This window comes from Paenarthrobacter sp. NPDC089322 (genome assembly GCF_040684895.1).
In the GTDB taxonomy this organism is placed as follows: domain Bacteria; phylum Actinomycetota; class Actinomycetes; order Actinomycetales; family Micrococcaceae; genus Arthrobacter.
In genome coordinates, this window is record NZ_JBFBGW010000015.1 from 57,672 (window position 1) to 112,448 (window position 54,777).

At 63.0% G+C, this 54,777-nt stretch carries 51 protein-coding genes, 8 tRNA genes and 1 riboswitch (1 of these 60 cut by a window edge); of the genes, 35 read left to right on the forward strand and 24 right to left on the reverse strand.

The features are described from left to right. Positions 1–511: the 3' portion of an aldo/keto reductase gene (locus AB0N65_RS14770; protein WP_364162930.1), read on the forward strand. The gene continues 467 nt to the left of window position 1, outside the view; the window shows 511 of its 978 coding nt (coding positions 468–978); its start codon lies beyond the left edge, outside the window; the stop codon is at positions 509–511. Positions 512–614: 103 nt separating this feature from the next. On the opposite strand, the gene AB0N65_RS14775 is transcribed toward AB0N65_RS14770, so the two are convergent. From AB0N65_RS14775 to AB0N65_RS14815, 9 genes are all read right to left on the reverse strand, one after another. Next, the gene (locus tag AB0N65_RS14775) at positions 615–2,759 is read right to left on the reverse strand and encodes a 3-hydroxyacyl-CoA dehydrogenase NAD-binding domain-containing protein (RefSeq protein WP_364162933.1); all 2,145 of its coding nucleotides are present in this window, start codon (positions 2,757–2,759) and stop codon (positions 615–617) included. After that, entirely contained in the window at positions 2,756–4,024 is a 1,269-nt protein-coding gene (locus AB0N65_RS14780) for an acetyl-CoA C-acyltransferase (protein WP_364162936.1), read from the reverse strand. The genes AB0N65_RS14775 and AB0N65_RS14780 overlap by 4 nt, the downstream gene beginning before the upstream one ends. Positions 4,025–4,210: 186 nt before the next feature. Further along, positions 4,211–5,554, reverse strand: a complete 1,344-nt coding sequence (locus AB0N65_RS14785; protein WP_364162939.1) for an HRDC domain-containing protein — start codon at positions 5,552–5,554, stop codon at positions 4,211–4,213. Positions 5,555–5,613: 59 nt separating this feature from the next. After that, the gene (locus tag AB0N65_RS14790) at positions 5,614–6,273 is read right to left on the reverse strand and encodes a DUF3000 domain-containing protein (protein ID WP_364162942.1); all 660 of its coding nucleotides are present in this window, start codon (positions 6,271–6,273) and stop codon (positions 5,614–5,616) included. A 61-nt stretch (positions 6,274–6,334) separates the two neighbouring features. After that, complete coding sequence (locus AB0N65_RS14795) at positions 6,335–7,435, reverse strand: low specificity L-threonine aldolase (RefSeq protein ID WP_364162945.1); 1,101 nt, start codon at positions 7,433–7,435, stop codon at positions 6,335–6,337. Positions 7,436–7,457: 22 nt separating this feature from the next. Next, a complete protein-coding gene (locus tag AB0N65_RS14800) occupies positions 7,458–8,168 on the reverse strand; it encodes an SDR family oxidoreductase (RefSeq protein ID WP_364162947.1) in 711 nt (236 codons plus the stop codon). Next, positions 8,168–9,535, reverse strand: a complete 1,368-nt coding sequence (locus AB0N65_RS14805; protein WP_364162950.1) for a DUF6421 family protein — start codon at positions 9,533–9,535, stop codon at positions 8,168–8,170. Before AB0N65_RS14805 ends, AB0N65_RS14800 begins: the two co-directional genes overlap by 1 nt. Positions 9,536–9,723: 188 nt before the next feature. Next, the gene (gene msrB / locus AB0N65_RS14810; protein WP_364162952.1) at positions 9,724–10,161 is read right to left on the reverse strand and encodes a peptide-methionine (R)-S-oxide reductase MsrB; all 438 of its coding nucleotides are present in this window, start codon (positions 10,159–10,161) and stop codon (positions 9,724–9,726) included. Between the two features lie 14 nt (positions 10,162–10,175). Next, complete coding sequence (locus AB0N65_RS14815; RefSeq protein WP_364162955.1) at positions 10,176–10,667, reverse strand: hypothetical protein; 492 nt, start codon at positions 10,665–10,667, stop codon at positions 10,176–10,178. A gap of 123 nt (positions 10,668–10,790) precedes the next feature. Between AB0N65_RS14815 and AB0N65_RS14820 the strand changes: the two genes are divergently transcribed. Further along, a complete protein-coding gene (locus AB0N65_RS14820; protein ID WP_364162958.1) occupies positions 10,791–12,059 on the forward strand; it encodes an alpha/beta fold hydrolase in 1,269 nt (422 codons plus the stop codon). Positions 12,060–12,061: 2 nt separating this feature from the next. Here the strand turns inward: AB0N65_RS14820 and ybaK are convergent, their stop codons facing one another. Genes ybaK through AB0N65_RS14835 form a run of 3 tightly spaced genes read right to left on the reverse strand, consistent with a single transcriptional unit; the run spans position 12,062 to position 14,040 of the window. After that, on the reverse strand, positions 12,062–12,559 hold the full coding sequence (gene ybaK / locus AB0N65_RS14825) for a Cys-tRNA(Pro) deacylase (RefSeq protein ID WP_364162961.1): 498 nt from the start codon (positions 12,557–12,559) through the stop codon (positions 12,062–12,064). Between the two features lie 50 nt (positions 12,560–12,609). Next, complete coding sequence (locus AB0N65_RS14830; protein WP_364162964.1) at positions 12,610–13,077, reverse strand: SufE family protein; 468 nt, start codon at positions 13,075–13,077, stop codon at positions 12,610–12,612. 36 nt (positions 13,078–13,113) lie between these two features. After that, on the reverse strand, positions 13,114–14,040 hold the full coding sequence (locus AB0N65_RS14835) for a sulfurtransferase (RefSeq protein WP_364162967.1): 927 nt from the start codon (positions 14,038–14,040) through the stop codon (positions 13,114–13,116). Positions 14,041–14,250: 210 nt separating this feature from the next. Between AB0N65_RS14835 and zapE the strand changes: the two genes are divergently transcribed. Then, positions 14,251–15,288, forward strand: a complete 1,038-nt coding sequence (zapE, locus tag AB0N65_RS14840) for a cell division protein ZapE (RefSeq protein WP_364162970.1) — start codon at positions 14,251–14,253, stop codon at positions 15,286–15,288. Positions 15,289–15,339: 51 nt separating this feature from the next. Here the strand turns inward: zapE and AB0N65_RS14845 are convergent, their stop codons facing one another. From AB0N65_RS14845 to AB0N65_RS14885, 9 genes are all read right to left on the reverse strand, one after another. Next, positions 15,340–16,560, reverse strand: coding sequence for a benzoate/H(+) symporter BenE family transporter (locus AB0N65_RS14845; RefSeq protein WP_364162973.1), 1,221 nt, complete (start codon positions 16,558–16,560; stop codon positions 15,340–15,342). Between the two features lie 109 nt (positions 16,561–16,669). Next, positions 16,670–16,903, reverse strand: a complete 234-nt coding sequence (locus AB0N65_RS14850; protein ID WP_364162976.1) for an antitoxin — start codon at positions 16,901–16,903, stop codon at positions 16,670–16,672. An 83-nt stretch (positions 16,904–16,986) separates the two neighbouring features. Then, positions 16,987–18,441, reverse strand: coding sequence for an amino acid permease (locus AB0N65_RS14855; protein WP_364162979.1), 1,455 nt, complete (start codon positions 18,439–18,441; stop codon positions 16,987–16,989). Between the two features lie 176 nt (positions 18,442–18,617). Beyond that, positions 18,618–18,693 (reverse strand) — tRNA-Gly (locus tag AB0N65_RS14860). 57 nt (positions 18,694–18,750) lie between these two features. After that, positions 18,751–18,825, reverse strand: a tRNA-Val gene (locus AB0N65_RS14865). 22 nt (positions 18,826–18,847) lie between these two features. Next, positions 18,848–18,920: transfer RNA gene (locus tag AB0N65_RS14870), tRNA-Gly, on the reverse strand. Between the two features lie 57 nt (positions 18,921–18,977). Then, a tRNA-Val gene (locus AB0N65_RS14875) sits at positions 18,978–19,052 on the reverse strand. Between the two features lie 38 nt (positions 19,053–19,090). After that, a tRNA-Cys gene (locus tag AB0N65_RS14880) sits at positions 19,091–19,161 on the reverse strand. Between the two features lie 46 nt (positions 19,162–19,207). Then, positions 19,208–19,280: transfer RNA gene (locus AB0N65_RS14885), tRNA-Gly, on the reverse strand. A 261-nt stretch (positions 19,281–19,541) separates the two neighbouring features. Here AB0N65_RS14885 and AB0N65_RS14890 point away from each other — a divergent pair. The 16 genes from AB0N65_RS14890 (at position 19,542) to hisF (ending at position 31,488) form a co-directional block, all read left to right on the forward strand. Continuing rightward, positions 19,542–19,613, forward strand: a tRNA-Val gene (locus AB0N65_RS14890). Positions 19,614–19,743: 130 nt separating this feature from the next. Beyond that, on the forward strand, positions 19,744–19,923 hold the full coding sequence (locus AB0N65_RS14895; protein ID WP_364162982.1) for a hypothetical protein: 180 nt from the start codon (positions 19,744–19,746) through the stop codon (positions 19,921–19,923). Positions 19,924–19,961: 38 nt separating this feature from the next. Further along, positions 19,962–20,864: a cytochrome gene (locus AB0N65_RS14900; protein ID WP_364162984.1), complete on the forward strand. Its 903-nt coding sequence runs from the start codon at positions 19,962–19,964 to the stop codon at positions 20,862–20,864. A gap of 51 nt (positions 20,865–20,915) precedes the next feature. Beyond that, complete coding sequence (gene def / locus AB0N65_RS14905; RefSeq protein WP_364162987.1) at positions 20,916–21,488, forward strand: peptide deformylase; 573 nt, start codon at positions 20,916–20,918, stop codon at positions 21,486–21,488. Next, a complete protein-coding gene (gene fmt / locus AB0N65_RS14910) occupies positions 21,485–22,405 on the forward strand; it encodes a methionyl-tRNA formyltransferase (RefSeq protein WP_364162990.1) in 921 nt (306 codons plus the stop codon). The genes def and fmt overlap by 4 nt, the downstream gene beginning before the upstream one ends. After that, positions 22,402–23,952 (forward strand): transcription antitermination factor NusB, encoded by a 1,551-nt coding sequence (locus AB0N65_RS14915; protein WP_364162993.1) that lies wholly within the window; start codon positions 22,402–22,404, stop codon positions 23,950–23,952. The genes fmt and AB0N65_RS14915 overlap by 4 nt, the downstream gene beginning before the upstream one ends. A gap of 54 nt (positions 23,953–24,006) precedes the next feature. Then, positions 24,007–24,690 (forward strand): ribulose-phosphate 3-epimerase, encoded by a 684-nt coding sequence (rpe, locus tag AB0N65_RS14920; protein WP_364162996.1) that lies wholly within the window; start codon positions 24,007–24,009, stop codon positions 24,688–24,690. A 78-nt stretch (positions 24,691–24,768) separates the two neighbouring features. Next, positions 24,769–24,920, forward strand: a riboswitch (FMN riboswitch). A gap of 89 nt (positions 24,921–25,009) precedes the next feature. Beyond that, on the forward strand, positions 25,010–25,702 hold the full coding sequence (gene pnuC / locus AB0N65_RS14925) for a nicotinamide riboside transporter PnuC (RefSeq protein WP_364162999.1): 693 nt from the start codon (positions 25,010–25,012) through the stop codon (positions 25,700–25,702). Between the two features lie 41 nt (positions 25,703–25,743). Beyond that, positions 25,744–26,820, forward strand: a complete 1,077-nt coding sequence (gene ribD / locus AB0N65_RS14930) for a bifunctional diaminohydroxyphosphoribosylaminopyrimidine deaminase/5-amino-6-(5-phosphoribosylamino)uracil reductase RibD (protein WP_364163071.1) — start codon at positions 25,744–25,746, stop codon at positions 26,818–26,820. Further along, the gene (locus tag AB0N65_RS14935) at positions 26,820–27,455 is read left to right on the forward strand and encodes a riboflavin synthase (RefSeq protein ID WP_364163002.1); all 636 of its coding nucleotides are present in this window, start codon (positions 26,820–26,822) and stop codon (positions 27,453–27,455) included. The genes ribD and AB0N65_RS14935 overlap by 1 nt, the downstream gene beginning before the upstream one ends. Next, the gene (ribB, locus tag AB0N65_RS14940; protein WP_364163005.1) at positions 27,452–28,147 is read left to right on the forward strand and encodes a 3,4-dihydroxy-2-butanone-4-phosphate synthase; all 696 of its coding nucleotides are present in this window, start codon (positions 27,452–27,454) and stop codon (positions 28,145–28,147) included. The genes AB0N65_RS14935 and ribB overlap by 4 nt, the downstream gene beginning before the upstream one ends. Beyond that, complete coding sequence (gene ribA / locus AB0N65_RS14945; RefSeq protein WP_364163008.1) at positions 28,144–28,848, forward strand: GTP cyclohydrolase II; 705 nt, start codon at positions 28,144–28,146, stop codon at positions 28,846–28,848. The genes ribB and ribA overlap by 4 nt, the downstream gene beginning before the upstream one ends. An 18-nt stretch (positions 28,849–28,866) precedes the next feature. Then, complete coding sequence (ribH, locus tag AB0N65_RS14950; RefSeq protein WP_364163011.1) at positions 28,867–29,352, forward strand: 6,7-dimethyl-8-ribityllumazine synthase; 486 nt, start codon at positions 28,867–28,869, stop codon at positions 29,350–29,352. 109 nt (positions 29,353–29,461) lie between these two features. Beyond that, complete coding sequence (locus tag AB0N65_RS14955; RefSeq protein WP_018778638.1) at positions 29,462–29,725, forward strand: phosphoribosyl-ATP diphosphatase; 264 nt, start codon at positions 29,462–29,464, stop codon at positions 29,723–29,725. An 83-nt stretch (positions 29,726–29,808) separates the two neighbouring features. Then, a complete protein-coding gene (gene hisG / locus AB0N65_RS14960; RefSeq protein WP_364163014.1) occupies positions 29,809–30,669 on the forward strand; it encodes an ATP phosphoribosyltransferase in 861 nt (286 codons plus the stop codon). A 42-nt stretch (positions 30,670–30,711) separates the two neighbouring features. Beyond that, the gene (gene hisF / locus AB0N65_RS14965; protein WP_364163017.1) at positions 30,712–31,488 is read left to right on the forward strand and encodes an imidazole glycerol phosphate synthase subunit HisF; all 777 of its coding nucleotides are present in this window, start codon (positions 30,712–30,714) and stop codon (positions 31,486–31,488) included. Positions 31,489–31,504: 16 nt separating this feature from the next. Here the strand turns inward: hisF and AB0N65_RS14970 are convergent, their stop codons facing one another. Beyond that, a complete protein-coding gene (locus tag AB0N65_RS14970) occupies positions 31,505–32,149 on the reverse strand; it encodes a TIGR03085 family metal-binding protein (protein ID WP_364163073.1) in 645 nt (214 codons plus the stop codon). An 89-nt stretch (positions 32,150–32,238) separates the two neighbouring features. Here AB0N65_RS14970 and hisI point away from each other — a divergent pair, with 89 nt between their 5' ends. The 11 genes from hisI to pyk all read left to right on the forward strand — a co-directional run bounded on the left by hisI (position 32,239) and on the right by pyk (position 47,491). Beyond that, positions 32,239–32,655, forward strand: coding sequence for a phosphoribosyl-AMP cyclohydrolase (hisI, locus tag AB0N65_RS14975; RefSeq protein WP_364163020.1), 417 nt, complete (start codon positions 32,239–32,241; stop codon positions 32,653–32,655). Positions 32,656–32,713: 58 nt separating this feature from the next. Further along, on the forward strand, positions 32,714–34,315 hold the full coding sequence (locus AB0N65_RS14980; RefSeq protein WP_364163023.1) for an anthranilate synthase component I: 1,602 nt from the start codon (positions 32,714–32,716) through the stop codon (positions 34,313–34,315). After that, on the forward strand, positions 34,312–34,917 hold the full coding sequence (locus AB0N65_RS14985) for a Trp biosynthesis-associated membrane protein (RefSeq protein WP_364163026.1): 606 nt from the start codon (positions 34,312–34,314) through the stop codon (positions 34,915–34,917). Before AB0N65_RS14980 ends, AB0N65_RS14985 begins: the two co-directional genes overlap by 4 nt. Positions 34,918–35,049: 132 nt before the next feature. Then, positions 35,050–35,322 carry an HGxxPAAW family protein gene (locus AB0N65_RS14990; RefSeq protein WP_364163029.1) on the forward strand — a complete coding sequence of 91 codons (273 nt, stop codon included), beginning with the start codon at positions 35,050–35,052 and terminating at the stop codon, positions 35,320–35,322. A 2-nt stretch (positions 35,323–35,324) separates the two neighbouring features. Continuing rightward, the gene (gene trpC, locus AB0N65_RS14995; RefSeq protein ID WP_364163032.1) at positions 35,325–36,143 is read left to right on the forward strand and encodes an indole-3-glycerol phosphate synthase TrpC; all 819 of its coding nucleotides are present in this window, start codon (positions 35,325–35,327) and stop codon (positions 36,141–36,143) included. Positions 36,144–36,255: 112 nt separating this feature from the next. Further along, complete coding sequence (gene trpB / locus AB0N65_RS15000; RefSeq protein WP_364163035.1) at positions 36,256–37,632, forward strand: tryptophan synthase subunit beta; 1,377 nt, start codon at positions 36,256–36,258, stop codon at positions 37,630–37,632. Beyond that, positions 37,632–38,444, forward strand: a complete 813-nt coding sequence (gene trpA / locus AB0N65_RS15005; RefSeq protein WP_364163038.1) for a tryptophan synthase subunit alpha — start codon at positions 37,632–37,634, stop codon at positions 38,442–38,444. Before trpB ends, trpA begins: the two co-directional genes overlap by 1 nt. Before the next feature lie 22 nt (positions 38,445–38,466). After that, complete coding sequence (gene lgt / locus AB0N65_RS15010) at positions 38,467–39,621, forward strand: prolipoprotein diacylglyceryl transferase (RefSeq protein WP_364163041.1); 1,155 nt, start codon at positions 38,467–38,469, stop codon at positions 39,619–39,621. A gap of 260 nt (positions 39,622–39,881) precedes the next feature. Further along, positions 39,882–44,495, forward strand: coding sequence for a glutamate synthase large subunit (gltB, locus tag AB0N65_RS15015; RefSeq protein WP_364163043.1), 4,614 nt, complete (start codon positions 39,882–39,884; stop codon positions 44,493–44,495). Next, positions 44,488–45,945, forward strand: a complete 1,458-nt coding sequence (locus AB0N65_RS15020; protein WP_364163046.1) for a glutamate synthase subunit beta — start codon at positions 44,488–44,490, stop codon at positions 45,943–45,945. Before gltB ends, AB0N65_RS15020 begins: the two co-directional genes overlap by 8 nt. A gap of 55 nt (positions 45,946–46,000) precedes the next feature. Continuing rightward, positions 46,001–47,491 (forward strand): pyruvate kinase, encoded by a 1,491-nt coding sequence (gene pyk / locus AB0N65_RS15025; RefSeq protein ID WP_364163049.1) that lies wholly within the window; start codon positions 46,001–46,003, stop codon positions 47,489–47,491. A gap of 203 nt (positions 47,492–47,694) precedes the next feature. Here pyk and AB0N65_RS15030 read toward each other — a convergent pair whose 3' ends face one another. Then, the gene (locus tag AB0N65_RS15030; protein WP_364163052.1) at positions 47,695–48,300 is read right to left on the reverse strand and encodes a response regulator; all 606 of its coding nucleotides are present in this window, start codon (positions 48,298–48,300) and stop codon (positions 47,695–47,697) included. Between the two features lie 199 nt (positions 48,301–48,499). On the opposite strand from AB0N65_RS15030, the gene AB0N65_RS15035 reads away from it, so the two are divergent. Then, positions 48,500–48,581, forward strand: a tRNA-Leu gene (locus AB0N65_RS15035). Between the two features lie 1,146 nt (positions 48,582–49,727). Here AB0N65_RS15035 and AB0N65_RS15040 read toward each other — a convergent pair. Further along, complete coding sequence (locus AB0N65_RS15040; protein ID WP_364163055.1) at positions 49,728–50,504, reverse strand: IclR family transcriptional regulator; 777 nt, start codon at positions 50,502–50,504, stop codon at positions 49,728–49,730. A 109-nt stretch (positions 50,505–50,613) separates the two neighbouring features. On the opposite strand from AB0N65_RS15040, the gene AB0N65_RS15045 reads away from it, so the two are divergent. The 4 genes from AB0N65_RS15045 to AB0N65_RS15060 all read left to right on the forward strand — a co-directional run. Further along, entirely contained in the window at positions 50,614–52,155 is a 1,542-nt protein-coding gene (locus AB0N65_RS15045; protein WP_364163058.1) for a pyruvate carboxylase subunit B, read from the forward strand. Continuing rightward, entirely contained in the window at positions 52,145–52,660 is a 516-nt protein-coding gene (gene accB, locus AB0N65_RS15050; RefSeq protein ID WP_364163061.1) for an acetyl-CoA carboxylase biotin carboxyl carrier protein, read from the forward strand. The genes AB0N65_RS15045 and accB overlap by 11 nt, the downstream gene beginning before the upstream one ends. Further along, positions 52,653–54,026, forward strand: a complete 1,374-nt coding sequence (accC, locus tag AB0N65_RS15055; RefSeq protein WP_364163064.1) for an acetyl-CoA carboxylase biotin carboxylase subunit — start codon at positions 52,653–52,655, stop codon at positions 54,024–54,026. The genes accB and accC overlap by 8 nt, the downstream gene beginning before the upstream one ends. Before the next feature lie 359 nt (positions 54,027–54,385). Then, the coding region (locus tag AB0N65_RS15060; protein ID WP_364163067.1) for a beta-ketoacyl synthase N-terminal-like domain-containing protein at positions 54,386–54,777 on the forward strand (392 nt) is incomplete at its 3' end.

Sequence of the window (54,777 nt, forward strand, 5' to 3'; positions counted from 1 at the left end):
GGGGCATTCCAACTTTGCCGGGTGGCAGATTGCCCAGGCAGAGTATGTTGGGCGACAGTCCGGTGGCACACGCTTCATCTCGACCCAGAACCATTACAACCTTCTTGATCGCAGGGCCGAACTCGAGGTACTTCCGGCCGCTGCGGAGTTCTCACTGGGCGTCCTTCCATACTTTCCGCTGGCCAACGGACTCCTGACCGGGAAGTATTCCGCTGGCCACGCCCCCGAGGGCTCGCGGCTCAGCCATACCCGAACCAACCTGGTGCATGACGCCGACTGGGAGCAGTTGGGGAGGTTTGGCCTGTTCGCGAAGGAACGCGGCATCACGGAAGTGCAGTTGGCTTTCTCCTGGTTGGCCGCACAGCCCGGTGTTGGCAGCGTTATCGCCGGCGCCACGCGTCCGGAGCAGATCCGGGAGAATGCGGAGGCTGTCTGCTGGGTTCCTGGCCAAGAGGATCGCGAGGAACTCGATGACATCTTCCCGCGGGCTCCGAAGGTCGCATTGTTCTAGGCTCCGGCCGAAACTTTCCGGAAATCCAGGACGTCGACGTACAAGGGCCGTTGCAGGGATTTCGCTCCTGCAACGGCCCTTGGCGTGGACAGTGTGAAGGCTTCTAGGCTGGTGCCGATGCTACGCCGGGAGCCAGGAACCTCTTGCCGTTGACGCGTTCCGATGCGCCGACGCGGTCCAGGTAGGGAGTAATTCCACCCAGGAACATCGGCCAACCGGCGCCGAGGATCATGCAGAGATCGATGTCCTCAGGCCCTGCGACCACGCCTTCTTCAAGCATCAGCCCGATTTCCTCTGCCAAGGCGTCCTGGGTCCGCCTGAGCACTTCCTCCCCAGTGGAGGGTGCGTTGCCGAAGGACATGAGTGCCAGGGTTTCCGCGGGAATGACCGGGTGCCCGTCAGGTCCCGGTACCCACAGCGACTTGACGCCGTTATCGATCAGTTTCTGCAGGTTTTGCGACAGGGGGAAGCGTTCTCCGAAGGCATGATTCAGGGATTCCTGGACGTGTTGCGCCACGGGCAGCCCCACCATGGCGCTAAGCGTGAACGGCGACATCGGCAAGCCCATTGGGCGTAGGGCGGTGTCTGCTACCTCGGCCGGTGTTCCCTCATCAAACGCTGCGATGACTTCGCCCATGAGGCGCAGCAGGACGCGGTTCACGACGAAGGCAGCGGCGTCCTTGACCAAAACCCCCGTTTTCTTCAGTCCCTTGGCAAGTTCGAAGGCTGTTGCAAGCACAGCGTCGTCCGTCCTGGGCGCCCGCACGATCTCCAACAGTGGCATCACCGCAACAGGGTTGAAAAAGTGGAAGCCGACCAGCCGCTCCGGATGCCGCAGGTCTTCAGCCATGGCCGTGACGGAGAGCGAGGACGTGTTGGTGGCAAGGATGCACTCAGGCGAAACGATTTCCTCGACTTCGGCGAACACCGCCTTCTTGACGTGCAACTCTTCGAATACCGCCTCGATGACGAAGTCGGCATCGGCAAAAGAGTCCTTGGAAACGGAACCAGTGACCAGTGCTTTGGTGCGGTTGGCGGCGTCGGGCTTGATGCGCTTCTTGTCCAGCAACTTATCGACTTCCGTGTGGACGTAGGCCACGCCTTTGTCCACACGGGCCTGGTCGATATCCGTCATCACCACGGGCACCTTCAACTGCCGTGCGAATAGCAACGCCAACTGGCTGGCCATGAGTCCGGCGCCTACCACGCCAATCTTGGTGACGGGCCGGGCCAGCTTGCGGTCAGGTGCGCCTGCCGGCCGTTTGGAGCGCTTCTGGACGAGGTCAAGGAAGGCGTAGACCGTGGAGCGGAACTCGTCCGTCTGCATCAGTCCAGCGAGGGTCCGGCATTCAAGTTCTGCGGACTCGGCCTGGCTCATGGTGCGGTTTGCTTCCATGACGTCCAGGACCTTGGCGGGTGCGGGTGAGGCGTTGGAGGTCTTTGCTTCCACGAAGGCACGCCCTGCGGCCACGGCGGCAGACCAGCGCGCTGCTACATCTTCGTGGCCCGCGTCTACGGAGTTCTTCCGCTCCGGAACCACCTCTCCGGAGATCACCCGGGCCGCCCACGCAAGCGACTGCTCCACGAAATCGGCCGGTTCGAACAGTGCGTCCGCGATGCCGAGGTCGAATGCCTGTGGTCCGGTCAGCGTGCGGTTGTTGCTGAGCGGGTTCTCGATCATGACCTTTACCGCGTTCTCCGGGCCGATGAGGCGCGGGAGGATGTAAACCCCGCCCCAACCGGGAATGAGGCCGATGAACGCTTCCGGCAGGGCCAAGGCTCCGGCACCGGTGGAAACCGTGCGGTAGGTGGATTGCAGGGCAATTTCCAGGCCCCCGCCCAAGGCCAGGCCGTTGATGAAAGCGAAGCTGGGAACGCCGAGATCGGCCAAGGTGGCGTACACGGCATGTCCCAGCTGTGCCATCCATAGGCCGTGCTCGCGTTCCTTGAGGGTCTTGACCGCTGACAGGTCGGCCCCGGCAACCAGGAAGTACGGCTTGCCGGTGACGCCTACGCCCACGATGTCGCCGTTGGCTGCGCGGGCCTTCAAGGTGTCCAGGACCCCGCCGAGTTCCACGAGCGTGTTGGGTCCCAGGGTGGTGGGTTTTGAATGGTCCAGGCCGTTGTCCAAGGTGATCAGCGCGAACGTTCCGGCTCCGTTCGGCAGCTCAATATCCTGGACAAAGGAGTGCGTCACCACTTCGTCCGGGAAAAGGGAAGCGAGCTTCTGGAAGTCGTTGGTGCTCATGCTGCGGCTCCTTCCGGGGCGGCCTGTCCTGCACTTGTAAGGGAAGATTCATAGTCCGCATGGTGGGGGTTCTCCCAAATCACCGTGGCGCCCATGCCGAGGCCGATGCACATCGTGGTGATGCCGTAGCGCACCGACGTGTCCTCCCGGAACTGTCGCGCCAGCTGGTTCATGAGGCGAACGCCGGAGGAAGCGAGCGGATGTCCGACGGCGATCGCCCCACCGTAGCGGTTGACGCGGGGGTCGTCATCGGCGATCCCAAAGTGGTCCAGGAAGCTCAGGACTTGGACAGCGAACGCTTCGTTGATTTCGAACAGCCCGATGTCTTCGATGCCGAGGCCTGCATTCTTGAGGGCTTTTTCGGTGGCCGGAACGGGGCCGATCCCCATGACTTCGGGTTCGACGCCGGCAAAGGCATAGGAGACCAGCCGCATCTTTACCGGGAGGCCCAGTTCTTCGGCAGCTTCTGCCGAGGCGAGCACTGCGGCTGTGGCGCCGTCGTTGAGGCCGGCCGCGTTTCCTGCGGTGACGCGTCCATGCGCCCGGAACGGCGTTCGAAGTTCGGCGAGGTCCTCCACCGTTGTCCCCGGGCGCGGTGGCTCGTCAACAGTGTGCAATCTCCAGCCCTGGCCCGGCTTCATAGTTGCCACCGGCACCAGGTCGCCCTGGATCTGTTCCTTTGAATAGGCCGCGGCCAATTTGGCCTGTGAGGCTGCCGCGTAGGAGTCTGTGCGTTCCTTCGTGATCGCGGGAAAGCGGTCGTGCAGGTTCTCGGCCGTGTTTCCCATGTTGAGGGCGGCCGGGTCCACCAGCCGCTCGGACATGAACCGCGGGTTGGGGTCGGCGCCTGCGCCCATCGGATGGTTGCCCATGTGTTCAACGCCACCTGCGATGACGATGTCGTAAGCGCCGAAACCAATGCCGCTCGCCGTCGTCGTCACTGCGGTCATGGCTCCTGCGCACATGCGGTCGATCGCGAAGCCGGGGACGCTGCGGGGGAGTCCTGCCAGCAGGGCGGCGGTACGGCCGATGGTCAGTCCTTGGTCGCCTGTCTGGGTTGTGGCGGCGATGGCAACTTCGTCCACGCGGTCGGCCGGCAGGGAGGGGTTGCGCCGGAGGAGTTCACGGATGCACTTCACGACGAGGTCGTCGGCTCGCGTGCCCGCGTAGATTCCTTTCTCCCCGGCTTTGCCAAAGGGTGTACGGACCCCGTCCACGAACACGACGTCGCGGACGTTCCTTCGGGCATTGCGTGATGGACTCATCTGGTCACTCCTCGTTGAGACACGGTGCCGGATTCCGCAGTGCGGACCCCAAGTGGCGTTGAGGCTATGTTACTCATGGGTAACATAGCCGTGCAAGGCCATGGTGTCCGGAAGGTCATAAGAGGTTCCAGAGACGCAACAGGCCCGCCACTGACGATGTCGTGGCGGGCCTGGATCGGGGGCCTTTCAGTTGGACTCCGCTGATTGTGCGGCTTCCTTGGACTTGGGCTCCTTGGCGGGAAGCGGCTTGGGGTTCAGGCACGCCTCGGTGAGAATCGGTGCAGCAAAGGAGATCTGCCATTCACGGGCGCCCAAGGCGCGCAGTTCGGCAGAGATGCTCTCCAGTGATACGTCCGTCGGCGGCCGCCACGCTACGCGTCGCAGGTAGTCGGGGGTGAGCAGGTTCTCCACCGGGAGCTGTAAGTCGTCCGCCTTTTCCTGAAGCGCGGGCCGCGCCGTAGCCAAGCGTGCAGCGGCCTCGGGGTCACGGTCCACCCATACCCGGGGCGGGGGCGGCGCGTTGGTTGGCAAGTGCAGGGGCGGTAGTTCAGTCAAGGTGCGGGCCGTGGTGATGCAGCGCAGCCACCTTGGCGCTTCGCGCTGGGCGGACCGTCCATGGAAGCCTTTGGTCGCCAGGAGTTGGGGGACCGTAGTGGGGAGTGCCTTCGCCGCGGCAACAAGTGCCGAATCGGGGATGAGCCTGCCGGGAGCGACGTCACGCTTGCGGGCCAACTGGTCCCGTTCAAGCCACAGTTCCCGCACGGCAGCCAGTTGGCGGCGGTCGCGGATCTGGTGGAGGCCGGACGTTTTCCGCCACGGATCCACGCGCGGTGGTGCGATGCCGGCGGCGAGGATGCCCGCAAACTCCTGTTCGGCGAACTCCAGTTTGCCGTCAGTTTCCAAAAGCTCGACGAGCTCTTCGCGCAGTTCGGCCAGGACCTCGACATCGAGTGCCGCGTAACGGAGCCAGGGCTCCGGGAGGGGCCTGGTGGACCAGTCTGCTGCTGAATGCTCCTTGGCGAGGCCGAAGCCGAGGAGCTGCTCTATGACGGCAGCGAGCCCTACCCGCGGCAGGCCGGCGAGGCGTGCGGCGAGTTCCGTGTCAAAGAGCTTGTCCGGCCACATCCCAAGTTCCGAGAGGCAGGGCAGGTCCTGGGTTGCGGCGTGCAGGATCCATTCGACGCCGCGCAGGGCATCGTTGATGATGTCAAGGGAGTCGAAAGGTTCGGGGTCGATCAGCCACGTTCCCGCTCCTTCGCGTCGGATCTGGACGAGGAAGGCGCGTTGGCCGTAGCGGAACCCCGAGGCACGTTCGGCGTCTACTCCGGCGGGCCCGCTTCCGGCGGCGATGGCAGCGGCGCAACGTTCCAGGCCTGCAGGGGTGTCGATGACAAGGGGTACGCCTTCCCGTGGCGCATCGAGATCGATGATTTGTGGGATGTGGCTGTCGAAGCCTTCAACCGTAATGTGTGTCGTCGGATCAGCAACCGGATCGCCGGCTGTGGTTTTTTCCAGGTTTTCAGGGGTCATGGTGGCTTAAGCTTACCGATTACCGCAACGGCAGGCGGTTTCCACTGTGGCGGGGACAGTCACATGAGCCTCCTGTTGGGCAGTCCGGTGACGCCGGGCGGCAGGGGCGGCAGCCCGGCGAAGGTGCAGACCATGTCCGACCATGCTTCCAAGTGGGCCTGCACATTGGAGGTGGCGGGTGTCCAGGACGCGCGAAGCTCGATGTCGATCGTGTCAGGACGGTCAGCCAAGGTGCCGAAGCTCTCCGAAAGGATGCGGGTTGCCGTGCCGCCCGCCGCCCGGTATTCGGCGGCGTGGTTCTCCAAGGCCTCAACAAGCCAGGTCCAGGCGACAGATCCCAGCATGGCGTCGTTTCCCATCTCTGCGTCCATCTGGGCACGGATGTAGGTGACGATCCTGAATTCGCCTTCCCAGACTGCCGAGCCGTCAGGATCGTACAGGAGGATGAAGCGGCCGGTGGCCAGTTCATCGTCTTCCTCGCTCGACCCTCCGGTGCCCTGGTTCTTGGCGAAGGCCTTTGCGGCGGGACCGTGGACGGGCACTTGGCGGGTGGCCGCCGTCGGGCTGAAGACTTCGGCCCCGAGGGCCACTGCGTAGGGGGCGAGGCGGGCGGGTGCGGGTATTTCGTCCAGCCGCAGTTCGCTGCGGCACTGCGCTTTTCGTAGCGTTCCCAAGGCGAAGAGAAAATCAGCGGGAACCTGGGAGAGGTCGTTCACCATCGCAGGTTATGTGTCCGGGACGGCGATTCCGTGCAGGCTCGCCGCCCCGGTGACACAGCTTTTAACGTCTGGCCAGTTCGCGTTTGATGGCAGCCACGAAGGTGTCGATGTCCTCTTCTGTGGTGTCGAAGGAGCACATCCAGCGCACTTCGCCCCTGGCTGCGTCCCAGTCGTAGAAAGCGAACGACGCCCGGAGTCGGTCGGCCACTCCTGCGGGCAGCACGGCGAACACGCCGTTGGACTGTGTCGCCTGGGTGGGCTCCACGCCGTCGATGTCCTCTATGGCCGTCCGCAGGCGGGCGGCCATGGCGTTCGCATGGGAGGCGGAGCGCAGCCATAAGCCGTCCTGCAGCAAGGCGATGAACTGGGCGGAGATGAAGCGCATCTTCGAAGCGAGCTGCATGTTCATTTTGCGAAGGAACTTCAGGCCGTCGGCGGCCTCCGGGTTCAAGGCCACCACGACTTCACCGAAAAGCAGGCCGTTCTTGGTGCCGCCGAACGACAGGATGTCCACGCCGGCGTCGCGGGTGAACGAGCGGAGGGGGAGTTCGAGGTAGGCTGCCGCATTCGCCAGCCTCGCACCGTCCATGTGCAGTTTCATGCCCTTGGAGTGCGCGTGGTCCGCGATGGCCCGTACTTCTTCCGGTGTGTAGCACGTGCCGAGTTCGGTGGTCTGCGTAATGGACACCACCAGCGGTTGGGCGCGGTGCTCGTCCCCCCACCCCCAGGCTTCGCGGTCAATCAATTCCGGCGTCAGCTTGCCGTCCGGGGTGGGAACCTGCAGCAGCTTGATGCCGCCTACCCGCTCAGGAGCTCCGTTTTCGTCCATGTTGATGTGTGCCGTGGAGGCACAGATGACAGCTCCCCAGCGGGGCAGGAGCGACTGCAGGGACAATACATTGGCGCCCGTGCCGTTGAATACGGGGAAGCATTCGATTCCGGAGCCGAACTGTTCCTCGAGGACCTCCTGGAGGCGCGCCGTGTAGACGTCGTCGCCATAGGAGACCTGGTGGCCGCCGTTGGCGGTGGCCAAGGCGGACAGGATCTCGGGGTGCACGCCGGAGTAGTTGTCCGACGCGAAACCGCGAACAGAGGGGTCGTGGAGTTGACGGTGATCGGATGATGCGATGGCGCCCGGGATCGCCTCGGTAGTGCTCGTCACTTGTTCATTCACGCTTTCAAGTCTATTTGGCCAGCGTGATGCGCTGGCCGTTGATGGTTTCGGCTGGCTTTTCAAAAAGGTCGACGGCGGCAGCTGCCAGTTCTTCGACGTCCGTGTACCCGGGGAATCGCCTTTCCGGGTGTTCACGCCGCATGGCGGCGTAAACAAGGGATTTGACCACGAAGATGACGGCGGCGCTGCGCTGCCGTCCTGGGTCCGCCCGGCGGAAGCCGTCGGCCACGGCAAGCACCCAGGCCTCCGCCGCCGCTTTGGCCGCCGCGTAGTTCGCAGTCTCAGCAGTGGGTGTGGAAGCGGTAGTGGATGACACGATGGCCAAGCGGCCGTTGGACGATTCTTCCAATTGGCGATAGAAGACCCGGGAAACGTTGCGCAGCGTCCTTATGGCGCTTTCCTCCAGGGCTTCCCAGTCGTCGTCGGATTGCTCTTCGATGCCTGCCGCTCCGCGCCAACCGCCGACGAGGTGGATAACGCCATCCACGCGTTCGACACCGAGATCCTGGAGAGCCTCGGCGAGTTCACGGACCGCGTCCAGACTCGCAAGGTCGCACGTCAGAGGCGTTACGCCGTGGCCGGCTTCCAAGGCTGCGGCTTTGATCCGGACATCGTCGGAGCCGACGGTGAACACCCTGTGACCGGCGGCCCCCAAAGCATGGGCGACGGCGATTCCCGACGCACTGCTGCCGCCGGTCACCAGGACTGTTCCGAGTTTCATCAGGCGGCCGTTGTGCCCGTGATGCCCGTGGTGGACTCAATGACAGGGCGCATCTTCTTCTCCAGTGCTTCGTAGAACATGGACAGTGGGAACTCGTCGTCCAGGACCTGGTCGGTGAGGCCGCGAGGTGCCCCGGTCAACGGCAGCGCTTCCGGGCCCTTTGCCCAGACGGAAGCCGGGTGCGGGGTCACTGTGCCGGAAATGAGTTCGTAAGCGGCAAGCCAGTGGGCGGCCTTCGGGCGGTCGATGGAGCGCCAGTACAGTTCTTCGATCCTGGCTCCAAGCTCGACAACTACGGAGGCGGCTTCGTCCCAATCGATACTGAGTTTGCTGTCCGTCCAGTGCAGTACGCGGTGCTGGTGCATCCACGCGAACAGGAGTTGGCCCCCCAGCCCGTCGTAATTGCGGACACGGCTGCCGGTGATGGCGAAGCGGAAGATCCTGTCAAAGATCACTGCATACTGGACCAGCTTGGCGTGCTTGCGTGCATCGGGGTCGGCGTCCTCGTCCTTCTCGATGCGCACGGACTCACGGAAGGCTGTCAGGTCGCAGCGCAGTTCTTCAAGGGAGTAGAGGAAGAAGGGCATACGCTGCTTGATCATGAACGGATCGAATGGAAGGTCTCCGCGCATGTGGGTGCGGTCGTGGATCAGGTCCCACATCACGAACGTGCGCTGCGTCAGTTCCTGGTCTTCCAGCAGTTCAGCGGCATCTGCCGGGAGTTCAAGCGACGTGATGGCAGCAGCTTCCTTGAGGACCCGGCGGAAACGAGCTGCCTCACGGTCGGCGAAAATGGCACCCCACGTGAACGTCGGCGTCTCCCGCACGGCAACAGTCTCGGGGAAAAGCACGGCGGAGTTGGTGTCGTAGCCCGGAGTGAAATCAACGAAGCGGATGGGCACGAAGAGTTTGTTTGAGTAGTCTCCTGCTTCCAGTCCACCGATGAACTCAGGCCAAATAACTTCGATCAGGACGGCTTCGACCAGCCTGCTGGTGCTGCCGTTTTGCGTGTACATGGGGAAGACCACCAGGTGCTGCAGTCCATCAACCCTCTGTTCCTGCGGCTGGAATGCCTGCAGGGAGTCCAGGAAGTCCGGGACACCGAATCCGGATCCGGCCCAACGGCCGAAGTCCTCCACGAGCAACTCAAGGTACCGGGCGTCGTGAGGGAAATGCGGGGCCAGCTTGGTGATGGAATCCGAAATCGTCGCCACAAGATGCGCGGCTTCCTCGTGCACTGCCGGGTCGGCGATGGAGCCATCCTGTTCCTGATATGCCTGGAGGGCAGTAGCAGCGGCCTTCAGTGCAACCCAGCCGGCGTTGTCAGCGGTGACACGCGGAAGGGCGGCGATAGCGGTGATCGTCATGGTTACTCGTCCTTTCAGAAGTCCTTGGTGCTTCTGAGGTGAGCGTAGCAACGGAAAAGGATCGCTAATTCAAAAATTGAGCGAGCATAAGAAACTCTTTTCCTAAGAGCTCGTTCTGCCTTCTCGAGGTCCAGAGCAGGGCACGGGATCCCGTCGAGCAACCTTTTCGGCGCCCGACGGGACGCATGTCAGTCGACGCCCTTTTCCACCAAACGCAGCGAAATGGAATTGATGCAATACCGCTGGTCCGTCGGGGTCCCGTAGCCTTCCCCCTCAAAGACATGGCCCAGATGGGAGTCGCAGTTGGCGCATCGGACTTCGATCCGCTCCATTCCCAGGGTGCGGTCATGGAGGTACCGCACAGTGCCTTCGGCCAAAGGTGCCCAGAAGGACGGCCATCCACAATGGGAATCGAACTTCTCCCGACTTGTGAACAACTGGCTCCCACAGGCACGGCATTGGTAGACACCCTCCGTATGGGTATCCCAGTATTCGCCGGTGTAGGGCCGTTCGGTGCCGGCCTGGCGCAGCACGTGGTACTCGTCCGGCGTCAGCTCCTCACGCCACTGAGCGTCGGACTTCTCCACGGGCACGTTCGTCTTGCTGGTGTTGTCAGGAGTGTTCATGTCTTATGCAACGCTCACGAGTCGCCGATAAATCCCGAACCCGCGTACAGGTGCAGCACGGGCAGGCCTAGTTGGTCCTGCGCCTTGTTCGCCCAGTCCGTATGGAATGTATCCGCGATGGCATGGGGTCGCGTCACAACCACCGCTTGCGCGGCATCCAGCGCCCGCACCTTCGCCACCAAACCTGCCACGGCACCGCCGTCGACGATTTCTCCCGTCACGCCACCGCCCAAACCGGCCAGAGCCGCCAAGGAAGCAGCCAAGGCTTCCGACGCTTCCGCCCGCTCCACTTCCGGATCCGGGGATTGCGCGCCGAGTTCCCTGAAGGCCTTTGCGATCTCAAGCAGCGAGAGGTTCTCCAGGAAGTCGACCAGGAGATGCCGCTCAGTATTTGCAGGAACCAGCACGACCAGGGGAGCGTCGCCGCCGTCGACGAGTTTGGCGATATTGACGCGGTCGTCGGGGCCGAGGGGCTCTTCTGTCAGGATGACGATGGTGTCGCTCATGGCTAAAGCGTAGCCCCGCGACACTCCAGGACGCAGGCTTTTGACCCACCAATATCCGGGCGCAATCCGGCACGCGGTGTCCATGTGCATGGCCCAGGGACGCCGAGCGGCGAGAATGGAGCCATGGCATCACATTCCCGGTCAGCGAGCGTCGCTGTAGACAACAAACTGTCCTTGCGCACCAAGTGGGCGATCGCGGGGGTCGTGACGGGAGGGACGCTGGCCGGCCTGGTGGGGGCAGGGTCCTCCGCGCTCGCCGTCTATTTCGCGCGTCGCGTCATCACTCCGGCGGCCCGGCACGAAGACCAGGAGGTCCTGGCCGTGATCCGCGGCGATGAGGGTTTGCAGGTCATTTTGGCGGCGACCCCGGACTCCACGATCGACGGCGTGTTCAGTCTTTTCTTCGACGGCGGCAAGGGACATGCGAGGATCGGCAGGATCGTGTCCTACTCACCAGCGGAACAGACGGTGCTGCGGCAGGTTGAAGAGGTCTACAGCGGAAACCTGGCGGAGGCCCGCCGGGGATGGTGGAGCGGTGCCACCTACCCGGATCCCGCGGCGCTCGGGCTGGCTGCCGAGGATGTGGAGATTGACGTCGACGGCGGGAAGGCGCCTGCGTGGCTGATCCGCGCCGATGTTGCTACCCCCGCGCCTGTGTGGGCGATCATGGTGCACGGACGCGGTGCGACGCGGCTGGAAGGGCTCCGGGCGATCCGGACCGTCCGGGACCTTGGACTGGACAGCCTGTTGATTTCCTATCGCAACGACGGCCTCGCTCCATCGGCGCTGGATGGCCGCTACGGCCTGGGTTCTACGGAATGGCGTGATGTGGAGTCGGCCATTGAGTATGCCGTGGCCCAGGGTGCGCGCGAAGTTGTCTTGTTCGGTTGGTCAATGGGCGGGGCAATCAGCTTGCAAACCGCCGATCTCTCCAAGCACAGGCACCTGATCCGTGCGCTGGTGCTGGATGCTCCTGTCATCAACTGGGTGAACGTCATGGCTCACCACGCCGAAATGAACCGCATCCCCTACAATGTGGGGCGATACGGCCAACTCATGTTGGGCCACCCTTTGGGTCGCAGGCTCACGGGCCTGTCTGCTCCTGTGGATCTGAAAGCAATGGATTGGGAAGCCCGTGCCGTGGAGCTACGTACGCCCACCTTGCTGATTCATAGTGTCGATGACGATTACGTCCCCTTCGAGCCGTCGGCGAGCCTGGCGGAAAAGAACCCTGAGATGGTGACGTTCGAACCTTTCCACGGAGCGCGGCACACGAAGGAATGGAACGTCGATCCGGAAAAATGGGAACGGCTGGTCCGTTCGTGGCTGCAGCGGCAACTTGCACCCCGAGCCAACCCCGGAGACGTTGAAGCCCAGAGACCACGTGGCTAGGGTCAGGCTTTAGTGGCGCCTATCGGCGCCGTGACGGCATCAGTCAAGCGCACGAGGTCCGCAGGCGAGAGCTCGATGTCGAGTCCGCGCCGACCACCTGATACCAGGATGGTGTCAAAGGAGAAGGCGGATTCGTCCAGGACAGTGGGGGACGGCTGGCGCTGGCCGAGGGGCGAGATTCCACCCAGGACATAACCGGTACGGCGTTCGGCGGCTTTGGGGTCGGCCATGGCTGCCTTCTTGGAGCCGAGCGCGGCCGCGACGGACTTGAGGTCCAGGCTTCCGGACACCGGAACGATGCCCACGGCCAGCCTGCCTTCGATCTCCACCATAAGCGTCTTGAAGACACGTGCGGGGTCGATGCCGAGAACTTCCGCCGCTTCAAGTCCGTAGCTCGCTGCGGAAGGGTCGTGCACGTACGGGTGCAGCACGAAAGGAACGCCGGCCGCAGCCAATGCTGCTGTAGCCGGCGTTCCCTGTGACGCTGTCTTTTTAGCCATACGGTCGAGTATGCCCCACTGTCTCCGTGAAGATCAGTGCTCCCTGAAGATCAGTTTTCGAGGCGGCTTGCGGCCGCCACTTTCCGTTTGATCCGTCCCAGCATGGCCGTCATGCCGCGCATGCGCAGCGGAGTGATGGCCCTGGTGAGGCCCAGCAATTCAGGCATGTCATCCGGGACCGCAAGGATTTCTTCTGCCGTCAGCCCATCGAGCCCCTCAAGCAATACGCCTGCAAACCCGCGCGTGGTGGGCGCTTCCGGCGGTGCCTTGAAGAACAACCGGTATGCACGTGCTCCGCCGGGGTTGTCCGCGTTTTTCTCGGACTCAATCGTCAGGAACAACGGCGACTGGCACTCGACAACCTGCTCAAGCAATTCGGGATGGTCCTGGAGGCGCTCAGGAAGGTCCGGCAGCCCCCGGGAAAACTCGAGCAGCAACTGCAGGCGTTCAGGCTCCGTCAGTGCCTGGAAGTCATCGACAATTTCCGCCAAAGCGGAGGGCAAAGTATTGGTACTCATCACTTCCAGCTTACGCACAACGGCGCTGTTTTCATGCTAGTTACGGACCAGGGCGCCCGGGACGGAGCCACGCTCGGCACCCTTGACGATCGGCACGCGGACAGCGTTGCCCCATTCAGTCCAGGAACCGTCGTAGTTGCGAACGGTGTCGAAGCCCAAAAGGTACTTCAGCGCGAACCAGGTGTGGCTGGAACGCTCGCCGATGCGGCAGTAAGCCACGACGTCGTCGCCCGGCTGCAGGCCCGCTTCGCCCAGGTACAGGGCTTCCAGTTCTTCACGGGAACGGTAGGTACCGTCTTCGGCTGCCGCGCGGGCCCACGGGATCGATGCGGCTGTCGGGATGTGGCCGCCACGCAGGGCGCCTTCTTCGGGGTAGGCGGGCATGTGCGTGCGCTGCCCGGTGTATTCCTCGGGGGAGCGGACGTCGATAAGCGGGTTGCCCAGGTGCGCGAGGACATCTTCCTTGAAGGCACGGATGGGAGCGTCGTTGCGCTCGACCTCGGGGTAGTTGCCGGCGGCCGGCCGGGGCACGTCGGTGGTGAGTTCCCGGCCTTCGGCGATCCACTTGTCCCGGCCACCGTCCAGCAGGCGGACGTCCTCGTGGCCAAAGAGGGTGAAGACCCACAGGGCGTAGGCAGCCCACCAGTTGGACTTATCCCCGTAGATCACCACGGTGCTGTCCCGGGAGATGCCCTTGGAAGCCGCGAGTGCCGCGAAGGCAGCGCCATCGACGTAGTCGCGGGTGACCTCGTCGTTCAGGTCCGTGTGCCAGTCGATCTTGACTGCGCCGGGGATGTGGCCTGTTTCGTACAACAGGACGTCTTCATCGGACTCCACAACCACGAGCTTGCCGTCGGCGATGGCGCCCTCTGCAAGTGCTGCCGCGAGCCACTCGGTGGACACAAGGCGTTCTGGGTTCGCATACGACGCGAACTTTTCGTTTTGTTCAACGGGGTAGGACATGTGATGGCCTTTCACTGACAACGGACGGGAGCCAGGGCCCGGTTGCTGCTTCAGTGCCGGCCCGGCCTGTTCCAACACTAACCACGGGCCGGAGGGAATGCTTCCACCCGTAGTCACATGGTGAAACATGGCCTTGGTCACGTGGCCGTTTCATGACGGCCGGATGCCGGTATTCTTGCTGGGGACCCAACACCGGAAGAACGGACCACCGTGGTACAGATCGAACAACTGACTGCCCGCACGCCGGCAGTCTCCGTGGAGGAACTCCTCAAGGGGTTCTACCCGTCTCCGAGGTTCGGAGAAGTGTCGTTCGACAGCTACCGCCCGGACCCGGCACAGCCGAGCCAGGCCAACGCCGTCAAATTGTTGTCTGCCTTTGCCGACGGCGTAGGAGCCGAAGACGGTGGCGGGCTCTTCAAGAAGCTGTTCTCCAAAAAGCCGGCAACCCGGGCGGGTATCTACCTCGACGGAGGCTTCGGCGTCGGGAAGACCCACCTCCTGGCTTCGCTCTGGCACAGGTCCCCGGGTCCAAAAGCTTTCGGCACGTTCGTGGAGTACACCAACCTCGTGGGCGCGCTCTCCTTCCGTAAGACAGTGGATGCGCTGAGCAACTACAAACTGGTTTGCATCGACGAATTCGAACTCGATGATCCCGGTGACACCGTGCTGATGTCACGCCTCATGCGGGAGCTGGCCGACGCCGGCGTGAAGCTGGCTGCGACGTCCAACACCCTGCCCGGTTCCCTCGGTGAGGGTCGTTTCGCTGCAGTGGACTTCCAGCGTGAAATCCAGGTTCTTGCCGACCAGTTCGACGTCGTCAGGATCGACGGCGAAGACTTCCGCCACCGCGGCCTGCCGGCCGCTCCCGCACCGCTGAAAACCGACGAGCTCAAGCACCGGATGCACGCCGAGTTCGATGGCCAGACAGTAGCCGTGGACGATTTCCGCTCGCTCGTCGACCACTTGGCCGGTGTCCACCCCAGCCGTTACCGCCAATTGATCTCGGGGATCGAAGCGGTAGTGTGGCGCGATGTCGAGACCATCACTGAGCAAGCGGTCGCCCTGCGTTTTGTGGTCCTCGCAGACCGCCTCTACGACAAAGACGTTCCCATCCTGGCGAGCGGCGTTCCGTTCGACAAACTCTTCACGGAGGAGATGATGACGGGCGGCTACATGAAGAAGTACTTCCGCGCCGTCTCCCGCCTCACGGCACTGGCCCGCGAGGGCCAAAACCACGAACCTTCCTGATTCGGCGCGGCAACCATCCTGATTCAACGCGGCCGGGAATCCGGTCGCGCCTCATCGACCTGCGGTGGTCAAGGGTTCGCGGGACTTCAGCATCCAACGGACCAGGATCCCTCCAACCAAAGCCCAGAAGGCGGCGCCCACTCCCGCGAAGCTCAGCCCGGATGCGGCAAGCAGGAAAGTGATGCAGGCCGGTATCCGCTCCTCCGCGACGGCCAAGGCGGAGGAAACCGAAGACGCCAACGTCCCCAACAGGGCGAGCCCCGCGACGGCCTCCAGCAGGCCTGGCGGTGCCGCGGCCACAACGGTGACGAGGGCAGCCGAAAACACCGCCAGGACAAGATAGACCAGTCCTGACACAAACGCGGCGATCCAACGGCGGCCATGATCCTTCCCCGCTTCCTCGCCCGCTGCCAAGGCAGCGCTGAGGGCGGCGAGATTGATGGCGTGACCGCCAAAGGGTGCACCTGCGATGGTTCCCGCGCCGGTGACGATCATCGAGGATCGCCACGGTGTTGTGTAGCCGAATGACTTCAGCACAGCTACGCCGGGGATGTTCTGCGAAGCCATGGTGACGATGAACAGAGGCAGTGCGATTCCTGCGGCCGATTCGAGGGTCAAGGCCGGCGCAGTCCATTCAAGGCGGGGGACCAACCCATCGCCGGGGAGGGGGACACCATTGGCCAGAAGGTAGATGCCGATCACAGCCAAGGCCACGAGCAACGACGCCGGAACTGCCCACCGGGCGGCGAACTTCATCATCACCAACCAGCACAATGCCACCGGCCCAACGAAAAGCGGCGCCGTGCCCAGGGATTCGAACGGCGCCAGGCACAGGGGGAGCAGCACTCCGGCAAGCATCGCCTGGGCCAGGGCGGTGGGGATCTTCGACATCAGCCTGCCAAGGACCGGAAGCAATCCCGTGAGCGCAATCAGCACCCCGACCACAAAGAAGGCTCCGACGGCAGCCGACCAGCCGCCGTCGACCATTCCTGCTGACGCGAGCAGCGCGGCACCCGGCGTGGACCACGCCAGGGTGACTGGCATCTTGGACCTCCACGCCAACCACAGGATTCCCAGTCCGAAGGTCACCGTGAGCGCGAAAAGGCCGCTGGATGCCTGCGCCTGGTTGGCTCCGACGGCTTTCAACCCGGCCAGGACCACCGCAAAGGACGACGTAAAACCGACCAACGCGGTCACGATGCCTGCGGCGATCGGCGGGCCCAGGGTCTCCCGGCGCTCAAGGGTCTGATCTGGTGACGAGGCGGAGCGCATAGTGTCCAACGTACCGGAAGCGCAGCGTGATTAAACGCCAAGGGCACCGGCGGCGCCTCTCGGCGGGACCGGTGCCCCCTTGACGTATCTGGTACGGCGGCTCAGGCAGCTAGGGCTGCTTTGGCTCATCCGCGGCGGGAGCCTGTCCGGCTTCTCCGTCTTTTTTGGCTACGAAGTTGGAAGCGGCATTCTGGACTTTATCGACGTGACCGGCGTACTTGCCGCCCGTCTTCTGGTCGACGAAGTCTCCGGCCTTTTCGATGCCATTCTTGATGGCTTCCTCGTTGCCCTGAATGAGACCCTGAGCCTTGCCCTTCAGGTCGTCAATTAATCCCACGGGCACCTCCCTTCCATCGCGGAGCCAGTTCGCTCCTCCGCGTCCGACCCTAACACCGGAAGATGGGTGTGCCAAGGATTCCGGATGCACTACGCCAAGGGCTTACTTTCTTCGAGGTGCCGTGGACTGTTCGGGTTCATCAGTGAGTGCTTCCGGCCGTAGCCGAAGTAGATCACAAGGCCCACGATGAGCCACACTCCGAACCGCAGCCAGGTTTCCCAGTGCAACTGCGACATCAGGAAGCCCGAGGCGAGCACACCGAATGCCGGGACTACGGGCATCCACGGCAAGCGGAAGGTCCGCGGCGCGTTCGGCTTGGTGTAGCGGAAAACGATGACAGCGACGCACACCACGACGAAAGCGGCGAGGATGCCGATGTTGGTGAGGTCGGCGACTTCCTTGATGGGGAAGACACCGGCCAGGAACGCCGAAGCGATACCGGCGATCCATGTGACCCGCTGCGGGGTGCCGTGGCGGTCGGTGCGGGAGAACCAACCTGGAAGCAGGCCGTCGCGGCTCATGGAGAACCACACGCGCGTGACGCCCAGGAGGAACGTCAACATGACCGTCAGGATGGACAACACAGCGAAGACCGAAATGATGGTGGCGATGACGGGAAGGCCGACGCCTGTGAAGGCTGAAGCGAAGCCTGCTGCGGGGTCGATGTCCTTGTAGTTCTGCATGCCGGTCAGGACGAGCGTCGCAGCCACATACAGGAGCATGGCGATGATCAGGGAAAGCACAATGGCCTTGGGCATGTGCTTCTTGCCGTCCTTGGCTTCCTCTGCTGCCGTACTCATGGCGTCGTAGCCGAACACAGCGAAGAACACAGTGGCAGCACCGGCGAAGACCGGTCCGAAGCCGCTGGGCATGAACGGGTTGAAGTTGTCAGTGTTGATGTAGAAAACGCCCAAACCGATGATGAACAGGATCAAGGCGACTTTGATGGCGACGGCCACCAATTCGAAGCGGCCGAAGGCCTTGGTTCCCCGGCTTAGGATCCACGTCACCAAGAGGCACACGAGGATGGCCGGGAGGTTGATGATGCCGCCCTTGCCTTCGTCGGCGGTGGAGGTCATCCAGGTGGGCATGTGGATACCGATGCCTGAGAGGAAAGCATCGAAGTAACCGGAGATGCCAATTGCCACCACCGCGACGATGGCGATGTACTCCAGCAGCAGGTCCCAGCCGATGAACCAGCCGATGATCTCGCCCAGGGCAACATAGCCGTAGGTGTAGGCCGAACCGGCGCGGGGGATCATGCCGGCGAATTCGGCGTAGGAAAGTGCGGCCGCGCCGGAGGCGAGTCCCGCGATGAGGAACGAAACGAGCACTGCCGGTCCCACGCCCGGGTTGCTTGCGTCGCCGTGGGCTACGAGGCCGGCGAGGGAAAAGATGCCGACGCCGATGATGCCGCCGACGCCGATAGCGGTCAGCTGCCACAGGCCAAGACTCTTGAAGAGTCCGCTGTGTTTGTTTTCTTCTTCGATGTCGTCGATGGGCTTGCGCCTCATGACGGACTGGGAAGCAGTCTGTTGATTCATGGGGGTACTCCTTGCCATGGGCGTGGAACGGTGATGAGCTCGCAGTACATTATGCGAGTCGAATCACATTAGATAAAGCGACTTCTTCTTAGGGATATTAGTTACTTCTCATAATGAATGGATGGCGCTGACATTTGGGCACAAAAAAAGCAGCTCCGAAGAGCTGCTTTCTTTATTGGAGCGGACGACGAGATTCGAACTCGCGACATCCACCTTGGCAAGGTGGTGCTCTACCAGCTGAGCTACGTCCGCACATGTTGTCAGCCCGGGTGATTCCAAGCGTTCAACAATAAACAAGTTGCCTTGTTTTGGTGGGCGATACTGGGATCGAACCAGTGACCTCTTCCGTGTCAGGGAAGCGCGCTACCGCTGCGCCAATCGCCCGTTTCCGGGTCCTGCAAAGGAGAGCGGACGACGAGATTCGAACTCGCGACATCCACCTTGGCAAGGTGGTGCTCTACCAGCTGAGCTACGTCCGCACATGTTGTCAGCCCGGGTGATTCCAGGCGTTCAACAACAAACAAGTTGCCTTGTTTTGGTGGGCGATACTGGGATCGAACCAGTGACCTCTTCCGTGTCAGGGAAGCGCGCTACCGCTGCGCCAATCGCCCATGCATCCAGTCCAAGCTGGAAGACATGGTTTTCACCGAGGTGGGTACGGGATTCGAACCCGTGTATACGGCTTTGCAGGCCGCTGCCTCGCCTCTCGGCCAACCCACCGTGTAAGCAGGATTCCGGGGAATACTTGCCTTGACAGTGCCTTGCGAGCGGACGACGAGATTCGAACTCGCGACATCCACCTTGGCAAGGTGGTGCTCTACCAGCTGAGCTACGTCCGCAGTGTCGCTGCTCCGGGCCGCCTTGGAGGCATTCCGTCGCTTTCCGACGAGTAAAAACTCTATAGGAGGTTCCGGGAAACTCCAAATCGGTAGCAACTATTGAGCCAAGGACCGGGCTGGATCCTTGAATTGGCGCGGGATAGAGGGAGTTTCACGGCTGTAATTCCAATCGTGTAGTTCGGTAGCCAAGGTTCGTTTTGCATTCCCGTCCGGGTGGGCTAATCTTCTGTATGCACCACGACGCCTGATTCAGGTTGTTGCGGGCGATTGGCGCAGTGGTAGCGCGCTTCGTTCACACCGAAGAGGTCACTGGTTCGAACCCAGTATCGCCCACCGAGAGAAACCCCCGGATACCCGGGGGTTTTTGTTTTTCCGGAGTCGGGGGCGGAGTGCCCGGTCAGGTGGGCGCACTTTCTAGCCTGGGTTCCCGTCACGATGTTGCTGGACGGCGCACGAGGTAAGCGTGCAGGAATTACCAGATCCCCGGCCCACAGACACCTCTCTGGAACAACTGGCCAGGACGTCGCCCATCCTCGCGGGAAAGCTGGCCCGGCTGTCACCGGACCAGTTCGCCATGGTCATGGGACGCGAGCCCGCATTCAGCCGCCCTGTGGGAGAGGCCACCACGAACCCGGGCAGCTGAAGGGGAATTCTGTCGGTCCTCTGTGACAAAGTCTTCATATGACTGCTCCACTGCTTGCCCATGCGACTGAATACGGGCGGATGTACGCCCGCTCCACCTCGGACCAATTCTCGGTCCCCTCGATTACTACAGTGATCGGGCAGCAGGCGCATGCGCTCGACGGTTGGTTCAGCTACATGGGGGCGAGCAGCCTGGCAGCTGATCCTGAGCTTCCTGCCTTGCTGGGAAGTCCGGCCAGGATCCGGCAAGCGATTAATAAGGCCTCCAAAGCCGCGGAGGTCTACAGGGACGAGGCTGCCGCGCGGGGAGACCGCGTCCATAACTACTGTGAACAGGTTGCCTTGCGTGCCTTGGGCCGTCCCCACCGGATGCAGGAGTGCCGCGATGAACTGGCTTCCCACGGCGAGCAGGCTTTCGCAGCCCGCTTTGATGAATGGTGGGAACTGTACAGGGTGGAACCGTTGGCCCCGGAAATCACTGTGTGGAACAAGACCGTCGGCTATGCCGGCACGCTGGACCTTGTGGCCCGCATCAATGGTCGGGTTTGCTTGATCGACTACAAAACAAAGGGCACAACCCGCGACGGCACCGTCAAAGCACTGGACGACAAAGTGGTGATGCAGCTTGTTGCGGGCATGAAGGCGGAGGAAAGCCTTGTGGATCCGGTGGCAGGCACGTGGGAGCCTTGGAAGTTTGGCGAGAATCCCATGTTGCTTGCAGTCGCCATCGGAGAAACGGAGGTCCGTCCACAGCGGGCGAACCCCGAGATCCTGAAACACCACTGGTGGAAGTTTTGCGCGCTGAGGCGCGTCTGGGAGATGTCGGCCGACGTCGTCGCGGCAGGGCAGGCACTTCTGCCGATCGCCCCGCCTGCGTTCGCGACCGCTGGTGCCGGGCCGGTGCACAGCGGTGCTGCCATGCACTCAACTAAACTGGCTTAGGCTCCGCACCAGCCGGACCATGAGTTTGACGATCGTGAGGACTGACAACAGATGGCTATTTTGAGTATCCGAATCATCGGAGATCCGGTGCTGCGCACCGTAGCGGATCCCGTCACGGATTTTGGTCCGGAACTCGCCAAGCTGGTTGCAGACATGATGGAGACCATGGAGGACGTCGAGGGCGCTGGCTTGGCCGCACCCCAGGTCGGCGTCAGCAAGCGGGTTTTTACCTACCGTATTGGCGGCAAGGAAGGCCACATCATCAACCCGGTCCTTGACAACAGTGAAGACTTCCAGCCGGACGAAGTAGAGGGTTGCCTCTCCATCCCCGGGCTGGGCTTCCCGGTCCGCCGGTACCGCGCAACCCGTGTTACGGGCGTTGACCTGAATGGCGACCCCGTGTCCGTCGAGGCGGAAGGCATGCTGGCCCGCTGCTTCCAACACGAAACGGACCACCTGGACGGCATCCTGTACACGGACAGGCTTGAGGGCGAAGACCGGAAGGCCGCGCTGCGCGCCATCCGCAACGCCAATTATCACGCGGTCACGGAACAGACCACGTCCAAGCGTGCCGGCTCGGTTGGTTCCAGCTTTGGTGCCGGCAGCTTCGGGGCTCCCGCGTGAGGGTGCTTTTTGCCGGTACTCCGGCGGTGGCCGTTCCGTCTCTTGATGCCTTGGTCAAGGCGGGCTTTGACGTGGTTGCCGTCCTGACCAGGCCGGACGCCCCTTTGGGACGCAAACGCGTCATGACGCCATCTCCGGTGGCCTCGCGCGCGGAAGAACTCGGTCTCGAAGTGATACGGGCAGCCAAGGTGGACTCTCCGACGATCGCCCGTATCGCGGAGATCGCCCCGGACGTGGCGGCCATCGTGGCTTACGGCGGCATCGTTCCCGGTGCAGCGCTGGACATCCCACGGCATGGTTGGGTCAACCTCCATTTCTCGCTTCTCCCCGCATGGCGTGGCGCAGCGCCCGTGCAGCGTTCCCTCATTGCGGGTGACGACGTCACGGGAGCCGTGACGTTCCGTCTGGAGGAAGGGCTGGACACCGGGCCCGTTTTCGGCACGCTGACGGAGTCGGTCCGGTCCGAGGACACCGCGGGGGATCTTCTGGACCGCCTTTCGGTCAGTGGTGCTGTCCTGCTCAGCCAGACACTGTCAGCCATCGACGCCGGACAGGCGGCTTCCCAAGCCCAAAGCGGCGAGGTCTCCTTGGCGCCCAAGCTCACGCTTGAGGATGGACGTTTGGACTGGCGGGAGCCGGCTTTGGCCTTGAACCGCCGGTCACGAGGCGTCACGCCCGAGCCGGGCGCGTGGACGACGCTGGACGGTCAGCGAGTCAAGCTTGAACCTGTGAGGCTCCGGCCCGAGGTCAACGATCTGAGGCCCGGTCAGTTGCGGATCGACGGAAAATCGGTCCTCGTAGGCACCGGTTCCCATGCCGTCGAGCTGGGACGGATCCAACCCGCCGGCAAGAAGATGATGTCGCCGGCCGATTGGGCCCGCGGCCTGGCAGCACCTGAAAGAGTGGTATTCGAATGAGCGAGTCCGGCCGGCGAGGCCCCAACAACAGCGGGAGCCGGGACGGTGCCGGACGCGGCAACCGCGGCGCCCGCACGGAAAGCAAGCGCAACGCCCAAGGCAGGGAGCGGAACCGTGGACCCCAGAAGGGATATTCCACCAATGCTCCCTCCCAGCGGACACGTCGTGCCGACCCCGCACGCTTGGTGGCCTACGAGGTACTGCGGGCCGTAGCGTCCGAGGATGCCTACGCTAATTTGGTCCTTCCCGCGCGGATCCGCGAGCACCGCCTTGACCGCCGCGACGCCGGTTTCGCAACCGAGCTGAGCTACGGCGCCTTGCGCGGGCAGGGAACCTACGACGCCATTCTGGCCCGCTGCGTTGACCGGCCCCTGGAGCAACTCGATCCTGCGATCCTGGACGCCTTGCGGATCGGAGCCCACCAGCTGTTGTCCATGAGGGTCCCGCCGCATGCGGCATTGGACCAAACCGTGGGCCTGGCCCGTGCAGTCATTGGCGCCGGACCCTCAGCGCTGATCAATGCCGTTCTCCGCAAAGTCACTGCCCACAGCCTGGGGGAGTGGCTCGACATCCTTCTCGACGGGGAAAGCGACCCCACCCGGATTGCCGCGCTTCGACATGCCCATCCCGAGTGGATTGTCCGGGCTTTGCGCCAATCCCTTGTGAATCACGGACGCCCGGCCTCGGAAATCGAAGCACTGCTGGAGGCCGACAACGCAGCACCGGTGGTCAACCTCGTGGCGCTGCCTGGCCTGGGCGACCTCGACGAAGCTTTTGAGCACGGCGCCGCCGCCGGAGACCTCGTAGAAGGTTCAGCCCTGTCCGCCGGCGGCGACTTGGGCAGGCTCGAGTCTGTCCGGAAGGGCACCACGCGCGTACAAGATGTTGGCTCGCAGCTCGTAGCCCGCGCTGTCGCAGGCGTGGACGTGGCGACGAATGCGCCGGACGGCGAACGGTGGCTGGACTTGTGCGCGGGCCCCGGCGGCAAAGCCACCCTGCTCGCTGCCTTGGCCCATCGCGAGGGTGCAACACTGCTCGCCAACGAGCCTGCCCCGCACCGCGCGAAGCTCGTGCAACAGGCGCTCTCGGCGGTGCCCGGTGAGGCTTGGACCGTGCGTACCGGTGACGGTCGCGAGGTAGGTGCAGAACAGCGTGAATCCTTCGATCGCGTATTGGTTGACGTTCCGTGCACCGGCCTGGGTGCATTGCGCAGGCGTCCGGAGTCCCGTTGGCGGCGCGCGCCCAAGGACATTGCTGACTTGGGTCCGCTGCAGCGCGACCTGCTGAGCTCGGCCATCGATGCTGTGAAGCCCGGTGGCGTAGTGGCCTACGTAACCTGCTCGCCTCATCCTGCGGAAACCACCGCTGTGGTGGGTGACGTCTTGGGCAAGCGGGTGGACCTTGAATTGATGGACGCCGGTCAGGCCCTGGACAACGTCAGCCTCACCGGGAACCTCGCCGCGGGCCACGAACTCACTGCACAATTGTGGCCCCACCTTCACCACACCGATGCGATGTTCATGGCGCTCATCCGCAAGAAGCCCTGACTGCCGCTTTTCGCTGGCTGCTACCTTGACCACCACCGATCCGAAGGGCCTGTCTTGACCCAGTGCTGTATCAACCCGAGCATCCTGTCCGCGGACTTCGTCAATCTGGAGGCGGAGCTGAACCGGATCAGCAACGCCGATGCCGTCCATGTTGACGTGATGGACAACCACTTCGTTCCCAACCTGACCCTCGGCCTTCCGGTGGTAGAGAGGATCCAAGCGGTCAGCCCGGTTCCGTTGGACGCACACCTGATGATTTCCGACGCCGATCGTTGGGCGCCTGCCTTCGCAGATGCGGGACTGGCCTCGGTGACCTTCCATGCGGAGGCCGCCATGGCGCCGGTCAAACTGGCGAGGGAACTTCGTGCCCGTGGCTCGAAAGCCGGGATGGCGCTCCGACCGGCCACCCCTGTTGAGCCGTACCTGGACATGCTCAGCGAAGTGGACATGCTCCTGATCATGACGGTCGAGCCCGGTTTCGGTGGTCAGGCCTTCCTTGACGTCACCTTGCCCAAGATTCGCCGGGCGCGCGCGGCAATCGACGGGTCCGGTATTGGCGTGGCCATCCAGGTGGATGGCGGAATCACCGAGGAGACCATCCTCCGGGCTGCGGAGGCGGGAGCAAACGTGTTTGTTGCCGGTTCTGCAGTTTACGGACATCAAGATCCCGCTGCGGCGATCGAACGTCTGCGCGAAGCCGGGAGGGCCGTATTGGACAGCGCTTCGGTGAAACCGTGACGATCGTCATCGCATATGACGAAGATGGCGGGGGAATAGCCTGGGGCTCTTCGTAGTTGTGGCACAATAGCAACACACATACGTGCTCCGGGGTCGGTGTAAGTCCGAACCGGCGGTCATAGTCCGCGACCCGCGCGCCACGGGACCCAGAAGCTGGAACCCACGGCAAACGGTTGAACCGGTGGAATTCCGGTACCGACAGTTAAAGTCTGGATGGGAGAAGCACGTACAGTCCTGCTGGGCGCATCCATTGGCGATGCGCCAGTAGCGCGCTGTCGTACACCCCCGGAGCCATCGCGGCTGACTGGGAAGGAACGGCATGGATTTTCTGCGATGGCTCTTCGAAGCACAGATTCCCGTTGGCGGATCTGCGCTTGTTTTACGCGAAGTGCTAGGTAACATCTTCGGGCTCGCCAGTGCCCTCGGCGGAATGCGCCGCAAAGTCTGGGCTTGGCCGGTGGGCATCCTCGGCAACCTTCTATTGCTGACGGTTTTCCTCGGCAACGTCTTCGGCGCCGCCGCGCCGGCAACTCTTTGGGGCCAGGCCGCACGGCAGGTCATGTTCATCGGTGTGGCCCTCTATGGCTGGTACCGGTGGAAGCAGGGCCGGGAGGCAAACGCCAGGGGCACCGCCGTCGTTCCCGGTTGGGCCGGCACCAAGGTCCGTGTGGCACTCCTTGGGGCCATGGTGGCGGGTACTGCGGCGTTGACACCACTGTTTGACGCCCTTGGCTCGTATCCGCCTGTCTGGGCCGATGCTTGGACCTTCATGGGATCGCTCTTGGCTACATATGGCATGGCCCGCGGCTGGACTGAGTTTTGGTTGATCTGGGTAGCCGTGGACATCGTTGGAGTCCCCCTGTTGTTCAGCGCCGGCTACTACGCCAGTGCCGTCATGTATTTGTTCTACGGTTTCTTCACGCTGGCAGGCTTCTTCGTGTGGTGGCGTGCAGACAAGCGCGAACGCGTTGAGCCTGCAGTTGTTCCTGCCGCTGTGGGGGCGGCCCCGTGAACAGCCTGTCGAACGACTTCACGGCTGCAGAAACGGCCGCCATGGACGCTGCGCTCAACGCAGCCCTGGCTGGACCGCGGGGAGCCAACCCCCTGGTGGGCGCCGTGGTACTCAGTCCCGAAGGCGAGCAGCTCGCCGTCGGCTATCACCGTGGCGCCGGGACAGCCCATGCAGAAGCAGACGCCATTATCGAAGCGCGCCGCAAGGGCGTAGACCTTGCAGGCACCACCATGGTGGTCACCCTGGAACCCTGCAACCATGTTGGACGGACCGGCCCCTGCGCCGCGGCAATCATCGACGCGGGGATCGCCAAGGTGATTTACGCCGTCGACGATCCTCACGATCCCGCCGCGGGCGGCGCCCGAACGCTGCAGGCAGCGGGAATTGACGTCAAGGCGGGGCTGGAGGCCGGCAGGGCCCTGGACCTGAACCGGGAATGGTTCGACGCCGTTGCCGCCAAACGTCCGTTCGTCACCTTGCATATCGCCCAGACGCTGGATAGCCGGATCGCCGCGGTGGACGGGACCAGCCAGTGGATCTCCAGCCCGGAATCGTTGGCGGACAACCACGGCCTGCGAGGACTCATCGATGCGATCCTGGTGGGGACAGGGACGGTGCTGATCGATAACCCGCGGCTCACGGCCCGCTCCTCCGACGGCGAACCCGCGCTTCATCAGCCGCTTCGCGCAGTGATGGGACTGAGGGACGTACCGCAGGACGCAGCAGTCCGGGGAACGGATGGCCGCTTCATCCATTTGCCCACAAGAAACCCGGCGGAAGCGTTGTCAACGCTGTTCGATCAAGGTGTCAGGCACGTCATGGTCGAGGGCGGCTCAAGCATCCTGAGCACTTTCCTGGCTGCTGACCTGGTGGATGAGTTGATTGTCTACTTGGCACCTACGCTGCTTGGATCCGGGACTCCCGCCCTGAATGACCTCGGCATCTCAACCCTGGCCGATGCCCAGCACTGGTCGTGGGACGAGGCAGGGGGAGGTTCGGTCCGGCCCCTTGGAAACGACCTTCGGTTGCACCTGCGGTCAACGCGGGCTGCAGCCACCACAACAAAGAATTCCCTTCCGCGCAGTGAGGCTGCGGAATACGTCACAGGAGGACACTGATGTTTACCGGAATCGTTGCCGAGCAGGGCACCGTCCTGGGAATTGAGCACGAGGGCGATGCCAGCGCCACGCTCCGGCTGAAGGCGCACACCACCACGGACGGCCTGGATCTGGGTGGCTCTATCGCCGTCAACGGTGTGTGCCTGACCGCGACACGAATTGACGGGCAGGAGTTCACGGTGGACGTCATGGGTGAAACCCTGGTTCGCACGACCATTGGCGAGCTGGCAGCCGGTGATCCCGTGAACCTCGAGCGTTGTGTCCCCGCCGGTGGCCGCCTTGATGGCCATGTGGTCCAAGGGCACGTGGACGGCGTCGGGGAACTCGTGGAACGCGAGGCCTTGGGCAACTGGGACCGACTGCGGTTTGCCGTCCCGGCGCCTCTGGCCCGGTACATTGCGGAGAAGGGTTCGATCGCCGTCGACGGTGTTTCCCTCACCGTCACGGCGGTCAGCGCTGCCGCGGAAGCGGAGCCATGGTTCGAAGTGGGACTGATTCCCACCACTCTGGAGGAGACCGGCCTGGGGGCAAAGCCCGTGGGCGGCCGGGTGAACCTGGAAGTGGACGTGCTGGCAAAGTACACCGAGCGCTTGTTGTCCTTCGCGCCGCGGGCGAACCAGGAGGCTGGACGATGAGCACGCCAAGCAAGACACTTTCGACGGCGGTGCGCCGCCACGGTCTCGACCCCGTGGAAACGGCGATAGCCGCGATGGCCGCCGGCCAAGCCGTCATCGTGGTGGACAACGAGGACCGTGAAAACGAAGGCGACATCATTTTCGCCGCGCAACACGCAACCCCTGCCCTCATGGGGTGGACCATCCGTTATTCATCCGGCGTCATCTGCGTGCCCTTGGAAGGGGGACGGGCCGATGCCTTGCAACTTCCGCCGATGGTGGAAGTCAACGAGGACGCCAAGGGTACTGCCTACACTGTTTCGTGCGATGCGGCCCACGGTGTGAGCACCGGGATTTCGGCCACGGACCGCGCCTTGACGGCCCGCATCCTCGCCGATCCGCAGAGCACGCCGGCCGCCATCACGCGCCCCGGGCATATTTTCCCCCTGCGGGCGGTTGAAGGGGGAGTGCGTGAACGCCCAGGACACACGGAAGCCGCCGTTGACCTGTGTCGTCTTGCCGGGCTCGCCCAGGTGGGTGTGATCGCAGAGTTGGTACACGACGACGGTGAAATGATGCGCATGGACAGCTTGCGTGACTTTGCCGCTGAACACGGATGCCCCCTCATCTCCATAGAGGACCTGGTGTCGTACGTTGAGGCGGTAGAGTCCCAGACGGCACATGTTTCACTGGCAGACGAGGAGAAGCGATGACCGCATCGACAACACGCAGCAGCGACCATTCGGGTGCTGCGCAGCACCCTGTGAGCGGCGGGCCGATCGTGCAACTGCCAACAGCTTTTGGTGATTTCGTGGCGCAGGCGTGGACGGACCAGGAGACCGGGCATGAGCACCTTGCCGTAAGTTCCCCCAACCCGCCCAAAGGTGGCAAGGCACCCTTGGTCAGGCTCCACTCGGAGTGCCTCACGGGGGATGTGTTCGGTTCCTACCGCTGCGATTGCGGCGAACAGTTGGCTTATGCGTTGGAACTCATCCACGCCGAGGGCGGTACGCTGCTCTACCTGCGCGGCCAGGAAGGACGGGGGATCGGCCTCGCCAACAAGATCAAGGCCTACGCTTTGCAGGAAGCCGGCTTCGACACCGTTGAGGCCAACGAACAACTCGGCCTGCCTGTGGACGCACGTTCCTACAACGCGGCGGGGCAGATCCTGGCCGAAATGGGCCTCCACGAGGTCCGCTTGCTCAGCAACAATCCTGACAAGCAGAACCGCCTCGCCCAGGCCGGTGTCACGGTGGTGGAGATGGTCCCCACCGAGGTGCCTTCCCGTGAGCAGAACCTGCGTTACCTGCAGACCAAGAAAGACCGGATGGACCACCGCCTGGCGCTCGATGTCGAGCCCGTCAGCAACGGCAAGACACCTGCATCCAACCCCTTTGACAACAACCAAGACTGAACGGACTCCCAGCACACAATGAGCGGACACGGCGCGCCCACCATCGACCTCACCACCCTCAACCCGGAGGAAACATCCCGGCTCAAGCTGGCCATCGTGGCGGCAAGCTGGCATACCCAGATCATGGACGGACTGGTGGACGGCGCCCTCCGTGCCGCCAAGGAAGCAGGAATCGCCGAGCCCACGCTGCTGCGGGTTCCGGGCAGCTTCGAGCTCCCGGTTGCCGCCGCCAGGCTGGCACCGCACTTTGACGCCGTCGTGGCTCTTGGTGTGGTGATCCGCGGCGGAACGCCGCACTTCGACTACGTCTGCCAGGCCGCGACGTCGGGACTCACCGATGTCAGCGTCCGCACTGGCGTGCCGGTCGGCTTCGGCGTCCTGACGTGCGACACCGAACAACAGGGCATTGACCGGGCAGGACTGCCGGGATCAAGCGAGGACAAAGGCCACGAAGCCGTGACTGCGGCCCTTGCGACTGCCGTGACGCTCAAGCAGTACAGCTAGAGACACCCTTGATGCGGACGGGGGTGTGGGTGTGTCTTCACTCACATCCCCTCCGTCATGCAACGCCCCAAGAAGCGGTGCCCACCCTCAAGCAAGTAGTCTGTAGGGCGTGAAGAATTTCGAGACGCTGTTCGCAGAACTGAGTGAGAAAGCAGCGACCCGCCCGGCAGGCTCGCGTACTGTGGCCGAACTGGACTCCGGAATCCATGGCATTGGCAAGAAAGTGGTCGAAGAGGCCGCCGAAGTCTGGATGGCCGCCGAGTACGAATCCGACGAAGCCGCCGCCGAGGAAATTTCCCAGCTGCTGTACCACCTGCAGGTCCTCATGCTCGCCAAGGGCCTCAGCCTGGAAGACGTTTACAAGCATCTCTAGCCACGCCGCTCCGCTGTACCCGGCAGAGCCAGCCGCGTGGCCATGTGCCTGAAAACCTCCATTCCAAACAGAAAGTCTCCCCAATGCTCCGTGTAGCAGTCCCCAACAAGGGATCCCTGTCCGAGGCCGCGTCCGAAATGTTGTCCGAGGCCGGCTACCGCCAGCGCCGCGACAACCGCGAACTGGTCATGGTTGACCCCGACAATGACATTGAGTTCTTCTTCCTTCGCCCGCGTGACATTGCCGTGTATGTAGGCCAAGGCACGCTGGATGTCGGCATCACGGGCCGCGACCTCCTGCTGGACGCAAAGGTGGAAGCCGAAGAACTGCTTCCCTTGGGCTTTGCCCCTTCTACCTTCCGTTTCGCCGGCCCCGTAGGTGACTTCACCGGCGTCGAACAGCTTGAAGGCAAGCGGCTCGCCACCAGTTACGACGGCCTCCTGCGCGACTACCTCGCCGAACGCGGTGTGAACGCCAAGGTGGTCCGCCTTGACGGAGCCGTGGAATCCTCGGTCCGCCTGGGCGTAGCGGACGCCATTGCCGACGTCGTCGAGACCGGCAACACCCTCAAGGCGGCCGGGATGGAAATCTTTGGCGACCCGATCCTGAAGTCCGAGGCCGTGCTGATCCGCCGCACCGGCCCCGGAGGCGCAGCGAATGGAACAGCAAAGGAAATCGACGTCCTGATCCGCCGCCTGCAGGGTGTCCTGGTGGCACGCCAGTACGTCCTGATGGATTACGACATCCGCAAGGACCTCGTGGAGGATGCGGCAGCCCTGACTCCGGGCCTCGAATCGCCCACGGTCTCGCCGCTCCGCGATTCCGAATGGGTTGCTGTCCGCTCCATGGTTCCCAAGAAGGAAACCAACCGGATCATGGATGAGCTCTACGACCTCGGCGCCCGCGCCATCCTGGTCAGCAGCATCCACGCCTGCCGGATCTGACCGGCAAATCTACTGAGCACAGCACACTTTTAGGAGCAGCACATGGCTGTAGCCGTACGGGTCATTCCGTGCCTGGACGTCGATGCAGGCCGCGTGGTCAAGGGCGTCAACTTCGAAGGACTCCGGGATGCCGGAGACCCCGTTGAACTCGCGCACCGCTACGACAATGGCGGGGCCGATGAATTGACGTTTCTTGACGTCACCGCTTCATCCGGCAACCGCGAGACGACCTTCGATGTGGTCCGGCGCACCGCAGAGGAAGTCTTCATCCCACTGACCGTGGGCGGTGGCGTGCGTGGCGTGGCGGAAGTGGACAAGCTGCTGCGCTTCGGCGCGGACAAGGCCTCCATCAACACCGCAGCTGTCGCCCGGCCCGAGGTCATCGACGAAATCACGCGCCACTTCGGTTCGCAGGTATTGGTGCTCTCCGTTGACGCGCGCCGTACCCGCGAAGGCGACGCCCCGACGTCGTCCGGTTTTGAAGTCACCACCCACGGCGGGCGAACCGGCACCGGAATTGACGCCATCGCCTGGGCGAAGGAAGCAGCAGACCGGGGTGTCGGAGAAATCCTGCTCAACTCGATCGACGCCGACGGAACGAAGGACGGCTTCGACCTCGAACTGATCCGCCTGGTCCGCGCTGCCGTGAACATCCCCATCATCGCTTCCGGCGGTGCCGGGGAGCCGGCGCACTTCCCGCCCGCTGTTGAAGCAGGTGCTGATGCCGTGTTGGCCGCTTCGGTGTTCCACTTCGGTCCTGATGACATGATTGCCCAGGTCAAAACGGCCATTCGCGAAGCGGGCTTCGAAGTCCGGTAGCTTGCGGGCGGTTGGCCTAAAGCCCGATTTCCGCGGACTGCAAAAGCGCGACGGCGTCCGGTTGGCCTTCGAACGTCACGAGGGCCTGGTTCGTCCGGCCGTGGGCATGCATGAGCAGCTCGCCGGGTTCGCCCACAATCGCGACGGAAACCGGAGCGCGCTTGGCCACGTGGCGGGGCCCGCTCGGCCGGACCAGGACGATGCCGAGGTCAACGCCGCGGTAGAGGTAGGCTGCCCGCTTGATGAGCTCACCCCAGAGTGCGTCCGAGTAGGCTTCGTCGAGTGCCCTGGGTGCCCAGCGGTCACCGGCACGGCGGATGTCCTCCGTGTGCACGAAATACTCGATGAGATTGGACGTTTCGTCGAGTGCTTTGATCTTCAACGGAGAGAGGGCAGGGGGACCGGCGCGGAAGGTCTTCACCAGTTCGGCGTAGTCGTCCGTGGTTTTCAACTTGGCCGCAAGTTTGGAGGTGGCCTTGTCCGAGGCCTTGCCCAAGCTGGGGATCAGGAGGCCGAGACCGACCGCGGCCTTGCGTTCACGGAGGTAGAGGTGCGCGGCGAGATCCCGGGTGAGCCACCCTGCGCAGAGCGTGGGGGAGTCAGGTCCGGCCGCCAGCAGGGTTTCGGCCAGTACTTCTCGGGAAGGATCGACGAAATGCATCACTTGTGAAACTAGCACGATCGGGGGTGTGTTGCGCAGTGGAACCGCCGCAGAATCCGGGCCGCGCCGGAGGCACTAGACTTGATCTGATGTCTGAGCAGTCCGCCCCCAGTCCAACTCCTTCCGTGGAGCTCACCAGCGACCCCGCAGGCCCCTTGCCGCGGGAGATCGCCGGCGCCCTCAAACGCGATGCCGCGGGGCTCGTGGCAGCGATCATCCAGCAGCACGACACCAACGAGGTCCTCATGCTCGGCTGGATGGATGACGAGGCACTTCGCCGCACCATGACCACGGGCCGAGTCACGTTCTACTCTCGCTCCCGCCAGGAGTACTGGCGCAAGGGCGATACTTCCGGGCACGTTCAGTTCGTGAAGTCAGTCGCCCTGGATTGCGACGGTGACGCCCTTCTGGTCCGGGTTGACCAGGTCGGCGCGGCCTGCCACACCGGTACCCGGACCTGCTTCGACGGGCGCGACTTCACCGTCGTCACAGGCAACCGCGACTAAGGCGCCCCCCACATTCCACAGACGCACCACCTAAAACCAAAGGCGGAGAAAAATAGCCATGCAGGACCTTGGAATCATCAGCCCGGGCCTGGAAGAGTTCCGCGAACTCGCCGTCCACAGCCGTGTCATCCCCGTCCGACTCAAGGTCCTGGCAGACGCTGAGACACCCATCGGGTTGTACCGAAAGCTGGCCCAGGGCCAGCCGGGTACCTTCCTCATGGAGTCGGCGGCGGTGGGTGGCGCCTGGTCCCGTTATTCCTTCATTGGTGCCAAGTCCCGCGCGACGTTGACCACCAAGGACGGGCAGGCCCACTGGATCGGCGAGCCACCCGTTGGTGTCCCTGTGGACGGCAACCCCGTGGAAGCGGTCCGTGACACGATTGCCGCACTGCAGACCGACCGCTTTGAAGGGCTTCCTCCCTTTACGTCCGGGTTGGTGGGTTTCCTTGGCTGGGAAGCAGTCCGGCACTGGGAACGGTTGACCAGCCCGCCCGAAGACGACCTTCAATTGCCGGAGATGGCCTTGAACCTGGTCACGGACATGGCGGTCCACGATAACGTCGACGGCACCGTCCTGCTGATTGCGAACGCGATCAACTTTGACAACAGTTCCGAGCGCGTCGATGACGCATGGCATGACGCCGTCGCCCGCGTCAAGGCACTGTTGGACCGGATCAGCACTCCCGTCGCGCAGCCGGTATCCGTGCTGGAGACCGCAGCGCTGGACTTCGCCTCCAGCGTGCAGGAGCGCTGGGACGAGGCCCGGTACCTTGAAGCTATCGACCGCGGCAAGGAAGCGATCGTTGACGGCGAGGTTTTCCAGGTAGTCATTTCGCGCCGTTTCGAGATGGAGTGCCCGGCGGACCCGCTGGACGTTTACCGCGTGCTGCGCAACACCAACCCGAGCCCGTACATGTATATCTTCAGCCTCGAGGATGCCGACGGCCGGGAGTACTCCATTGTGGGTTCCTCCCCGGAAGCATTGGTGACGGTGACGGGCGGCGAGGTGATCACGCACCCTATTGCCGGCTCGCGCCCGCGTGGCAAGACGGTGGAAGCGGACAAGGCCTTGGCCACAGAGCTGCTGGCCGACCAGAAAGAACGTGCAGAGCACCTCATGCTGGTGGACTTGTCGCGCAACGATCTCTCCAAGGTCTGCGTGGCGGGCACGGTGGACGTCACCCAGTTCATGGAGGTGGAGCGCTTCAGCCACATCATGCACCTGGTGTCCACGGTGGTTGGCCAACTTGCCCCGCACGCCAAGGCCTACGACGTCCTCAAGGCAACATTCCCTGCGGGTACGCTGTCCGGTGCGCCGAAACCGCGCGCCCTTCGCCTGCTCGATGAGCTGGAACCCCACCGTCGCGGCATCTACGGCGGCGTGGTGGGCTACCTCGACTTTGCCGGCGACATGGACATGGCAATTGCCATCCGGTCGGCGCTGCTTCGGGAAGGCCGGGCCTACGTCCAGGCCGGCGGCGGCATCGTCGCCGACTCGCACAAGCCGGCTGAGGCACTCGAGACCGTCAACAAGGCGGCCGCGCCCCTTCGGGCCGTGCACACGGCCGGCTCCCTGCAGAACATCTCGGCGGAGACGGTTCGGCAGGCCGGTTCGGAGCAGGACGCGGGACATGTCGACGGCGGGACGCCCGCCTCATGACTGCTGGTGGAGCCGTACCCGCGGCCAGGCAAACTCCACGATGGGCGCGCAAGTCCACGCTGGTGTTGGCCACTATTGTCCTTGCTCTCGCCGTGTTCGGAACGTCAACACAGACCTGGGTCGAGGTCCGCTTGGATCCATCGGTCGGCGCGATCAATGAGCTTTCCGTCCAGGGCAGCAAGGCGGCCAACTCCGTCACGGCGTTGGCAGTAGTAGCCCTTGCAGCCGGATTGGCCGCATCCATCGGCGGGAAGGTTGCACGCTGGATTATCGCCGCGATCGTCGCGTTGACCGCCGTAGGTATCGTCTTGGCAGCCGCCACCGTGTTGGCGGATCCGCTGGGCGCTGCCCAGGGTTCCATCGCGGCCGCTACCGGTATCTCGGGAGGCCAAGCCGATGTCGACACGACGTTCTTACCCGTGATTGCGATCGTCGCCGGGGCTTTGCTTGCTGTCTGTGCAGTGCTGCTGCCCTTCGCAGGGCGCTACTGGAAGTCCCGAACCAGGTACGACACCGCTGCACGGGCAAAGGAACGTGGCGAAGGCCCCGTTGATGAGATCGACAGCTGGGACAGCCTTTCGCGCGGGGAAGACCCCACGTAGGCAGGCAAAAGGGCCTTGTGGAGCGGTGCTCCGCAACATAAGTGCCCATAGGGGGCCTGACGCCGGGCGTTGTCCCGGGCACCGACAATAAATGGCAGAATGTAAGCAGTATTCATCCTGAGGAGATTCCACATGAGCAAAACAACTGTGTCCGCAAACCAAGCTACTTCCACCATGGCGAGCCACGCTGACGCCATCGGCCACGGTAACAGCCCGGCTGCCTGGACCTGTGTGATTGTCATGCTGGTGGGTGCCCTGATTTCCTCCATTGCTTTCGTCATCGCCAGCACTCCCATCTTCATTGGCGGCCTCGTGGTCATGGTCCTCGGCCTGGTTGCCGGTTGGGCCATGCGCAAGGCCGGCTACGGCGTGGGCGGCAGCAAGCTGAAGAGCAACGGCCACTGATCGTGACCGTTCTTGATGACATCATCGTTGGCGTCAAGGAGGAGATGGATGCCCGGCGTCGGCTCGTCTCCATTGCGGAACTGAAGGACCGCGCCGCAAGCGCCGTTCCCGCCCGCGATGCCTGGGCTGCATTGGGTGGACCCTCCTCCAGCCGCGACGACCTCAAAGTCATCGCCGAAATCAAGCGCCGCAGCCCGTCGAAGGGGGATTTGGCGCCGATTTCGGACCCCGCGTCGCTTGCCGTGCAATATGCGGACGGCGGTGCCTCCGTCATCAGCGTGCTGACCGAACAGCGCCGTTTCGGCGGATCGCTGGCGGACCTCGATGCCGTGCGTGCCGCCGTCGATGTCCCTTTGCTTCGCAAGGACTTTACGGTGGACGAGTACCAGATCTGGGAAGCCCGTGCCCACGGCGCTGACCTCATCCTGCTGATCGTCGCAGCCTTGTCCGATGCCGAACTGGCTGATTTCAGCGCGTTGAGCCATGAACTCGGAATGAATGTGCTGGTGGAAACGCATACCGAAGAGGAAATCGAACGCGCAGTAGCGGCCAAGGCCAAAATCATTGGCGTCAACGTCCGCAACCTGAAGACGCTCGACGTCGACCGTTCACTTTTCGGATCGCTGGCAGGTTTGATTCCGGCTGAGGCCGTTATCGTGGCCGAGTCCGGCGTTCGGTCCGCAGACGATGTCTCGCATTACGCCGCCAGCGGCGCCAATGCCATTTTGGTGGGGGAGGCGCTTGTCAGCGACTCGACTCCTCGTGAACGCATCACCGAATTCAAGGCAGCTGGAGCTGCCGCCATCGCCGTCAGGAACTAAGACAGTACCTGGAGCCAGGCGACGCCATGAGGCAGCCCGGGCATGTGCCTGTGGCTGCCTTGTGGCACGTGGAAGTACCCGATGAACTAACTGGAACAGGACGGTGAGACTGATGGTGGACGCGCCAACAGCCAGCTCGGAGGAGAATGCCGCAGACGCATTCCTGCAAGGCGGAGCGTCGCTGCGCAATGCGACCGGGCCCTACTTCGGCAACTACGGCGGACGTTGGATGCCCGAGTCGCTCATCGCCGCCCTCGACGAAGTCCAGGACACGTTCGAAAAGGCCAAGGCAGACCCTGAGTTCCTGGCCGAACTGAAGGACCTCAACAAGAACTACTCGGGCCGTCCCTCCCTGCTGACCGAAGCCAAGCGTTTCTCCAAGCACGCCGGAGGAGCCAGGATCTTCCTCAAGCGCGAGGACCTCAACCACACCGGTTCGCATAAGATCAACAACGTCCTGGGCCAGGCCCTGCTGGCCAAGCGCATGGGCAAGACCCGTGTGATTGCCGAAACCGGCGCGGGCCAGCACGGCGTCGCCAGTGCCACGGCGGCTGCCCTCCTGGGTCTTGAGTGTGTTGTCTACATGGGAGCAGAGGACTGCCGCCGCCAGGCTTTGAACGTTGCCCGCATGCAACTCCTGGGCGCCACCGTGGTTCCTGTAACCAATGGCTCACAGACTTTGAAGGACGCCATCAACGACGCCCTGCGGGACTGGGTTTCCAACGTGGAGAACACCCACTACCTCCTCGGTACCGCGGCCGGAGCCCACCCGTTCCCCGCCATGGTGCGCTTCTTCCACGAAGTCATCGGAGAGGAAGCCCGCGCCCAGATCCTGGAACAGACCGGCAAGCTTCCTGATGCCATCTGCGCCTGCATCGGTGGCGGTTCCAACGCCATCGGCTTGTTCCACAGCTTCCTGGATGACGCTTCCGTGAAGATCTATGGCTTTGAAGCCGGTGGCGAAGGCGTTGAAACCGGACGCCACGCTGCGGCCATCTCCCTGGGACGTCCGGGCGTCCTGCACGGTGCACGCTCGTACCTCATGCAGGATGAAGACGGCCAGACCATCGAGTCCCACTCCATTTCCGCGGGCCTGGATTACCCCAGCGTCGGACCCGAGCACTCCTACCTTGCGGACATCGGGCGCGTCACGTACGAACCCATCACCGACACCGAGGCCATGGACGCCTTCAGCCTCCTGTGCCGTACGGAAGGCATCATTCCGGCCATTGAGTCCTCGCATGCGCTTGCAGGCGCAATCAAGGTTGGCAAGCGGCTCACCGAGGGCAAGGAGAACCCCCCCGAGGTTTCCGTGATCGTGAACCTTTCCGGTCGTGGGGACAAGGACGTCGAAACCGCGGCGGCGTGGTTCAACATGCTGGACGAGGAAGGCCACGTCAAGGGCACCACATTGTCCACCCGCAAGCCCAAGGGACCCACCGAGCGCACTTCAGAAGCAGCCGCGGACGTCGACGAGGACCAGAACTAATGACTGAACAATTCGCCAGCAAGTCCGCTGCCGCCATCGATCACGCCCGCGCCGAGGGCCGTGCCGCCCTGGTGGGCTACCTTCCCGCCGGGTACCCGACGGTCCAGGAGAGCATCGACGCCGGTATCGCCTTGGCCCGTAACGGTGCCGACCTGATCGAGATCGGCATTCCATATTCTGATCCCGTGATGGACGGCCCTGTCATCCAGGCGGCCACCACCGAAGCAATCGCCAACGGCTTCCGCGTTGCCGACGTGTTCGACGTCGTTGCCGGGATCACCGCCGTCACGGACGCCGCAGTCCTGGTCATGACCTACTGGAACCCCGTCATGCGGATGGGCGTGGACGAATTCTCCAGGCGTTTGGCCGAGGCCGGGGGAGCGGGACTTATTACTCCTGACCTGATTCCGGACGAGGCCGGCGAATGGTTCGAAGCTTCAGACAAGTACGGTCTCGACAGGGTCTTCCTGGTGGCACCGTCCTCCACGCCCGAACGCCTGGATATGACCGTCAAGGCGAGCCGCGGCTTCGTTTACGCCGTCTCAATCATGGGCGTGACAGGTGCGCGCCAATCCGTGAGCAGCGCAGCCGAGGATGTCGTGGCCCGCGCACATGCAGCGGGCGCAGAGCGGGTCTGCGTGGGCCTGGGAGTTTCCAACCCGGACCACGTCCGCGAAATCGCTGCCTATGCTGACGGCGTGATCGTCGGCACCGCACTGGTGGCGGCCCTCCGCGATGGCGGGGTGGACGCCGTCGGGCAACTCACAAAGAACCTCAGCGCCGGCCTGGGCCGGGCAGCTGCAGACGCCTAGGAAAAAGGAAACAGCGTAGCCCATGCAGACCGTCCTCCACGCAGCGGCAATGGTCCCACTGAGCATCCCGAGCCCTTCGTGGTCCGGTTTCGATATTCCGCTGCCGTGGGGAACCCTGCGCATCCACGCGTACGCACTGTGCATCCTGGCAGGCATCGTGGTGGGCCTTTGGCTCACATCGGCCAGGTGGAAGCGCCGGGGGACACCGGAGGGCAGTTTGTGGGACATCGCCATTTGGGCGATTCCGTTCGGCATCATCGGTGGTCGTCTCTACCACGTGTTCTCTTCCCCTGACGCCTACTTCGGGCCCGGGTTCGACGGCACGGGCGACCTTTCCCTGATTCCGCAGATCCAGCGCGGTGGTCTGGGTATTTGGGGTGCCGTCCTCCTGGGTGCCGTAGGTGCCTGGATCGGGTGTCGGCGTGCGGGCGTGAAGCTCACGGCTTTCCTGGACGCCGCCGCTCCCGGTCTGCTGCTCGCACAGGCCATCGGCCGTTGGGGCAACTGGTTCAACCAGGAACTCTTTGGCGCGCCGACTACGTTGCCGTGGGGGCTGGAGATCGACCCCGCAAATGCGAATTTCCCTGCCGGAATGGCTGCGGATACGCTCTTCCATCCCACTTTCCTCTATGAATTCCTCTGGAACGTGCTGGGCGTGGCGATCCTGCTGCTGCTGGATCGCAAGTTCAACTTCCGCCGCGGACGCCTGTTCTGGTTGTACGCCATGTATTACACCCTCGGCCGCGTCTGGATCGAAGCGCTGAGGATTGACGACGCCGAACAGATCAGCCTCTTCGGTATCACCACCAGGCTCAATGTTTGGACAAGCATCCTGGTCTTCGTCGTCGCATTGGCGATCTTCCTGGCACTGGGTCGTGGCGGGAAACAGCAGGACGAAAGTCCTTATTTGCCGGGGCGGGAGCCCAAAACCACCACGGACAAAACACCTGCTTCCGTGACCAGCGTCACCAGTCATGATGTGGACCCATCTGTCTCAGATAGTGGTTCCCGTGATAATCTCCCAGATAACCAAAGCGATCCGGGCCACGTTGACGAGCCGCAGGAAGCTGCAGGGGATGCTGCCAAGGACACCAAGTCCAAGCCGGCATCCGAATCTGCTGCAACTGCCGCGAGGAAGGCCCCCGGATCCTCGCCGGAAGCTGACGACACCAAGTAGTCGTTTCCGGCAAAGGGGCAACAGAGTCACCGCTCGTAGGGCCCAGTCCACAGCGTCGTGGCACCCCGGAAACCGGATCGCAGCATACCGATGTTCACTGGTCAAGCCGGGGCCAGTGGTCTGCGTAACTGTTAGTTGCGCTTGATTGGCTGGCCTACAATTCCAATTACTAGCGCTTTGTTGTGCCCATCACCAGGGCAAGCAAGGTGGGGCCAACGTTGTCCCTTCCATACGCACGATTCCGAGGAAGGACGTCTCCCATGACCCATCTTCATAACCCCGGTTGGTCCGAAAATATCGAACCTCAGGGTGCCATGTCTCCGTTCAAGCGCTTCGCTGCGCTTCCGGAGGCCCAGGGTCTTTACAGCCCTGATAAGGAGAAGGACGCCTGCGGCCTGGCCATCATTGCCACGCTCCGCGGGGAGCCGGGATACGACATCGTGGAAGCGGCACTGACTGCGCTCCGCAATCTCGAACACCGTGGCGCTGTTGGCGCCGACGAAGGTACCGGCGATGGTGCTGGCCTCCTCATGCAGATTCCGGATGAGTTTTTTAGGGCGGTTACGGAATTCGAGTTGCCGGCCCCCGGCCAGTACGTCGTGGGCACCGCGTTCCTGCCTGCGGAATCGCGCGAAGCTGCTACCGCCAAGGCCGGCATCGAGTCGCTCGCGGCCGACGAGGGCCTGACCGTCCTCGGCTGGCGCGAGGTCCCCGTGGTCGCCGACCTTGTGGGTGCCATGGCGCGTGCGTGCATGCCTTACTTCTCCCAGCCGTTCTTTGCTTCGGCTACCGGTGAGCAGCTCGAACGCAACGAGCTTGACTCCCGCGCCTGGCGCATCCGCAAACGTGCCCAGAACAAGTTCGGTGTCTACTTCCCATCGCTGTCCTCGCGCACCATCGTGTACAAGGGCATGCTGACCACGGCCCAGCTGGAGCCGTTCTACCCGGACCTTTCGGACAAGCGTTTCAAGACGAAGCTTGCCATTGTCCACTCGCGCTTCTCCACGAACACGTTCCCGTCGTGGCCTCTGGCGCAGCCTTTCCGCACCATCGCGCACAACGGCGAGATCAACACGGTCAAGGGCAACCGCAACTGGATGCGCGCCCGCCAGTCGCAGCTGGCCAGCCCGCTGCTCGGTGACACTCCGGAAGAGCTGTACCCGATCTGTACCCCGGGTGCCTCCGACTCGGCATCCTTCGACGAGGTCGCTGAACTCCTGTGGCTGTCCGGCCGACCCATCACGCACTCCATCATGATGATGATCCCGGAGGCGTGGGAGAACCACGCCACCATGGATCCGGCACGCCGTGCGTTCTACGAGTACCACTCGCTGCTCATGGAGCCCTGGGATGGTCCTGCGGCCGTGTCCTTCACTGACGGCAACCTGGTTGGCGCCACGCTGGACCGCAATGGTCTGCGCCCGGGCCGCTACTGGATCACCGAAGACGGACTCATCGTCTTCGCCTCCGAAGTTGGCGTCATCGAGGTTGAACCGTCCAACGTGGTCAAGAAAGGCCGTGTGGCCCCCGGCAAGATGTTCCTGGTGGACACCGAGGCCGGCCGCATCATCGACGACGCCGAGGTCAAGGCCGAGGTTGCTGCTGCCAACCCGTGGGCAGAGTGGCTCAAGGACAACCTCATCGACATCAACGAGTTGCCCGAGCGTGAGCACGTGCTGCACACCGCTGCGTCGGTCAACATCCGCCAGCGGACCTTCGGCTACACCACTGAAGAACTGAAGATCCTGCTGGGCCCGATGGCCCGCACCGGTGCAGAACCGCTGGGCGCCATGGGCTCGGACACTCCCGTTGCCGTGCTGTCCAAGCGTCCGCGATTGCTGTTCGACTACTTCGTGCAGTCCTTCGCCCAGGTGACCAACCCGCCGCTGGATGCCATCCGCGAAGAACTGGTCACGTCGCTGAAGTGCGCCATCGGACCCAACGGGAACCTCCTTGATGGCAAGCAGGTCCGCCAGCCGCAAATCTCCCTTCCGTTCCCGGTCATCAACAACGACCAGCTCGCCAAGATCGCGAACATCGAGAGCCCCGACGGCGACCGTATCGCGATGAAGGTCCGTGGCCTTTACCGCCCCGAGGGCGGGGAAGCGGCGCTTCGCGCCCGTCTGACGGAAATCTGCGAGCAGGTTTCCGGTGCCATCAACCGTGGCGTGCAGTACATTGTGCTGTCCGACCGTGACTCGAATGCCCAGTGGGCTCCGATTCCGTCACTCTTGCTGGTCAGCGCCGTGCACCACCACCTGCTGCGGAGCGCCAACCGCACCAAGACCGCGCTCGTGGTCGAAGCCGGTGACGTCCGCGAGACACACCATGTTGCAGTACTGATCGGGTACGGCGCTTCGGCTGTGAATCCGTACCTGGCCATGGAATCGGTGGAGCAGCTGATTGCCAACGGCGACGTCGTGGGCGTTACTCCGGAAGACGGCGTCTACAACCTGATCAAGGGCCTCGGCAAGGGCGTCCTGAAGATCATGTCCAAGATGGGCATCTCCACGGTGGCTTCGTACACCGGCGCCCAGACGTTCGAGGCATTGGGCCTGTCCCAGGAACTCGTGGACGAATTCTTCTCCGGAACCCACTCCCAGCTCGGCGGCGTCGGCCTCGACGTCATTGCAGCCGAAGTTTCCGCACGCCACCAGATGGCCTACCCCGAGGGCGGCATCGAGCACCCGCACCGTCCGCTCCTGGGCGGCGGCGAGTACCAGTGGCGTCGCGACGGCGAACCGCACCTCTTCAACCCGGAGACGGTGTTCCGCCTGCAGCACGCAACGCGCGAACGCCGCTACGACATCTTCAAGTCGTACACCAAGGGCGTGGACGACCAGTCCGAGAACCTGATGACCCTGCGCGGCCTGCTCAAGTTCAAGAGCGGCATGCGTCCCGCGGTTCCCCTTGAGGAAGTGGAACCGGTTTCGAGCATTGTCAAGCGCTTCTCGACCGGTGCCATGAGCTATGGCTCCATCTCCAAGGAAGCCCACGAGACGCTGGCCATCGCCATGAACCGATTGGGCGCCAAGTCCAACACCGGTGAAGGCGGCGAAGACGTTGAGCGCTTGCTGGATCCTGAACGCCGTTCTGCCATCAAGCAGATCGCCTCGGGTCGATTCGGTGTCACCAGCCTGTACTTGACCAACGCGGATGACATCCAGATCAAGATGGCGCAGGGTGCCAAGCCTGGCGAAGGCGGCCAGCTGATGGCGCAGAAGGTCTACCCGTGGGTAGCCCGGACTCGCCACTCGACCCCAGGTGTGGGACTCATCTCCCCGCCCCCGCACCACGACATCTACTCGATCGAGGACCTCGCGCAGCTCATCTACGATGCCAAGCGCGCCAACCCCTCGGCCCGGGTACACGTGAAGCTTGTTTCGGAAGTCGGGATCGGCACCGTGGCGTCCGGCGTGACCAAGGCGAAGGCCGACGTCGTGCTTGTTTCAGGTCACGACGGCGGTACCGGCGCCTCGCCGCTGAACTCGCTCAAGCACGCGGGCGTGCCTTGGGAACTCGGCCTGGCCGAGACCCAGCAGACCCTCATGCTGAACGGTCTCCGCGACCGCGTTGTGGTCCAGGTTGATGGCCAGCTCAAGACCGGCCGCGACGTAGTCATCGCTGCCCTGCTGGGTGGCGAGGAGTACGGTTTCGCCACCGCGCCCCTGGTGGTGGAGGGCTGCATCATGATGCGCGTCTGCCACCTGGACACCTGCCCCGTGGGCGTTGCCACGCAGAACCCCGAGCTTCGTGCACGGTTCACCGGCAAGCCGGAGTTCGTGGTCAACTTCTTCGAGTTCCTCGCCGAAGAAGTTCGGGAGATCCTCGCTGAGCTCGGTTTCCGCAGCCTCGAAGAGGCGATCGGCCACGCTGAAGTCCTGGACACCCGCGATGCGATCGACCACTGGAAGGCCGAAGGCCTGGACCTCGATCCGATCCTGCACGGCCTCGAGTTTGACGATGACGTTCCGCTGCGGAACATGGTGGGGCAGAACCACGAGCTGGATAAGCACTTCGACCAGCGCCTGATCACCATGGCCCAGGAAGCTCTCAGCGACCGCATGCCCGTCAAGATCACCCTGGACGTCATCAACACGGATCGCTCCGTGGGTACGATGCTCGGCCATGTTGTGACCAAGACGTTCGGCACCGACGTCCTGGCGACCGACACGATCGACGTCACGCTCAACGGTACGGCGGGCCAGTCCCTTGGCGCGTTCCTTCCCGCGGGCATCACGCTGCGCTTGTTCGGTGACTCGAACGACTACGTCGGCAAGGGTCTTTCGGGTGGCCGCATCATCGTCCGCCCGGACCGCACCAACGTGTTCCAGGCTGAGCGCAACGTCATCGCGGGCAACGTCATCGGTTACGGTGCCACCAGTGGTGAGATGTTCCTCCGCGGCCAGGTGGGCGAACGCTTCCTGGTCCGCAACTCGGGTGCGACGGCCGTCGTCGAAGGTATTGGCGATCACGGTTGCGAGTACATGACCGGTGGGCAGACGCTCATCATCGGCCGGACCGGCCGCAACTTCGGTGCCGGCATGTCCGGTGGTACGGCTTATGTGCTGGATTTGCAGCATGAGCGTGTCAACAAAGATGCCCTCGATTCCGGTGAACTCCAGCTGCTTGAGCTGGATGCCGAGGATCGGGACATCGTGCACGGCCTGCTCACCAAGCATCTTGAGGAAACCGAATCCGTCCTGGCCGGCCGTCTGCTCGAAAACTTCGACGACACCGCCGCCCGCATCACCAAAGTGCTGCCGCGCGACTATGCCGCAGTCCTGCAAACCCGTCTCGACGCCATTGAAGAGGGCCTTGACCCTGATGGCGAAGAAGTATGGTCTCGAATCCTGGAGGTTACCGGTGGCTGATCCACGCGGATTTCTGAAAGTCCGGCAGCGCGAGACGCAGCCACGCCGTCCCGTTCCGGTCCGCATCATGGACTGGAAGGAAGTGTACGAAGCCCAGGAGAAGGGCGTCCTGAAGAGCCAGGCCGGCCGCTGCATGGACTGCGGGGTTCCGTTCTGCCACCAGGGCTGCCCGCTGGGTAACCTCATTCCCGAGTGGAACGACCTCATGTGGCGGGACAAGGGCGAAGAGGCGATCGAGCGACTCCACGCCACCAACAACTTCCCGGAGTGGACCGGCCGTTTGTGCCCGGCTCCGTGTGAAGCGTCCTGCGTCCTTGGCATCAACCAACCCGCTGTGACCATCAAGCAGGTTGAGGTGTCCATCATTGACGAAGCGTTCGACAACGACTGGGTCCAGCCCCTTCCGCCGACCCGGCTCACCGGCAAGACGGTGGCGGTTGTTGGTTCCGGTCCTGCCGGTTTGGCTGCTGCGCAGCAGTTGACCCGTGTGGGCCACACCGTGGCTGTGTACGAGCGTGACGACAAGATCGGCGGCCTGCTCCGCTACGGCATTCCTGACTTCAAGATGGAGAAGGAGCAGGTTGATCGCCGCCTTGAGCAGATGAAGGCCGAGGGTACGCGCTTCCGGACCGGCGTCGCAGTCGGCACCGACGTGACCTGGGAGCAGTTGCGCCGGCGCTACGACGCCGTTGTCATCGCTACCGGCGCCACGGTCCCGCGCGACCTGCCCATTCCGGGCCGTGACCTCGACGGCGTGCACTTCGCCATGGACTACTTGGTTCCGTCCAACCGCGTTGTGGCGGGGGAGAGCCCCGAAAACCACATCGATGCCCGCGGCAAGCACGTGGTCATCCTCGGTGGTGGCGATACCGGTGCTGACTGCATCGGTACTGCGCACCGCCACCAGGCTGCTTCGGTGACCACTCTGGCGATCGGCAAGCAGCCGCCGCTGGAGCGTGCCGCGCACCAGCCTTGGCCAACGTTCCCCACCCTTTTCGAGGTCGCCAGCGCCCACGAAGAAGGCGGCGAGCGTACCTACCTGGCATCCACCGTTGAGTTCGTCGGCGAGGACGGCAAGCTCACCGGAGTCAAGGTTGCCGAAACGGAGTTTGTCGACGGCAAGCGCCTGCCCAAGGCCGGAACCGAGCGGGTCATTCCCGCGGATCTCGTGTTCCTCAGCCTCGGGTTCACTGGTGCTGAGCCGGCGGGGATCACCGAGCAAGTGAGTGCAGAGTTCGACGGTCGGGGCAACGTTGCCCGCGACGGCTACTACATGACGAACACCGAGGGTGTGTTTGTTGCCGGCGACGCCGGACGTGGCCAGTCCCTGATTGTGTGGGCCATTGCGGAAGGCCGTGCGTGCGCGGCAGCAGTGGATAAGTTCCTGATGGGAAGCACCATCCTCCCGGCACCGGTCGCCCCCACCGACCGGGCAATCGCGGTCTTATAGCGTCGGCAGGAACTTTCTTTAACTCAATCAGCAGCACACTACTTAGGGTAGGTATATGAGACGCGCGAAAATTGTGGCAACTTTCGGTCCGGCTATCTCCAGCTTCGACAACACCCTCGCGGTGCTGGAGGCCGGCGTCGACGTTGCTCGCATGAACATGAGCCACGGCGACTACTCCGTGCATGACAACACCTATGAGAATGTCCGCAAGGCGTCGGCGCAGCTGCGTAAGCCCGTGGCGATCATGGCCGACCTCCAGGGTCCGAAGATCCGCCTTGGCCGTTTTGTCGACGGCCCGCACGAACTGGCTGTTGGCGATACGTTCACCATCACCACCGAAGACGTTCCGGGCACCAAGGACATCTGCTCCACCACCCTGAAGAGCCTTACCGAAGACGTGCGTGTGGGCGATGCCCTCCTGATCGATGACGGCAAGGTTGCCCTCCGCGCCATTGAGGTGGACGACGTGAAGGTCGTAGCCACCGTGACCGTTGGCGGCAAAGTCTCCAACAACAAGGGCATCAACCTTCCCGGTGTTGCCGTCAACGTCCCCGCGCTGAGCGAAAAGGACGAGGACGACCTCCGTTGGGCGCTCAAGCGTGGCGTGGATCTGGTTGCGCTTTCGTTCGTCCGTGACGCCGCAGACATCAAGCGTGTGCACGAGATCATGGACGAAGAAGGCCGCCGCGTTCCGGTGATCGCCAAGATCGAGAAGCCGCAGGCCGTGGACCAGCTCCACGAGATCATCGATGCGTTCGACGCCATCATGGTTGCCCGTGGTGACCTCGGCGTGGAGCTTCCCCTCGAAGAGGTGCCGATCGTCCAGAAGCGCGCCATCGAGCTGGCCCGCCGCTGGGCCAAGCCGGTCATCGTGGCCACCCAGGTGCTCGAGTCCATGATCGACAACCCGCGCCCGACGCGTGCCGAGGCTTCCGACTGCGCCAACGCAGTCCTCGACGGCGCCGATGCAGTCATGCTGTCCGGTGAAACGTCCGTGGGACAGTACCCCATCGAAACCGTGAAGACCATGGCCCGGATCATCGAATCCACCGAAGAGCACGGCCTGGAGCGCGTACCCCCGCTGGGCACCAAGCCCCGCACTCGCGGTGGCGCCATTACGCGTGCCGCCGTCGAAATCGCGGACCAGTTGGACGCCAAGTACATCTGTGCGTTCACCCAGTCAGGTGACTCGGCCCGCCGCCTTTCGCGCCTGCGCCCGGTCAAGCCGGTCTTCGCGTTCACTCCGGTGGAGCACGTCTGGAACCAGCTGGCTTTGACCTGGGGCATCCGTCCCGTGTTGGTCTCCACCGTGGGCCACACCGACGAAATGACCGCCCAGGTGGACAAGAGCCTGCTGGACATGAAGATCGTGGAAGAAGGTGACCTTGTGGTCATCGCCGCCGGTTCCCCTCCCGGGCAGGCCGGTTCCACGAACTCCCTGAAGGTCCACAAAGTAGGCGACCTCGCCGACACGTCCAAGGTAGACGCGTCGCGCAAGGAGCCGGTGGGTCCGTGGCCTGAAAAGAAGAGCAAGACCAAGGCCTGATTCTTGGCTTGTGCATGAGTGAAGCGGGTCCCGCCGGATGGCGGGGCCCGCTTTTGCTTTTGGGTTTGTTGGGTGAGTACGACGGCGGTCGCGAGCCCTTCGGTGCCCAAGGTGCGTTGCCGCCGTCGTGCTGTCCTATTTGTCCCGACGACAAAGGGCGGCGGCTTCCCGACGGGAAGCCGCCGCCCTTTGTGCGTTGGTGCTTAGTTGACCTGGTTGATGATGGTCTCGGCGACCTCGCGCATGCTGAGGCGGCGGTCCATGGAGGTCTTTTGGATCCAGCGGAAAGCCTCCGGCTCCGTGAGGCCCATCTTGGTGGTCAGGAGGCTCTTGGCGCGCTCCACAAGCTTACGGGTGGCGAACTGCTCCTGGAGGTCGGAAACCTCGTTCTCGAGGGCCTTGATTTCCTCATGGCGGGAGAGGGCGATCTCGATGGCGGGGATAAGGTCGGCAGGCGTGAAAGGCTTCACGACGTATGCCATGGCGCCGGCGTCGCGTGCGCGCTCCACAAGCTCCTTCTGGCTGAACGCAGTCAACAGCACGACAGGGGCGATACGTGCCTTGACGATCTTCTCAGCGGCGGAGATGCCGTCCATCACGGGCATCTTCACGTCCATGAGGACGAGGTCCGGCTTGAGCTCTTCAGCCAACTCAACGGCTTTCTCGCCATTGTCTGCCTCGCCGACGACGTCGAACCCCTCGCCCTTCAGGATCTCGATAATGTCCAGTCGGATGAGGGTCTCATCCTCGGCTACGACAACGCGTCGGGCCGGCTGGGCTGCGGGTGCGGACTCCGTCTGTTCGGTCACGGGATCTCCTTGAAAAGGTTCGGCGGGTTCATGTCCATCTTAGTGGGGACCGCTGCGGGGCTTGATTTTGTTGCGCCCGCGCGTCCGGTTCTTCAAAACAGCCTATCTGCATGTAGAGTAGTTTCGCGTGCTGGGAACGGATCGCGTTGCTCACAGAAAAGTGGGCGGTCAACGAAAATTAACTTCCCGGTAACTCCGCGCCCGAGTGGCGGAATTGGCAGACGCGCCGCACTCAAAATGCGGTATCGAAAGGTGTGTGGGTTCGAGTCCCACCTCGGGCACGGCATAACCCCTCGTCAGAGGGGTTTTTGCTTTAACGTGTGTACATTCTGGTTGGCCAGGTCCCTCTGACACTGGCCGCGGGGTGTGCCTGGCGAAAGCTTTGTCAGGCCAAAGGTGGCGTGGACAGTGTCCACACTTAAATCTTCTTTATTATGACTGCTTGCGGCCACTGGCTCTCACCTCCTTGAGCCTACATCCACCTCATGCAAGTGAGTGGTCATAACGACATTTCCCCAGCCACGCCTCCCCACCCCAGGAACGAGCAAGAACAAAGCACTTTGACGCAGGGTCTCGAAGTCATGTTGTGCTCAGTCCCCCTATCCATGAAAAGGTGTCGGCCAATCACGGCCTACCGGACGAACCAAGAGAGGATCGCATAAAGCCCAGTTCAGAGCACGCGGAGGGTCCGCAACCCACGACCCTGACCCGTTCCGCCACAACCAAACAGGCGACCCGCGGCGCGACATGACGCCGGTTTTGAAGCGCACTGCAGGTACGGGGCCACGATGTGAGGGTTCAATTGCTGAGTCGACCGAGTACTTTCGGGCTGGTTTTACCCGTTTGCTCGATGCGGCACTACGACTCCATAGTGAGTGGTCGAGGTGCGGGCTGGTAGTCGTTGGCCGCGCTCCGGATGTTTGATGGATCGCGCTTGACGGATGAGTGTGTGGAGGCTGCCTGTCTGCCGATAAGGGGCCCATATGTCGCACTCAAAGTCTTCCCCCGCAACTGTCAGGTTGAGCTTTGTGACTTCCAAAGCATGATGTCAGAAAAGAGCAACGGGAGTTCTGTTCTGACGCTCTCTGTGCTTCGCCCTGACGTCAGGCTGAGGTGTACCCTGACTGAACAGCGAGCGAGGGTACACCCGAGCCGCACGGCTACGAACAAATCACCTGTGACAGAGACCGGATTCCGACGCACCACATCACCGAAACTCTGAACTAGAGGGTGAACATCGGGGCGCCATGGTACCATTCCTCATCCTCCCCGTCCTCACAGGATTCGGCGGAGTCCCTGCTGGAGTAATGATGATTTGGCTCATCGTGCAAGCGGGATATCCGGTCTCCCGCGGCACATCCCGGGCAGGCTCAGCCGAGGCGAATCGGTTACAGGTCTGAGGGCGTCGGGCTGCCGAGGCCTAATGCCTACTGTTCCGCGAACGTGACTGCTGACAGGAGAGCTTCGACCAGCGCGGGCTCGGTTCGCTCGTAGCGGCTGGACGGAACTGTTACTGCAAACGCAGCGACGACACGTCCGTCGCGGCGGATCGGGGCACTCAAGGACCGAACGTCGTCCCGGTATTCGCCGCGGTCGTAGAGGATGCCGGTGTGCCGTATCTCTGCCATTTGGGCTTCGAGGCCGGCTCGGTCACTTACGGTCATCGGCGTGAATCGGGTGTATTCGTGGTTGTCCAGAATGGACGAGCGCTGTTCTTCGTCGGCGAAGGCGAGGAGTACCTTGGCGCTTGCCCGGGCGTGGACATCCCCGGTGAATCCTACTTCGAGGCCCGCGACCCGCACGGCCTGTGATCCTTCGACCATGGCGAGGATGCGGATCTCCCCACGGAACCAGCCGGTGAGATACGCCGTTTCGCGGGTGGTTTCCGCCAGTTGCCTGAGGGCTTGCCTGTGTTTGGCGTCGACGCGTACGCGCAGGCCAGGCGAGTTGGCGATGTCGAGGGCGCTGAAGCCGAGAGTGTAAAGCTTGCCCGACTCCTTGCTCAGCAGTTTTTCTTCCTCGAGTGTCGCGAGCAAGTGGTAGGCCGTGGGCATGGAGAGACCAATGATCGACGCGACCTCGGTCGCGGTAAGTCCATGCTGCGACCGCGCGACCGCGAGCAGAATGCGTGAAGCCCGCGCGACGGATTGGATAACCTGGCGTTGTTTTGCGGGTTCCACTTCGCCTATCGACGCTGCATTCATTGCTTCATCCGTTCTGATTGCCCGAAAACACTTGACTTTGCGTGGGGTGCCCGCTCATAGTATGGCAGATTCTGAAACTTACTTTCACTATCTTGACACAAGGAGAGCGATGTCGACCAGTACACCACCGTCGATTGCGTCGGTAATGAGTCTTGGAGGGCGGCCGGTGGGAAGTCGGCGAGAGATCAAGATCATCGATACGACGCTGCGCGACGCGCACCAGTCCCTATGGGCGACGAGGATGCGGACCGAGCACATCATTTCGATGGCTAAGGACTTCGACGAGGCGGGCTTCGACCAGGTGGACCTCGTCGCGCCGATCCAGTTCGACGTCGCGGTCCGCTATCTGAAGGAGGACCCGTGGGAGCGGGTCAGGCTTGCCCACCAGCACGCCCCAAACACAACGTTCCGGGCACTGATCCGTTCCAAGAACATTGCAGCGTTCGACTTCCTCGCCGATGATGTGATCACGGCGTGGGTGGAGCGGCTATACGCACATGGTTTCCGTGTCATCGGTTCGTTTGACGGGCTCAATGACATAGACAACATTGCCCCCGGCCTGCTCCGGGCCAAAGAACTGGGAGCATCGACCTTCGGAGCAGTGTCGTTCTCCGAGAGCCCTGTACATACGGACGAGCTCTTCGTTAAAAAGGCGATCGAACTGATCGAGAAGGCGGATGTCGACGCCATCATGCTCAAGGATGCCGCCGGCCTGCTGACGCCGGACCGCATCCGCACGCTCGTTCCTGCGCTCAAGAGCGTCATGGGCGACCGGTCGCTGGAGGTGCATACCCATTCTCTGACAGGACTGGCCCCCCTGGTTTGCCTGGAGGCGGTGGAGCTGGGCGCGGACGCATTGCACACCTCTATCGCGCCGCTTTCAGCAGGCAACGGGCAGCCGTCGACGCAGAGCGTTGTGCGTGACCTGCGGGCACTCGGGTACGTGGTCAACGTAGACGATGAGCGGATCGACGCGATCAGTTCAAGAATTGTTGACATCGCCGAGGCGGAGGGTAAGCCGGTCGGTGTGCCGATTGAGTACAACGGACTGCATTACATGCATCAGACCCCGGGCGGGATGCTGTCGAACTTCCGGTCGCAGCTGGAGACGGCAGGTCTGGCCGATCGATACGACGAGTTGCTGCTCGAGGTGGCGCGGGTGCGAGGGGAGTTGGCGTACCCGATCATGATCACACCGTTTGCGCAGTTCGTGGGAACACAGGCGGTGATGAACGTGATCTCGGGTGAGCGGTACTCGGTAGTTCCGAACGAGATCAAGAAATACGCCCTGGGCTACTACGGAACACTTCCTGCCCCCATCGATCCCGAAGTGCTCAAGAAAGTCATTGCCAACGGGGCATCGGACATCCCGTTGGAGCCGCCGGCCATTGAGCCGATGCTGCCCGCATTGCGGGATCGGCATCCGGATGAATCCATCGATTTCCTGCTCCTGCGCGCGATGTTCGCGGGGAGCCAGGTCGATGAGATGAAACGAGTTGTGGCATCCGGGGGAAACCCAGACGAGCTTTACCAGCCCATCCTGAGCCTGGTCAAGGGGCTCTACGACTCAATCGAATCCGGCACTCAGTCGCTGACTGCCGGGAACCTAAACATACGACTGGAAAAAGGAATTGGTGAAGATGTCGCTTAACCCGCTCGATATGAAAGAACTTCGGGACATCGTCGACTGGGCGAACCTGACACCGGACGTGCGCCAGCTCTCGATCAAACACGGCGACGTGGAGCTTTTCCTCTCCCGCGATCGGCAGTCGTCAAACGACCGTCCGACCGCCCCGCAGGCTGTGACAACCGCGCCGGAAACGACCTCCGCTCCCGCACCAGCACCCTCAGCAACGCCTGTGGTTGGCCGCGTAGCGACTGAACCGGGGTCCGGTGACGAACTTGGGGCCAACGAAGTACTGATCAAGGCCCCCATGGTTGGAGTCTTTTACGCGTCACCCAAGCCAGGGGAGCCCGCCTTTGTCAAGGTGGGGGACACTGTGAGCGCCTCGACGGTGCTGGGCATAGTCGAGGTGATGAAGCTGATGAACAACATCGAGGCGCGCGTTGAAGGCAGCGTGACGAAGATCCTGGTCAACAATGAGCAGGCTGTCGAGTACGGTCAGCCGCTGATGGTGATCACCCGCAATGCCTGAACCGTTGAGGAGCGTCCTGATCGCCAACCGCGGTGAGATCGCGTTGCGCGTCGTCCGGGCCTGCAGGGAACTTGGTATTCGAAGCATCGTTGCCTATTCCGAGGCAGACGCCGGCTCGCTGTCGGTGAAGCTGGCAGACCAGGCAGTGTGCATCGGACCCGCGCAAGCCAAGTCAAGCTATCGCAACATGCACGCTGTCATCTCAGCGGCGCAGGCCTACGGTGCTGATGCCATCCATCCCGGATACGGATTCCTGTCTGAGAACGCTGACTTCGTTGCACTCTGCGAATCGGAAAACGTCGGGTTCGTGGGGCCCGCAGCGGACATTATCCGTCGCATGGGCGACAAGATCGAAGCCAAGAAGATCGCCCGCCGGGCCGGGGTACCGACAGTTCCCGGTTCGGTCGGCGCGATCGCTGAGTACAACGAAGCCCTTGCCGTCGCCAGCGATGTCGGCTATCCGCTCCTGATAAAGGCCGCGGCCGGCGGCGGCGGGCGCGGCATGCGGGTCGTCGAGGCTGCCGAGACGCTCGAGAACGATCTGCGCGAGATCATGTCGGAAGCCGAGGTCGCGTTCGGGGACGCCTCAGTGTACATCGAGCGGTACCTGACAGACATCCGCCACATCGAAATCCAGGTCATCTCCGATGGCACCACCGTTCTACATCTCGGCGAACGCGACTGCACGGCACAACGGCGCAATCAAAAGCTCATTGAAGAATCACCCTCGCCGGTCTTGAACGCGGAGCTCAGGCAAGGTCTAGCAGATGCCGCAGTCGCCCTGTGCAGGGAAGTGGGGTACACGAACGCCGGGACAGTAGAGTTCGTCTTCGACAACATCGAGCGCAAGTACTACTTCATCGAGATGAACACACGTATCCAGGTAGAGCATCCCGTTTCGGAAATGGTTTCCGGGATCGACCTCATCAAACTTCAGTTGCAGATCGCCGGTGGCATCCCACTGGATCTGAGGCAGGACGACATCGTCATTACCGGCCACGCCATAGAATGCCGCATCAACGCCGAGGACCCGGATAACAACTTCGCACCGCGACCAGGGACCGTCGCGAACTTCCGTGCACCCGGCGGCTTCGGGATTCGCATGGACACCCATATCGAGACGGGCTACACCATCCCACCGTTCTATGACTCAATGATCGGCAAGCTCATCTGCTGGGGTAAAGACCGCGACGAAGCTATCGCACGGACCATACGAGCCCTCGACGAACTCGTTGCCGACGGCATCACCACCACAGCGCCCTTCCACAAGCAGATCCTCGAGACCGAGAAGTTCCGAAGCGGAGACTTCAACACCGCTTTCGTCGCCGAACTCCTATCTTCAACACACGCAACCGCAGGAGCATAGGAACATTCTGTGTGCCTCAAGCTCGCAGCCCATCGCCGGACCCGGCCGACCCTGTTCGCACGCCTGGCCACGGGAGTGGACTTAGGTCCAGCAACCAGTGCGTGCCAGGACCCAGCAGCGGGTCCAGGGCTGCAGCCGGGACATCGTCCTGACTGTGCCAAGCGGACGTGGACCTACAACGAAGCGCTGGTCGCAGGTGGGACGAGGAGCAGGCACATCACCGGATGGGCACGGGCACTGGGAGCTGGCCACGTGCCCGTTCGTCCGGTCCTCAGAAATAGCCTCTACTGCGGCGTCCCTTGCGCCGACACCGCCTTCACGACCGCACAGCAGGTCTTTCGAGATACGGATACAACCTTATGAATCAGGCTTTTGTGTACGACGCCGTGCGCACGCCCTTTGGCAAGTTCGGCTCCGGGCTTGCTGCTGTCCGTCCCGATGATTTGGCTGCGCATGTGGTCCGCGAGTCCGTCAAGCGTGCTCCGGGGCTTGATGTTGAGCGGATCGACGAGGTGGTGTTCGGCAACGCGAACGGCGCGGGCGAGGAAAACCGCAACGTTGCCCGGATGGCTACGCTGCTGGCCGGCTTGCCGGTCTCGATTCCGGGCACGACCGTGAACCGTTTGTGTGGCTCGTCGTTGGATGCGGCGATCATTGCTTCGCGGCAGATCAACGCCGGTGACGCTGACGTGGTGCTCGTGGGCGGTGCGGAGTCGATGTCCCGTGCGCCGTGGGTATTGCCGAAGACGTC

What these genes read in the sequence shown, in the direction of transcription:
- AB0N65_RS14775 (WP_364162933.1), bottom strand. Translation starts at nt 2,759, where the DNA reads ATGAGCACCAACGACTTCCAGAAGCTCGCTTCCCTTTTCCCGGACGAA.
- AB0N65_RS14780 (WP_364162936.1), bottom strand. Translation starts at nt 4,024, where the DNA reads ATGAGTCCATCACGCAATGCCCGAAGGAACGTCCGCGACGTCGTGTTC.
- AB0N65_RS14785 (WP_364162939.1), bottom strand. Translation starts at nt 5,554, where the DNA reads ATGACCCCTGAAAACCTGGAAAAAACCACAGCCGGCGATCCGGTTGCT.
- AB0N65_RS14790 (WP_364162942.1), bottom strand. Translation starts at nt 6,273, where the DNA reads ATGGTGAACGACCTCTCCCAGGTTCCCGCTGATTTTCTCTTCGCCTTG.
- AB0N65_RS14800 (WP_364162947.1), bottom strand. Translation starts at nt 8,168, where the DNA reads ATGAAACTCGGAACAGTCCTGGTGACCGGCGGCAGCAGTGCGTCGGGA.
- AB0N65_RS14805 (WP_364162950.1), bottom strand. Translation starts at nt 9,535, where the DNA reads ATGACGATCACCGCTATCGCCGCCCTTCCGCGTGTCACCGCTGACAAC.
- msrB (WP_364162952.1), bottom strand. Translation starts at nt 10,161, where the DNA reads ATGAACACTCCTGACAACACCAGCAAGACGAACGTGCCCGTGGAGAAG.
- AB0N65_RS14815 (WP_364162955.1), bottom strand. Translation starts at nt 10,667, where the DNA reads ATGAGCGACACCATCGTCATCCTGACAGAAGAGCCCCTCGGCCCCGAC.
- AB0N65_RS14820 (WP_364162958.1), top strand. Translation starts at nt 10,791, where the DNA reads ATGGCATCACATTCCCGGTCAGCGAGCGTCGCTGTAGACAACAAACTG.
- ybaK (WP_364162961.1), bottom strand. Translation starts at nt 12,559, where the DNA reads ATGGCTAAAAAGACAGCGTCACAGGGAACGCCGGCTACAGCAGCATTG.
- AB0N65_RS14830 (WP_364162964.1), bottom strand. Translation starts at nt 13,077, where the DNA reads ATGAGTACCAATACTTTGCCCTCCGCTTTGGCGGAAATTGTCGATGAC.
- AB0N65_RS14835 (WP_364162967.1), bottom strand. Translation starts at nt 14,040, where the DNA reads ATGTCCTACCCCGTTGAACAAAACGAAAAGTTCGCGTCGTATGCGAAC.
- AB0N65_RS14845 (WP_364162973.1), bottom strand. Translation starts at nt 16,560, where the DNA reads ATGCGCTCCGCCTCGTCACCAGATCAGACCCTTGAGCGCCGGGAGACC.
- AB0N65_RS14855 (WP_364162979.1), bottom strand. Translation starts at nt 18,441, where the DNA reads ATGAATCAACAGACTGCTTCCCAGTCCGTCATGAGGCGCAAGCCCATC.
- AB0N65_RS14900 (WP_364162984.1), top strand. Translation starts at nt 19,962, where the DNA reads ATGACTGCTCCACTGCTTGCCCATGCGACTGAATACGGGCGGATGTAC.
- def (WP_364162987.1), top strand. Translation starts at nt 20,916, where the DNA reads ATGGCTATTTTGAGTATCCGAATCATCGGAGATCCGGTGCTGCGCACC.
- AB0N65_RS14915 (WP_364162993.1), top strand. Translation starts at nt 22,402, where the DNA reads ATGAGCGAGTCCGGCCGGCGAGGCCCCAACAACAGCGGGAGCCGGGAC.
- pnuC (WP_364162999.1), top strand. Translation starts at nt 25,010, where the DNA reads ATGGATTTTCTGCGATGGCTCTTCGAAGCACAGATTCCCGTTGGCGGA.
- ribD (WP_364163071.1), top strand. Translation starts at nt 25,744, where the DNA reads ATGGACGCTGCGCTCAACGCAGCCCTGGCTGGACCGCGGGGAGCCAAC.
- AB0N65_RS14935 (WP_364163002.1), top strand. Translation starts at nt 26,820, where the DNA reads ATGTTTACCGGAATCGTTGCCGAGCAGGGCACCGTCCTGGGAATTGAG.
- ribB (WP_364163005.1), top strand. Translation starts at nt 27,452, where the DNA reads ATGAGCACGCCAAGCAAGACACTTTCGACGGCGGTGCGCCGCCACGGT.
- ribA (WP_364163008.1), top strand. Translation starts at nt 28,144, where the DNA reads ATGACCGCATCGACAACACGCAGCAGCGACCATTCGGGTGCTGCGCAG.
- ribH (WP_364163011.1), top strand. Translation starts at nt 28,867, where the DNA reads ATGAGCGGACACGGCGCGCCCACCATCGACCTCACCACCCTCAACCCG.
- hisG (WP_364163014.1), top strand. Translation starts at nt 29,809, where the DNA reads ATGCTCCGTGTAGCAGTCCCCAACAAGGGATCCCTGTCCGAGGCCGCG.
- hisF (WP_364163017.1), top strand. Translation starts at nt 30,712, where the DNA reads ATGGCTGTAGCCGTACGGGTCATTCCGTGCCTGGACGTCGATGCAGGC.
- AB0N65_RS14970 (WP_364163073.1), bottom strand. Translation starts at nt 32,149, where the DNA reads ATGCATTTCGTCGATCCTTCCCGAGAAGTACTGGCCGAAACCCTGCTG.
- hisI (WP_364163020.1), top strand. Translation starts at nt 32,239, where the DNA reads ATGTCTGAGCAGTCCGCCCCCAGTCCAACTCCTTCCGTGGAGCTCACC.
- AB0N65_RS14980 (WP_364163023.1), top strand. Translation starts at nt 32,714, where the DNA reads ATGCAGGACCTTGGAATCATCAGCCCGGGCCTGGAAGAGTTCCGCGAA.
- AB0N65_RS14985 (WP_364163026.1), top strand. Translation starts at nt 34,312, where the DNA reads ATGACTGCTGGTGGAGCCGTACCCGCGGCCAGGCAAACTCCACGATGG.
- AB0N65_RS14990 (WP_364163029.1), top strand. Translation starts at nt 35,050, where the DNA reads ATGAGCAAAACAACTGTGTCCGCAAACCAAGCTACTTCCACCATGGCG.
- trpB (WP_364163035.1), top strand. Translation starts at nt 36,256, where the DNA reads ATGGTGGACGCGCCAACAGCCAGCTCGGAGGAGAATGCCGCAGACGCA.
- trpA (WP_364163038.1), top strand. Translation starts at nt 37,632, where the DNA reads ATGACTGAACAATTCGCCAGCAAGTCCGCTGCCGCCATCGATCACGCC.
- lgt (WP_364163041.1), top strand. Translation starts at nt 38,467, where the DNA reads ATGCAGACCGTCCTCCACGCAGCGGCAATGGTCCCACTGAGCATCCCG.
- gltB (WP_364163043.1), top strand. Translation starts at nt 39,882, where the DNA reads ATGACCCATCTTCATAACCCCGGTTGGTCCGAAAATATCGAACCTCAG.
- pyk (WP_364163049.1), top strand. Translation starts at nt 46,001, where the DNA reads ATGAGACGCGCGAAAATTGTGGCAACTTTCGGTCCGGCTATCTCCAGC.
- AB0N65_RS15040 (WP_364163055.1), bottom strand. Translation starts at nt 50,504, where the DNA reads ATGAATGCAGCGTCGATAGGCGAAGTGGAACCCGCAAAACAACGCCAG.
- AB0N65_RS15045 (WP_364163058.1), top strand. Translation starts at nt 50,614, where the DNA reads ATGTCGACCAGTACACCACCGTCGATTGCGTCGGTAATGAGTCTTGGA.
- accB (WP_364163061.1), top strand. Translation starts at nt 52,145, where the DNA reads ATGTCGCTTAACCCGCTCGATATGAAAGAACTTCGGGACATCGTCGAC.
- accC (WP_364163064.1), top strand. Translation starts at nt 52,653, where the DNA reads ATGCCTGAACCGTTGAGGAGCGTCCTGATCGCCAACCGCGGTGAGATC.